Origin of the sequence: Thalassobacillus devorans, assembly GCF_011761345.1 — a bacterium.
Classification (GTDB): Bacteria; Bacillota; Bacilli; order Bacillales; family Halobacillaceae; genus Thalassobacillus; species Thalassobacillus devorans.
This window is the reverse complement of sequence record NZ_JAASRY010000003.1, coordinates 1-57,671: the sequence shown is the minus strand read 5'-3', so window position 1 is coordinate 57,671 and position 57,671 is coordinate 1. Positions and strand designations below refer to the sequence as shown.

60 protein-coding genes, 2 tRNA genes, 1 other RNA gene and 1 other annotated feature (1 of these 64 running past the window's edge) are annotated in these 57,671 nt (G+C 44.3%); of the genes, 45 read left to right on the top strand and 18 right to left on the bottom strand.

The window, feature by feature from the left end; all coding sequences use genetic code 11:
* Positions 1-999, top strand: the 3' portion of a protein-coding gene (locus FHS45_RS11315) for an HD-GYP domain-containing protein (protein WP_208416429.1). 114 nt of this gene lie to the left of the window's left edge; 999 of the gene's 1,113 nt are visible here — the last part of the coding sequence; its start codon lies off the left edge, out of view; it ends in the stop codon at positions 997-999.
* 44 nt (positions 1,000-1,043) lie between these two features.
* Here the strand turns inward: FHS45_RS11315 and FHS45_RS11310 are convergent, their stop codons facing one another.
* Entirely contained in the window at positions 1,044-1,988 is a 945-nt protein-coding gene (locus FHS45_RS11310; protein ID WP_062443650.1) for a YaaC family protein, read from the bottom strand.
* A 151-nt stretch (positions 1,989-2,139) separates the two neighbouring features.
* On the opposite strand from FHS45_RS11310, the gene guaB reads away from it, so the two are divergent.
* From guaB to FHS45_RS11280, 6 genes are all read left to right on the top strand, one after another.
* Positions 2,140-3,609 carry an IMP dehydrogenase gene (gene guaB, locus FHS45_RS11305; protein ID WP_062443654.1) on the top strand — a complete coding sequence of 490 codons (1,470 nt, stop codon included), beginning with the start codon at positions 2,140-2,142 and terminating at the stop codon, positions 3,607-3,609.
* Positions 3,610-3,715: 106 nt separating this feature from the next.
* Complete coding sequence (locus FHS45_RS11300) at positions 3,716-5,047, top strand: serine hydrolase (RefSeq protein WP_062443657.1); 1,332 nt, start codon at positions 3,716-3,718, stop codon at positions 5,045-5,047.
* A 115-nt stretch (positions 5,048-5,162) separates the two neighbouring features.
* Positions 5,163-6,047, top strand: a complete 885-nt coding sequence (pdxS, locus tag FHS45_RS11295; RefSeq protein ID WP_062443660.1) for a pyridoxal 5'-phosphate synthase lyase subunit PdxS — start codon at positions 5,163-5,165, stop codon at positions 6,045-6,047.
* Between the two features lie 16 nt (positions 6,048-6,063).
* A complete protein-coding gene (pdxT, locus tag FHS45_RS11290; RefSeq protein WP_062443663.1) occupies positions 6,064-6,654 on the top strand; it encodes a pyridoxal 5'-phosphate synthase glutaminase subunit PdxT in 591 nt (196 codons plus the stop codon).
* 38 nt (positions 6,655-6,692) lie between these two features.
* Positions 6,693-6,911 (top strand) — a binding site (T-box leader).
* 56 nt (positions 6,912-6,967) lie between these two features.
* On the top strand, positions 6,968-8,242 hold the full coding sequence (gene serS / locus FHS45_RS11285; RefSeq protein ID WP_062443666.1) for a serine--tRNA ligase: 1,275 nt from the start codon (positions 6,968-6,970) through the stop codon (positions 8,240-8,242).
* A gap of 185 nt (positions 8,243-8,427) precedes the next feature.
* Positions 8,428-8,520: transfer RNA gene (locus FHS45_RS11280), tRNA-Ser, on the top strand.
* A gap of 208 nt (positions 8,521-8,728) precedes the next feature.
* Here the strand turns inward: FHS45_RS11280 and FHS45_RS11275 are convergent.
* Positions 8,729-9,415, bottom strand: coding sequence for a deoxynucleoside kinase (locus FHS45_RS11275; RefSeq protein ID WP_062443669.1), 687 nt, complete (start codon positions 9,413-9,415; stop codon positions 8,729-8,731).
* Complete coding sequence (locus FHS45_RS11270; protein WP_062443672.1) at positions 9,412-10,053, bottom strand: deoxynucleoside kinase; 642 nt, start codon at positions 10,051-10,053, stop codon at positions 9,412-9,414. Before FHS45_RS11270 ends, FHS45_RS11275 begins: the two co-directional genes overlap by 4 nt.
* A 175-nt stretch (positions 10,054-10,228) precedes the next feature.
* Here FHS45_RS11270 and FHS45_RS11265 point away from each other — a divergent pair.
* A tRNA-Arg gene (locus tag FHS45_RS11265) sits at positions 10,229-10,301 on the top strand.
* 228 nt (positions 10,302-10,529) lie between these two features.
* Here FHS45_RS11265 and FHS45_RS11260 read toward each other — a convergent pair.
* Positions 10,530-10,676, bottom strand: a complete 147-nt coding sequence (locus FHS45_RS11260) for a hypothetical protein (RefSeq protein WP_157620170.1) — start codon at positions 10,674-10,676, stop codon at positions 10,530-10,532.
* A 59-nt stretch (positions 10,677-10,735) separates the two neighbouring features.
* Positions 10,736-11,704: a bile acid:sodium symporter family protein gene (locus FHS45_RS11255; protein WP_148350062.1), complete on the bottom strand. Its 969-nt coding sequence runs from the start codon at positions 11,702-11,704 to the stop codon at positions 10,736-10,738.
* Between the two features lie 240 nt (positions 11,705-11,944).
* On the opposite strand from FHS45_RS11255, the gene FHS45_RS11250 reads away from it, so the two are divergent.
* From FHS45_RS11250 to FHS45_RS11240, 3 genes are read left to right on the top strand one after another with little or no spacing between them, the layout of a single operon-like run.
* On the top strand, positions 11,945-13,093 hold the full coding sequence (locus FHS45_RS11250; protein ID WP_062443675.1) for a CaiB/BaiF CoA transferase family protein: 1,149 nt from the start codon (positions 11,945-11,947) through the stop codon (positions 13,091-13,093).
* Between the two features lie 24 nt (positions 13,094-13,117).
* Positions 13,118-14,320, top strand: a complete 1,203-nt coding sequence (locus tag FHS45_RS11245) for an acyl-CoA dehydrogenase family protein (RefSeq protein ID WP_062443678.1) — start codon at positions 13,118-13,120, stop codon at positions 14,318-14,320.
* Between the two features lie 12 nt (positions 14,321-14,332).
* On the top strand, positions 14,333-15,784 hold the full coding sequence (locus tag FHS45_RS11240; RefSeq protein WP_062443681.1) for an NAD-dependent succinate-semialdehyde dehydrogenase: 1,452 nt from the start codon (positions 14,333-14,335) through the stop codon (positions 15,782-15,784).
* 158 nt (positions 15,785-15,942) lie between these two features.
* Here the strand turns inward: FHS45_RS11240 and FHS45_RS11235 are convergent, their stop codons facing one another.
* From FHS45_RS11235 to FHS45_RS11220, 4 genes are read right to left on the bottom strand one after another with little or no spacing between them, the layout of a single operon-like run.
* Entirely contained in the window at positions 15,943-17,103 is a 1,161-nt protein-coding gene (locus tag FHS45_RS11235; protein WP_062443684.1) for a saccharopine dehydrogenase family protein, read from the bottom strand.
* A gap of 33 nt (positions 17,104-17,136) precedes the next feature.
* Positions 17,137-18,633: an aldehyde dehydrogenase family protein gene (locus tag FHS45_RS11230; RefSeq protein ID WP_062443686.1), complete on the bottom strand. Its 1,497-nt coding sequence runs from the start codon at positions 18,631-18,633 to the stop codon at positions 17,137-17,139.
* Positions 18,634-18,666: 33 nt separating this feature from the next.
* Positions 18,667-20,331 carry a thiamine pyrophosphate-dependent enzyme gene (locus FHS45_RS11225; RefSeq protein ID WP_062443689.1) on the bottom strand — a complete coding sequence of 555 codons (1,665 nt, stop codon included), beginning with the start codon at positions 20,329-20,331 and terminating at the stop codon, positions 18,667-18,669.
* A 3-nt stretch (positions 20,332-20,334) separates the two neighbouring features.
* The gene (locus FHS45_RS11220; RefSeq protein WP_371872046.1) at positions 20,335-21,531 is read right to left on the bottom strand and encodes an aminotransferase class I/II-fold pyridoxal phosphate-dependent enzyme; all 1,197 of its coding nucleotides are present in this window, start codon (positions 21,529-21,531) and stop codon (positions 20,335-20,337) included.
* 151 nt (positions 21,532-21,682) lie between these two features.
* Here FHS45_RS11220 and FHS45_RS11215 point away from each other — a divergent pair, with 151 nt between their 5' ends.
* A complete protein-coding gene (locus FHS45_RS11215) occupies positions 21,683-22,264 on the top strand; it encodes a cell wall hydrolase (RefSeq protein WP_062443697.1) in 582 nt (193 codons plus the stop codon).
* Between the two features lie 145 nt (positions 22,265-22,409).
* On the opposite strand, the gene FHS45_RS11210 is transcribed toward FHS45_RS11215, so the two are convergent.
* Positions 22,410-22,670, bottom strand: coding sequence for a 2Fe-2S iron-sulfur cluster-binding protein (locus FHS45_RS11210; protein ID WP_062443701.1), 261 nt, complete (start codon positions 22,668-22,670; stop codon positions 22,410-22,412).
* Between the two features lie 183 nt (positions 22,671-22,853).
* Here FHS45_RS11210 and FHS45_RS11205 point away from each other — a divergent pair, with 183 nt between their 5' ends.
* From FHS45_RS11205 to FHS45_RS11160, 10 genes are all read left to right on the top strand, one after another.
* A complete protein-coding gene (locus FHS45_RS11205) occupies positions 22,854-23,060 on the top strand; it encodes a DUF1657 domain-containing protein (protein WP_062443705.1) in 207 nt (68 codons plus the stop codon).
* 43 nt (positions 23,061-23,103) lie between these two features.
* A complete protein-coding gene (locus tag FHS45_RS11200) occupies positions 23,104-23,580 on the top strand; it encodes a YhcN/YlaJ family sporulation lipoprotein (RefSeq protein WP_148350064.1) in 477 nt (158 codons plus the stop codon).
* A gap of 13 nt (positions 23,581-23,593) precedes the next feature.
* Positions 23,594-24,073, top strand: coding sequence for a stage V sporulation protein AC (gene spoVAC, locus FHS45_RS11195; protein ID WP_062443711.1), 480 nt, complete (start codon positions 23,594-23,596; stop codon positions 24,071-24,073).
* A complete protein-coding gene (gene spoVAD, locus FHS45_RS11190) occupies positions 24,073-25,077 on the top strand; it encodes a stage V sporulation protein AD (RefSeq protein WP_062443715.1) in 1,005 nt (334 codons plus the stop codon). The genes spoVAC and spoVAD overlap by 1 nt, the downstream gene beginning before the upstream one ends.
* 53 nt (positions 25,078-25,130) lie before the next feature.
* The gene (spoVAE, locus tag FHS45_RS11185) at positions 25,131-25,424 is read left to right on the top strand and encodes a stage V sporulation protein AE (protein ID WP_229717917.1); all 294 of its coding nucleotides are present in this window, start codon (positions 25,131-25,133) and stop codon (positions 25,422-25,424) included.
* A gap of 12 nt (positions 25,425-25,436) precedes the next feature.
* A complete protein-coding gene (locus FHS45_RS11180) occupies positions 25,437-25,643 on the top strand; it encodes a DUF1657 domain-containing protein (protein WP_062443721.1) in 207 nt (68 codons plus the stop codon).
* Between the two features lie 18 nt (positions 25,644-25,661).
* Entirely contained in the window at positions 25,662-26,522 is an 861-nt protein-coding gene (locus tag FHS45_RS11175) for a DUF421 domain-containing protein (RefSeq protein ID WP_062443724.1), read from the top strand.
* 68 nt (positions 26,523-26,590) lie between these two features.
* The gene (locus tag FHS45_RS11170; protein ID WP_062443726.1) at positions 26,591-27,589 is read left to right on the top strand and encodes a DUF3231 family protein; all 999 of its coding nucleotides are present in this window, start codon (positions 26,591-26,593) and stop codon (positions 27,587-27,589) included.
* Positions 27,590-27,600: 11 nt separating this feature from the next.
* On the top strand, positions 27,601-28,074 hold the full coding sequence (locus tag FHS45_RS11165; RefSeq protein WP_062443729.1) for a DUF5683 domain-containing protein: 474 nt from the start codon (positions 27,601-27,603) through the stop codon (positions 28,072-28,074).
* Between the two features lie 74 nt (positions 28,075-28,148).
* Positions 28,149-28,949 (top strand): metallophosphoesterase, encoded by an 801-nt coding sequence (locus FHS45_RS11160; protein ID WP_062443732.1) that lies wholly within the window; start codon positions 28,149-28,151, stop codon positions 28,947-28,949.
* Positions 28,950-29,075: 126 nt separating this feature from the next.
* Here the strand turns inward: FHS45_RS11160 and FHS45_RS11155 are convergent, their stop codons facing one another.
* On the bottom strand, positions 29,076-29,651 hold the full coding sequence (locus tag FHS45_RS11155) for a YkoP family protein (protein ID WP_062443735.1): 576 nt from the start codon (positions 29,649-29,651) through the stop codon (positions 29,076-29,078).
* A gap of 269 nt (positions 29,652-29,920) precedes the next feature.
* Here FHS45_RS11155 and FHS45_RS11150 point away from each other — a divergent pair, with 269 nt between their 5' ends.
* The 7 genes from FHS45_RS11150 (at position 29,921) to FHS45_RS11120 (ending at position 34,367) form a co-directional block, all read left to right on the top strand.
* Positions 29,921-30,589, top strand: a complete 669-nt coding sequence (locus FHS45_RS11150; RefSeq protein ID WP_062443739.1) for a hypothetical protein — start codon at positions 29,921-29,923, stop codon at positions 30,587-30,589.
* Positions 30,586-31,323, top strand: coding sequence for a cytochrome c biogenesis CcdA family protein (locus FHS45_RS11145; RefSeq protein ID WP_062443742.1), 738 nt, complete (start codon positions 30,586-30,588; stop codon positions 31,321-31,323). Before FHS45_RS11150 ends, FHS45_RS11145 begins: the two co-directional genes overlap by 4 nt.
* 28 nt (positions 31,324-31,351) lie before the next feature.
* Positions 31,352-31,966, top strand: a complete 615-nt coding sequence (locus FHS45_RS11140) for a peroxiredoxin family protein (RefSeq protein ID WP_062447647.1) — start codon at positions 31,352-31,354, stop codon at positions 31,964-31,966.
* 16 nt (positions 31,967-31,982) lie between these two features.
* A complete protein-coding gene (locus tag FHS45_RS11135) occupies positions 31,983-32,330 on the top strand; it encodes a response regulator transcription factor (protein WP_062443745.1) in 348 nt (115 codons plus the stop codon).
* 71 nt (positions 32,331-32,401) lie between these two features.
* Entirely contained in the window at positions 32,402-32,743 is a 342-nt protein-coding gene (locus FHS45_RS11130) for a YolD-like family protein (protein WP_062443748.1), read from the top strand.
* Between the two features lie 83 nt (positions 32,744-32,826).
* Positions 32,827-33,372, top strand: a complete 546-nt coding sequence (locus FHS45_RS11125; protein ID WP_062443751.1) for a hypothetical protein — start codon at positions 32,827-32,829, stop codon at positions 33,370-33,372.
* 89 nt (positions 33,373-33,461) lie between these two features.
* Positions 33,462-34,367 carry a DMT family transporter gene (locus FHS45_RS11120; protein ID WP_082411973.1) on the top strand — a complete coding sequence of 302 codons (906 nt, stop codon included), beginning with the start codon at positions 33,462-33,464 and terminating at the stop codon, positions 34,365-34,367.
* Here the strand turns inward: FHS45_RS11120 and FHS45_RS11115 are convergent.
* Positions 34,357-34,548, bottom strand: a complete 192-nt coding sequence (locus FHS45_RS11115) for a hypothetical protein (protein ID WP_062443758.1) — start codon at positions 34,546-34,548, stop codon at positions 34,357-34,359. The two genes, FHS45_RS11120 and FHS45_RS11115, sit on opposite strands and share 11 nt — an antisense overlap.
* A 143-nt stretch (positions 34,549-34,691) precedes the next feature.
* Between FHS45_RS11115 and aldA the strand changes: the two genes are divergently transcribed.
* Positions 34,692-36,146 (top strand): aldehyde dehydrogenase, encoded by a 1,455-nt coding sequence (gene aldA, locus FHS45_RS11110; RefSeq protein WP_062443762.1) that lies wholly within the window; start codon positions 34,692-34,694, stop codon positions 36,144-36,146.
* Positions 36,147-36,260: 114 nt separating this feature from the next.
* On the opposite strand, the gene FHS45_RS11105 is transcribed toward aldA, so the two are convergent.
* Together FHS45_RS11105 and queF are read right to left on the bottom strand one after the other, a co-directional pair.
* Positions 36,261-36,893, bottom strand: coding sequence for a queuosine precursor transporter (locus FHS45_RS11105; protein WP_062443766.1), 633 nt, complete (start codon positions 36,891-36,893; stop codon positions 36,261-36,263).
* A 51-nt stretch (positions 36,894-36,944) separates the two neighbouring features.
* A complete protein-coding gene (queF, locus tag FHS45_RS11100; RefSeq protein WP_062443769.1) occupies positions 36,945-37,442 on the bottom strand; it encodes a preQ(1) synthase in 498 nt (165 codons plus the stop codon).
* A gap of 404 nt (positions 37,443-37,846) precedes the next feature.
* Between queF and acsA the strand changes: the two genes are divergently transcribed.
* The gene (gene acsA, locus FHS45_RS11095; RefSeq protein ID WP_062443771.1) at positions 37,847-39,559 is read left to right on the top strand and encodes an acetate--CoA ligase; all 1,713 of its coding nucleotides are present in this window, start codon (positions 37,847-37,849) and stop codon (positions 39,557-39,559) included.
* A gap of 212 nt (positions 39,560-39,771) precedes the next feature.
* Here acsA and hmpA read toward each other — a convergent pair whose 3' ends face one another.
* Entirely contained in the window at positions 39,772-41,010 is a 1,239-nt protein-coding gene (gene hmpA, locus FHS45_RS11090) for an NO-inducible flavohemoprotein (RefSeq protein ID WP_062443773.1), read from the bottom strand.
* Between the two features lie 220 nt (positions 41,011-41,230).
* On the opposite strand from hmpA, the gene FHS45_RS11085 reads away from it, so the two are divergent.
* The 6 genes from FHS45_RS11085 (at position 41,231) to FHS45_RS11060 (ending at position 49,746) form a co-directional block, all read left to right on the top strand.
* Positions 41,231-41,671 (top strand): Rrf2 family transcriptional regulator, encoded by a 441-nt coding sequence (locus FHS45_RS11085; protein ID WP_062443778.1) that lies wholly within the window; start codon positions 41,231-41,233, stop codon positions 41,669-41,671.
* 106 nt (positions 41,672-41,777) lie between these two features.
* Entirely contained in the window at positions 41,778-43,103 is a 1,326-nt protein-coding gene (locus FHS45_RS11080; RefSeq protein WP_062443781.1) for a lysine N(6)-hydroxylase/L-ornithine N(5)-oxygenase family protein, read from the top strand.
* An 82-nt stretch (positions 43,104-43,185) separates the two neighbouring features.
* Positions 43,186-43,704 (top strand): type 1 glutamine amidotransferase domain-containing protein, encoded by a 519-nt coding sequence (locus tag FHS45_RS11075; RefSeq protein WP_062443784.1) that lies wholly within the window; start codon positions 43,186-43,188, stop codon positions 43,702-43,704.
* A gap of 842 nt (positions 43,705-44,546) precedes the next feature.
* Positions 44,547-46,253, top strand: coding sequence for a serine hydrolase domain-containing protein (locus tag FHS45_RS11070; protein WP_062443786.1), 1,707 nt, complete (start codon positions 44,547-44,549; stop codon positions 46,251-46,253).
* A 67-nt stretch (positions 46,254-46,320) separates the two neighbouring features.
* Positions 46,321-48,441: a glycoside hydrolase family 3 protein gene (locus tag FHS45_RS11065; protein WP_062443788.1), complete on the top strand. Its 2,121-nt coding sequence runs from the start codon at positions 46,321-46,323 to the stop codon at positions 48,439-48,441.
* 27 nt (positions 48,442-48,468) lie between these two features.
* Complete coding sequence (locus tag FHS45_RS11060; RefSeq protein ID WP_062443790.1) at positions 48,469-49,746, top strand: exo-beta-N-acetylmuramidase NamZ family protein; 1,278 nt, start codon at positions 48,469-48,471, stop codon at positions 49,744-49,746.
* Positions 49,747-49,791: 45 nt separating this feature from the next.
* Here the strand turns inward: FHS45_RS11060 and FHS45_RS11055 are convergent, their stop codons facing one another.
* Complete coding sequence (locus FHS45_RS11055) at positions 49,792-50,082, bottom strand: PH domain-containing protein (protein ID WP_229717915.1); 291 nt, start codon at positions 50,080-50,082, stop codon at positions 49,792-49,794.
* Between the two features lie 198 nt (positions 50,083-50,280).
* Between FHS45_RS11055 and FHS45_RS11050 the strand changes: the two genes are divergently transcribed.
* A complete protein-coding gene (locus FHS45_RS11050; protein ID WP_062447650.1) occupies positions 50,281-51,048 on the top strand; it encodes a DUF3891 family protein in 768 nt (255 codons plus the stop codon).
* Positions 51,049-51,096: 48 nt separating this feature from the next.
* On the opposite strand, the gene FHS45_RS11045 is transcribed toward FHS45_RS11050, so the two are convergent.
* Positions 51,097-52,386 carry a glycoside hydrolase family 18 protein gene (locus FHS45_RS11045; protein ID WP_062443796.1) on the bottom strand — a complete coding sequence of 430 codons (1,290 nt, stop codon included), beginning with the start codon at positions 52,384-52,386 and terminating at the stop codon, positions 51,097-51,099.
* 61 nt (positions 52,387-52,447) lie between these two features.
* Positions 52,448-52,978: a cysteine hydrolase family protein gene (locus tag FHS45_RS11040; RefSeq protein WP_062443800.1), complete on the bottom strand. Its 531-nt coding sequence runs from the start codon at positions 52,976-52,978 to the stop codon at positions 52,448-52,450.
* Positions 52,979-53,049: 71 nt separating this feature from the next.
* On the opposite strand from FHS45_RS11040, the gene tadA reads away from it, so the two are divergent.
* The 7 genes from tadA (at position 53,050) to FHS45_RS11005 (ending at position 57,237) form a co-directional block, all read left to right on the top strand.
* Positions 53,050-53,538: a tRNA adenosine(34) deaminase TadA gene (tadA, locus tag FHS45_RS11035; RefSeq protein ID WP_062447653.1), complete on the top strand. Its 489-nt coding sequence runs from the start codon at positions 53,050-53,052 to the stop codon at positions 53,536-53,538.
* Between the two features lie 44 nt (positions 53,539-53,582).
* Positions 53,583-53,848, top strand: an RNA gene (gene ffs / locus FHS45_RS11030) — signal recognition particle sRNA large type.
* A gap of 194 nt (positions 53,849-54,042) precedes the next feature.
* On the top strand, positions 54,043-55,728 hold the full coding sequence (gene dnaX / locus FHS45_RS11025) for a DNA polymerase III subunit gamma/tau (RefSeq protein ID WP_062443803.1): 1,686 nt from the start codon (positions 54,043-54,045) through the stop codon (positions 55,726-55,728).
* A gap of 23 nt (positions 55,729-55,751) precedes the next feature.
* Positions 55,752-56,069 carry a YbaB/EbfC family nucleoid-associated protein gene (locus tag FHS45_RS11020; RefSeq protein WP_062443807.1) on the top strand — a complete coding sequence of 106 codons (318 nt, stop codon included), beginning with the start codon at positions 55,752-55,754 and terminating at the stop codon, positions 56,067-56,069.
* A gap of 11 nt (positions 56,070-56,080) precedes the next feature.
* Positions 56,081-56,677, top strand: coding sequence for a recombination mediator RecR (recR, locus tag FHS45_RS11015; protein WP_062443810.1), 597 nt, complete (start codon positions 56,081-56,083; stop codon positions 56,675-56,677).
* Between the two features lie 16 nt (positions 56,678-56,693).
* A complete protein-coding gene (locus FHS45_RS11010) occupies positions 56,694-56,903 on the top strand; it encodes a YaaL family protein (protein ID WP_229717897.1) in 210 nt (69 codons plus the stop codon).
* A gap of 34 nt (positions 56,904-56,937) precedes the next feature.
* Positions 56,938-57,237 carry a pro-sigmaK processing inhibitor BofA family protein gene (locus FHS45_RS11005; protein ID WP_208416425.1) on the top strand — a complete coding sequence of 100 codons (300 nt, stop codon included), beginning with the start codon at positions 56,938-56,940 and terminating at the stop codon, positions 57,235-57,237.
* Positions 57,238-57,671 lie beyond the last annotated feature (434 nt).

Below are 57,671 nucleotides of genomic sequence, written 5' to 3'. Positions count from 1 at the left end.
GTAATTAAAGCTATACATAAACAGGTGCTGGATCGCTTTCTCATCACGGAAGTGGAAGTAGCTCCAAAAATGGCTTCAGGCGAAGTATTCCAGCCGGAACCTTTGGAAGAAAGCAAACAAGTTCATCCATCCTTTGATGAATCATCACTTCCGGTCCCGTTTAAGAAACATTATCTTCATGCAGTCCAAATATATAAGGGCTGGTTTGCTGAATGGCAGGCAGGGGCATCTCTCGATATCGGAGCGATCCGGGATTTGTTTGTGCCATTACTTAAGCAACTAGATAATCAATCAAGAAAAGATATCCTCCTGCTTCCTCACTATTCTTCGAAACAGGACTACTTCTACCATCATGCAGTATCGACTGCTTTCATCGCTGCATTCTTAGGAGAGAGACTGGGGATGAACCAGGGGGAATGGCTCCAACTAGGATTAGCAGGATTATTAAGTGATGCAGGAATGGCTAAACTGAATGAATCTACTCTGATGAAGGACACGGAATTAACAAAGGAAGAATATCAGGATATAAAAAAGCACCCGATCTATTCCTATCGAATGGTTGAGAACATCTCCGCTTTGAGTAAGGCTGCTAAATTAGGTGTTCTGCAGCACCATGAACGACTGGATGGAAGCGGCTATCCGCTCGGTACCCATAAAAAGAAAACCCATTTATTTGCCAGAATTATCGCTGTGAGTGATATGTATCATGCGATGACCACTGACCGTCTATACCGGAGCAAGCAATCACCTTTTTTAGTGATGGAACTGATGATAAAAGAACAGTTCGGGCGCTTAGATCATACGGTAGTTCAGGCATTTGTCAAAAGCATGACAAATTACGCCACCGGAACCAAAGTAAAGATTTCTGACGGACAAAAAGGCGAAATTGTCTTTACCGAAGCGTCCCAGCCAACCAGACCGATTATCAGGCTGGACAGCGGAGAAATTATCAATCTAACAGAAACGCAGAATCTCTATATCCGCGAAATCTTAACTTAAAGCTGACATAGGACATAGCTTAGCCCGGACTATTATAGTCCGGGTTATTTTTGTGCTATTAACCATTGTTGGACCATTTTTTCTGTTTCCTCACTGGTAAGAGCAATGAAGTGGGTCAGTAATGCATAATCACTGGTATCGCGGATGTGATGCAAGTCCATCCACCATTCCACTTCATAGCGGCAAATCATACTGAGATTATAGAGCAGCATATAATGAATCATCATTTCAGGCAGATGATCAGCTGTGTCTCTGGCATATGGCGTATAAAACGCTTGTTTCGTACTGGAAAAGTAAAATGGATGAGATAAATAAGGCTTTAAGGGTTCCTTTAACTCTATCTGCAGTACATTGTTATTTTTAATCCATCTTGTTACTTGATAATTAGCAAACCTCTGTTTAACCTTTCGCTCGGTCAATTGATGATCAAAAATATGAGATAAAGGGATCTCAAAGCTTTTTTCATTCAACTCGGCAACCTGAAAGAGCGGCTCTTTCCCCTTCCATTGGTAAATTTCCTGCATATCTGGCAGCAATTGCATCAATTCCTCCATAGTCGCCTTGTCACTACGAAACGGAGAAGACTCATAAAGACGTTCACAGGCGTAGGCAAATAACCCTTGAGGCTGAATTTTCACTTCATCCTGCGAGAAGGAATAGTTCTGCTTTTTTCTTTTCCTTGTACTCAGACCATGAGCAAGTACTTTAGACGAGGATGGATAGTCCGGATCCTTAACAAGAAGGCAGGCTTTCAATAAATGTCCAAGACCATAAAAATAAAGCACAGGCTGAACCGTTACAGGTGATGATTTACCAGTCGCGATAAACTTTCTGCCATGCTCCAAAAAATAACAAAAACGTTCGCTATTCCGATAAGCTTTTGATTTGGCATCTGAAATCGCCTGTTTTTCATAACAATCCATCAGGTAATTCCGGGTATTAGACACTGACTGTAAAAAGGTTAAAAAAGACTGATTATTCTGAAGCAAACCGCATTCCTCCTCTCCATGAATTTACTGTTGAAAAAGCTGTTTTATTGGCGTATTGTAAATAACAATAAGAGTTACGAAACCACCACTATACCACTAGCTTAACCCATTTTTACCCAAACTATTTTTAATGAAAAGGAGAGGATCGAGCGTGCGTGAGGATAAGTTTGCCAAAGAAGGTTTGACGTTTGATGATGTGTTGTTAGTACCAGCTAAATCAGAGGTATTGCCAAGAGATGTATCGGTTGCAACAGAATTGTCACCAACATTGAAGTTGAATGTGCCAGTTCTAAGTGCAGGAATGGATACAGTCACAGAAGCGAAAATGGCAATAGCGATGGCCCGTCACGGTGGCCTTGGAGTAATTCATAAGAATATGTCGATTGAGGCACAGGCTGAGCGTGTCGATCGGGTAAAACGCTCCGAAAGCGGCGTTATTACAGATCCTTTTTATTTAACCCCGGGACACCAGGTGTTTGATGCGGAGCATTTGATGGGGAAATACCGGATTTCCGGTGTACCGATTGTCGATAATGAAGAGAACCAGCGCCTGGTAGGAATCATTACCAATCGGGATCTCCGATTTATTGACGATTATTCGATTGCTATTTCGGAAGTGATGACGCGCGATGACCTCGTGACAGCAGCCGTAGGGACTAATTTGGAAGAAGCGGAACGTATCTTGCAGCAATACAAAATTGAAAAGCTGCCACTAGTTGATAGCGATAATGTCCTCAAAGGCTTGATTACCATCAAAGATATCGAAAAGGTCATCGAGTTTCCGCATGCTGCTAAGGATGAACAGGGACGACTGCTTGTTGCTGCTGCAGTTGGTGTGACGGCAGATGCGATGACCCGCGTGGACAAGCTGGTGGACGCTGGCGTGGATGCCCTCGTAGTAGATACTGCCCATGGTCATTCGCTTGGTGTATTAAATCAAGTAGAGCGGATCAGGTCCAAATACCCGGATGTTAATATCATCGCAGGGAATGTCGCTACACCAGAAGCGACCAGGGAATTGGCGGAAGCAGGAGCAAATGTCATCAAAGTAGGCATCGGTCCTGGCTCGATTTGTACGACACGAGTCGTTGCAGGTGTCGGAGTTCCACAGATTACGGCTGTGTATGATTGTGCCGTTGAAGCGGAAAAACACGGTGTATCCGTTATCGCTGATGGAGGAATTAAGTATTCCGGCGATATCGTCAAAGCTTTAGCTGCTGGTGCTCATGCGGTAATGATCGGAAGCATGTTTGCGGGGGTAGCGGAAAGCCCTGGAGAAACGGAAATTTTCCAGGGACGCCAGTTCAAAGTCTATCGTGGCATGGGGAGTGTCGGTGCTATGGAAGCAGGATCGAAAGACCGTTACTTCCAGGATTCTGAAGAAAAGAAAAAGCTTGTGCCAGAAGGGATCGAGGGACGTGTTCCATATAAAGGCCCATTGGCAGACACGCTGCACCAGTTAGTCGGCGGCATGCGTTCGGGTATGGGATATTGTGGAACAGCTGACCTGACGACACTCCGCAAAGAAGGAAAGTTTATCCGGATTACCGGGGCGGGACTTCGGGAGAGTCATCCCCATGACGTACAGATTACGAAAGAATCTCCAAACTACTCCATTTAACCTAGATATAATTTCGTAGACAGGGACTATTCCCTGTCTATTTTTTTGTGTAAGCCTGTGATAAAATAACAAAGATGCATAATTTATACCGTGGAGGTCGAGTAAGTTGAAACAAACGTTTAAAACATCATGGCTGGTAGTGATGGCGGTAATGATCACCCTGGTCGGGTTCATCCAACCGAATACTACATACGCTCAGATTGATATTAATGCAGAATCTGCTATTTTAGTAGATGCAAACAGTGGACAAGTCCTGTTTGATAAACAATCAGATGTGGCTTTGCCACCTGCCAGTATGACAAAGATGATGACAGAGTACCTGGTGCTTGAAGCGATAGAGAATGGCGAGATTAGCTGGGATACGACTACCCAGATCAGTGATTACCCGTATAGCATATCTGCCGACGATACCTTTTCCGGGGTCGGTTTGAAGCAGAATAAAGATTATACGGTCCGTGAATTATATGAAGCGATGGCAATCAACTCAGATAATGCTACCACTATTGCCCTCACGGAACTGATCGCAGGGTCAGAAGGCGAATTCGTCAAAATGATGAATGAAAAAGCAAAGGAAATGGGTTTAAAAGAATACCAGTTTGTCAATTCTACCGGACTTCCGAATAGTAGTTTAGGAGATAACTACCCGGAAGGGACACAACCGGATGATGACAACTTACTTTCTGCTCGTTCATCTGCTTTATTAGCTTATCATTTGGTGAATGACTATCCAGAAGCTTTGGAAATTTCCAGTATTACAGAAACAGAATTTGATGATCAGACTATTCGTAACTGGAACTGGATGCTTCCGGACATGCCTGGTTACCTGTCTCAATACGGTTATGAAGGCATGGACGGGATGAAAACAGGATATACCGACCTCGCAGGATACTGTTTTACAGGGACTGCAGAACGGGATGAAAACCGTTTGATTTCTGTAGTAATGAAGACCGATAGCGAAGAAGCCCGATTTGAAGAAACACGTCGTTTAATGGAGTATGGCTTTCAGCAGTTCGAAAGGCAGGAGTTGTATCCAGCCGGTCATCAAAAAGATGGTGAATCCGAACTTCCTGTCGCAAAAGGAAAAGAAAAGCAGGTAGGAATTGAAACTGGGGAAGCCGTGCAAGCTATGATTAAAAACGGCGAAGAAGATAAGTATGAACTGAACTTTATTGTAAACGAAGATAAATTGAATGATGAAGACAAACTCACAGCGCCGATTGAAAAGGGAGAACAAATTGGGACAGTGGAACTTGTCTACAATGGTGAAAATTCACATGGCAACATTCTGGACGGCCAGCAGGATGATAAGAGCATCCCGTTGGTGGCCACAGAGGCTGTCGAGAAAGCAAACTGGTTCATGCTGACGCTTGGAGCGATCGGAGACTTTTTCAGTGATATCTTCACCAGTGCTGTCGATACCGTAAAAGGATGGTTTTAATCCAGATAAAACCGGTAGGCAATTTAGTATAGATTGCGTTATAATAATTAAATAGTGCGTGAATTTGAACTCTTTTGAAGTTAACTATATATAAAGAAATGGGAGGAAATGGAGTATGTCTAAAGTAGGTACTGATTTAGTAAAACGTGGAATGGCAGAAATGCAAAAAGGTGGCGTCATCATGGATGTCGTCAACGCAGAACAGGCGAAAATCGCAGAAGAAGCAGGTGCGGTTGCCGTAATGGCACTTGAGCGTGTCCCTTCTGATATTCGTGCAGCAGGTGGAGTTGCCCGTATGGCTGACCCGACTGTTACAGAAGAAGTATTGAATGCCGTATCTATTCCAGTAATGGCAAAAGCACGTATCGGCCATATTGTAGAAGCTCGTGTTCTAGAAGCAATGGGCGTTGATTATATCGATGAAAGTGAAGTATTGACTCCGGCAGACGATATTTATCATATCAATAAAAGAGATTTCACGGTTCCTTTCGTATGCGGCTGCCGTGATCTTGGAGAAGCGACCCGCCGTATTGGAGAAGGTGCTTCCATGCTTCGTACGAAAGGTGAACCAGGTACAGGAAATATCGTAGAAGCTGTCAATCATATTCGTAAAGTACAATCTCAAATCCGTCACCTTCAATCATTAGCTGAAGATGAAGTGATGGTATTTGCAAAAGAAAACGGTGCGCCATTCGAAACCCTTATGCAGATCCGAGAAGAAGGACGTCTTCCAGTCGTAAACTTTGCTGCTGGCGGAGTAGCGACACCTTCTGATGCAGCCTTGATGATGCAATTGGGAGCAGACGGTGTATTCGTCGGTTCTGGTATCTTCAAGTCTGACAACCCGGAAAAATTTGCCCGTGCGATTGTTGAAGCTACAACTCATTATGATGATTACAAGCTGATTGGTGAACTTTCTAAAGGTCTTGGTACAGCAATGACTGGAATTGAAATGTCCACATTGACTGCAGCAGACCGTATGGCTGACCGCAGCGAATAAAAAGGAGACATGCATCATGACTAAGATCGGTGTATTGGGACTTCAAGGAGCGTTCCGAGAACACATTCGCTCTGTCGAAGCTTCTGGCGCTGAAGGCATCATCGTCAAGCGCGTAGAACAACTGGACGAGTTGGACGGTTTAATTATCCCAGGCGGTGAAAGTACGACAATGCGTCGTCTTATCGATAAATATAATTTCCTTGAGCCATTACGTGAATTCGGTAAACAAGGAAAGCCTATTTTCGGCACATGTGCAGGCATGATTCTGCTTGCTTCTGAAATTGCAGGAATAGACAATGTCCATTTAGGACTGATGGATATCAAAGTCGAACGCAATGCGTTTGGACGTCAGCGTGAAAGCTTTGAAACCGATTTGGATATTAAAGGTGTAGCGGAAGGATACAATGCTGTATTTATTCGTGCTCCTTATATATTAGAAGTCGGACCGGAAGTGGATGTCCTGGCTACCCACCAGGATAAAATCGTATTAGCACAGCAAGGTCATTTACTGGCTTGCGCCTTCCATCCGGAATTGACCGATGACCATCGATTGACGGCACATTTTGTCGAGATGGTAGAAGAATCAAGAAAATCACTTGCATCCTAAATGAAAATTCGCTATTCTTTATTAACAACAATTCTATTTCCAATGCGATGACAGGACCTAGTAACAGGTTCCCTTTTCTAAAGAGAGTCAGTGGCCGGTGTGAACTGATGAAAAGGGCTTGTGAATCCATCCTTGAGCAGATTTGCTGAACCATCAGTAGGCAAATCCGGTGATTCGCCGTTATTGAAGATGAGCCGGGAGACATATTTGTCTCCAATCAGGGTGGTATCGCGGGAATACAAACTCTCGTCCCTATTTTTATAGGGATGAGAGTTTTTTTAATAGCTAAAATAATCATAAGGAGGAAACAACCATGCTGGATATGAAATTCTTACGCAACAATTTTGATGAAGTAAAGAGCAAATTACAAAATCGCGGAGAAGACTTGTCCGATCTCGATAAATTCGGTGATCTGGACAGCCGCAGACGTGAATTGATTGCAGAAACAGAAGAATTGAAAGCAAAGCGCAATGAAGTCTCAAAAGAAATTTCTGTACTGAAGCGAGAGAAGAAAGATGCCGATCATATGATCAAGGAAATGCGTGAGGTTGGAGACCGCGTCAAGGAACTTGACAACGAACTGAAAGAAGTTGAAGAGCAGTTGGAGACAATGCTTTTATCCATTCCTAATATCCCGCATGAAAGTGTACCTGTTGGGGAAGATGAGGACGACAATATTGAAGCACGTCAATGGGGTGACCTTCCAGACTTTGGTTTTGAAGCTAAGCCGCACTGGGACCTGGCAACAGAACTTGATATCCTTGACTTTGAACGTGCTTCCAAGGTAACAGGAAGCCGGTTCGTATTCTATAAGGGTCTTGGAGCCCGACTTGAACGTGCCTTGCTTAATTTCATGATGGATCTCCATGCAGACGAACATGGCTATCAGGAGATGCTGCCTCCGTATATGGTCAACCGTACAGCGATGACAGGCACCGGTCAGCTTCCGAAATTTGAAGAAGACGCGTTCCGCATTGCTGACTGGGATTACTTCCTCGTGCCGACAGCAGAAGTACCTGTGACGAACTATCACCGGGAAGAAATCCTTGATGCAGAAGACCTGCCAAAGAAGTATGTGGCATTCAGTGCCTCTTTCCGCTCTGAAGCCGGCTCTGCCGGACGCGATACCCGTGGCTTGATCCGTCAGCACCAGTTCAATAAAGTGGAGCTTGTCCAGTTCTGCAAACCGGAAGAGTCTTATGACGTACTGGAAGAACTCACAGCTAATGCAGAAAAAGTCCTTCAGTTGTTGAAGCTGCCCTACCGTGTCATGAGCATGTGTACGGGAGATCTTGGCTTCACGGCAGCTAAGAAGTATGATATCGAAGTATGGCTGCCAAGCTACAATACGTACCGTGAAATCAGCTCCTGCTCTAACTTTGAAGACTTCCAGGCTCGTCGTGCCGGTATCCGGTTCCGGCGTGAAGACAAAGGTAAGCCGGAATTCGTCCATACCTTAAATGGCTCTGGCCTGGCAATTGGACGTACCGTCTCTGCTATTTTAGAAAATTACCAGCAGGAAGACGGCTCCATACTCGTACCAGAAGTCCTGCGTCCATATATTGGCGGCAAAGAGGTAATTAAATAAAAGTTTATACGAACGAGCCTGAAACTAACTCAGGCTCGTTTTTATACCAGCGGAGAGGGAGTTGTTTCCAGGGCTGCTTCTGCTATTTAACATTTACATTTTAATTATCACAAAATTTAATCTTTTGGTTTTTGCGTTGACAGTAAGACAAGGGGCATGATATATTTTTATTTGTTGGACAAGACGGAGGAGTACCCAAGTCCGGCTGAAGGGAGCGGTCTTGAAAACCGCCAGGGGGTTTACGCCCCGCGGGGGTTCGAATCCCTCCTCCTCCGCCATATATACAAACAAAGCGCATAAAATTTGGAGATTATATGAAAAGTCGTTGCCTCTGGTAACGGCTTTTTTCTCTCTTTACATTAAAAAAACTTGGCTAATCGCCACGACTTTCTTGCTATAGCCTAAGTGTTTGTTATACTTTAATCCTTTAAAAATTAAACTTTCTTAAAGTGTACAAAAAAAGAAAGCCCTCGAGAGGCTTTCTTTTTATTTTGTCAGTAAACGGCTGGAACGCCATTTCCGCGACTGATTAATGAAGTGGCCGATTTTCTCTAAGACGGGATCGATGCTGTTTTCATCATTGATAACATCGTAGTCCGCGATATTCAACCGCAGTATTGGGCAGGAATTGAAGTTATCAATCCAATTTTCATAGCGCTGGAACATCTCCTCCCAGTAAGAAACCGGAGTTTGCTGCTCCATCGGACGTCCACGATTCTGAATACGCTCTAAAATATCTTCAAACGATCCTTCCAAATAAATTAAAAGGTCTGGATGAGGGAAATATGGCGTCATCACCATGGCATCAAAAAGGTTCGTATACGTGTCATAGTCTGTTTCAGACATTGTCCCTTTTTCATAATGCATGCGGGCAAAGATGCCTGTATCTTCATAGATCGAGCGATCCTGGATGAAGCCGCCGCCATATTCAAAGATTTTCTTCTGTTCCTTGAAACGTTCAGCAAGGAAGTAGATTTGCAGATGAAAGCTCCACCGTTCAAAATCATAATAAAACTTATCCAAATAAGGGTTGGTTTCTACTTTTTCTAAGGATGTACGAAAGTTCAAAGCGTCAGCAAGTGCGTTGGTCATAGTAGATTTACCGACACCGACAGTGCCTGCAATCGTGATGACACTATCGTGCGGGATGCCGTAGCGTTCTCTAGCGTTCATGTGATAACTTCTCCTTTGTATAGATGGTGTTCAACCTGATCAAGAATATACCGAAGATCATCCTGGTGTTTGACGAAATCGAGCTTATCCCCATCAATTCGAATGACTGGAATCTCGGGATGTGTCATTTCAAAGTGATTCATAAACTCTTCATAATCACGAGAGAGCTGCTCCAGATAGGAAGGCTGGATATTCGCTTCAACACCGCGATTACGCATACGAATACGCTCCAGCAGAGTGTCGAGACTTGCATCAAGATATACCATCATGTTTGGACGCGGCATATCGTTCGTCAATATATCGTAAATTTGTGTGTATTTCTTAAATTTTTGCTCCGGCAATGTACGACGTGCAAAAATCATATTCTTCGTAATATGATAATCAGCCACTACAGGCTTGTTTTGGCGTAAGTATTTCGTTTCTATATCTTCCAGCTGCTTGAACCGGTTGCATAGAAAGAACATTTCCGTCTGGAAGCTCCATTCTTCGATATCATCATAAAACTTTCCCAGAAAAGGATTCTCCTCGACGATTTCCTGCAATAGATGGAAATCAAAATGGGAGGCGATCTTTTTTGACAGGGAGGTTTTACCGACACCGATCGGCCCTTCCACAGCAACAAAAGGCAGTTGTCCCATCTCTTCTCCTCCTTACCCAACATCAAGAGACATAATTCGATACGTTCAGACAGACAGCTTATATTTTACCACAGAAATAGCAGGAGTGGACAGGTAATGACAGAATTTGCGGACATGAAATCTTTTCAAATCACGATATCTTTTGTATAATATACTTTGTGCCTGCTAACTTCGTGCCCCCGTAGCTCAGGGGATAGAGCATCGGTTTCCTAAACCGTGTGCCGCAGGTTCGAATCCTGCCGGGGGCGTAAAACATAGCAAAAGCGCCGCATTCAAGAGAATGCGGCGCTTTTTTACATTGTCTAGGAAATTATATAATTTTCTTTTTGTGGATAATTTTACGTGGTGGGTTCCATCCAGCTCCAGCGCCTACCCCCTCGAGGTCTTAAGTCAGCCCTCTCTGTGACAAAAAAACGTCACGGCGAGGGTTGTCTTAAGCTTGTCGGGGGTGAGCAAGGCGCTTGCGCTTTTGTACTTTACCGGTGTGTGTAAGCGATCAGAATGACAGGTTCGTTGGAATAGGCTTTTAGCTTCTCTTCCAAGTCCTTAACTTCTTTAAGCATTTGGTCATTCAGTGTCGCTGTATTATATTCTTCCATTCCACGCAGTTGTTCTTCTAACATCATACAACCTCTTTCCTTAGTGAAGTTGCACTTAGGTTATGCAATACAATAGAAAGTAATCAGCTCACGCTGAATTTCTCCTTCGATACTTCCTGCGGCTCCCGCTCTTTCTGCTTTCGGTAAATAGTCGCAATGATCGGACCGGAAATATTGTGCCAGACACTGAAAATCGCACTTGGTACGGCTGCCAATGGACTAAAGTGAGCAGCAGCAAGTGTGGCACCAAGTCCGGAGTTTTGCATGCCGACTTCAATGGAAACCGCCCGTTGTTTGGATGCATCCATCCCCATCATTCTACCAAGTCCTAAACCGATTAAGTAGCCAAGTACATTGTGCAGTACTACGATGGCGAAAATAATAGCTCCAGTCGTGGCGATCTGCTGTTGATTCACTCCGACTACTGCAGTAACAATTGCAACAATGGCTATCACCGAGACTAAAGGGAAAGCCTTTACTCCTGCTTCCACTTTACTGCCAAGCAACGCTTTTACAATAAAACCAAGCAATATTGGAATAAGGACGATATTGACGATCGATAAAAATAACGCACCGGGAGAAATAGGCAGCCATCTGCTTGCGAACAGTAAAACTAATAATGGTGTGAGTACCGGTGCAAGCAAGGTAGACACAGCAGTTATCGCAACAGAAAGTGCTGTATCGCCTTTTGATAAATATGTCATGACATTCGATGATGTTCCTCCTGGACAACATCCTACCAGTATAACGCCGGCCGCAACTTGAGGCGATACAGGAAGCGATACAGCAAGTATGAATGCCAATACAGGCATAATCAGAAATTGCGCACCAACCCCAATGGCAACGTCTTTAGGTCTGCGAAATACTTCCTGGAAATCCTTTGCTGATAATGTGAGCCCCATACCAAACATGATGATTCCTAATAATGGAGTAATGTAGGGGGCGATCCAGGTAAATGCCGGTGGATATAAGAAAGCAACAACGGCAAACACTACGACCCACACCGCGAATGTACTCCCCATGAAACTGCTGATTTTCTCTAGTATCTTCAACGTAACTCACTTCCTTTTGATAAATTAATGATTGATTATACATTATAATCTGAAAAATCTAAACCTTTTTTAATAAATTATTTAAAGCATTAACACTTTAATTTGTAAAAGCAATACAAGTAAGGAATTCCTGCTTTATGGACATGTTCTTTCACATAAAATCATAATTATAAAACAAGCAGATAAAACAACGAGACATAATAGGGTACAGTTTTTAAAGAAATGAGGTGATGGAGCGTAATGAAGGGTGCATTATCCGACATCAAAGTGCTTGATCTATCACGGGTTCTCGCAGGTCCATATTGCACGATGATACTCGGGGACCTGGGGGCCGAGGTGGTAAAAGTCGAAGCTCCCGGCGGCAGTGATGAAACAAGGAAATGGGGGCCGCCTTTTCAGGAAGGTGTCAGTGCCTATTATTTATGTGCCAATCGTAATAAGAAAAGCATTACAGCGGACTTGAAAAGTGAAAAAGGAAAACAGAAAATCATGGACTTAGTCCGTGATTTTGATGTGGTCATCCATAATTTCAAGGCGGGGACGATGGAGCGGCTGGGACTGGGTTATGACGAGTTGAAACAGGTTAATCCCGGTCTTGTTTATTGCAGCATTACTGGATTTGGAGAGACAGGACCTTATAAAGATTTGCCCGGATATGATTTTATCATTCAGGCTATGAGTGGATTGATGAGTATTACGGGCGATGAGCAATCCGGACCACAAAAAGTCGGCATAGCCATTACTGATGTGCTGACAGGACTGTACGCTTGTATCGGCATTCAGGCTGCATTATTGGAAAGAATAGCTTCCGGAACTGGTCAAAAAGTTGATCTCGCTCTCTATGATACAGCGGTCAGTTCCCTCGTCAATATCGCCAGCAATTTCCTTATGTCAGGAAAAGTACCCCAGCGTTTAGGGAACCATCATGCCAATATTGTCCCTTATCAGACCTTCCCGTCGTCAGATGGGGAAATGATAGTGGCGGTGGGAAATGATCATCAGTTCCAGCGTTTATGCAAGCTATTAGGACTTGCCGAAGTGGCAGAGGACCATCGTTTTTCTACTAATCCTGCCCGCGTAGAAAACCGGAGAGAACTGACAGCTATTTTACAAACAGTATTCCAGAAGCAGCCGGCAGCCTATTGGAAAATCCATTTAGATAAAGCGAAAATACCATGCGGGCCCATCCAGGATTTGAAGGTATTAACGAAGGATCCTCAGCTGGCGGCAAGAGAAATGTTTTTCTCTATGCCCCATCCTAGAGCTGGCGAAATTAAGCTGGTAGGGAGCCCGTTGAAGTTGTCCAGAACCCCAGTTTCCTACCGGTATCATCCACCGGAATCCGGGGAACATCAACATGAATTTTTTAACGAGGAGAAAAAGGAGTAAAAATAGAGACTGGAGGATCAGTGTATGAATTTTGACTTTACCGAAGAACAGGAATTATTACGTAAGATGACACGTCAGTTCGTGGATAAGGAAATCCTTCCGAACATGCGCATGTGGGATGAGCAAGGTAGATTTGACCCAGGTGTTCTAACCAAATTGGCGGACTTAGGTCTTATGGGTGTCTGTATTCCAGAAGTATATGGCGGTAGTGGAATGGATTATAACTCCCTCGCTATTGTTTGCGAAGAACTAGAAAGGGGAGATACTGCCTTCCGTACTGCTGTATCGGTCCATATCGGGTTGAACAGCCTTACTTTGCTGCAATGGGGAAACGAAGGACAAAAACAAAAGTATCTGGTTCCTCAGGCTACAGGCGAGAAGATAGGAGCGTTTGGCCTGACAGAACCAGGGGCAGGATCGGATGTAGCGGCGATACAGACTACAGCTGCCAATAAGGGCGATCATTATGTATTGAATGGGCAAAAAACTTGGATATCGCTATGCGATACAGCCGATCATTTTATCGTTTTTGCTTACACCGATAAAAGTAAAAAACATCACGGGATATCAGCCTTTATTGTGGAACGAAGCACAGCTGGTTTTTCCTCAAAAGCTACCAAAGGAAAGCTTGGGATCCGCGCAGGTAATACTGGGGAATTATTTTTTGAAGACGTAAAAGTACCGACCGAAAATTTACTTGGAAAAGAAGGGGACGGTTTCAAAATAGCTATGTCCGCTCTTGATAATGGCCGTTTTACAGTCGCGGCAGGAGCATGCGGACTAATAATGGCCTGCCTGGAAGCGAGTGTCGATTACTGTCATGAACGAAAGACGTTTGGTCATGAAATAGGTAAACATCAATTAGTGCAGCAGATGGTCGCCAACATGGAGGCGGGACTCCAGATGAGCCGGTTACTTGTTTATCGTGCCGGCGAGTTGAAAAACCAGGGTAAACGCAACACAAGGGAAACTTCGTTAGCAAAATGGCAGGCTTGTGATTTTGCTAATACAGCTGCTGATGATGCGGTTCAGGTACACGGGGCTTATGGGTATTCCAATGAATATCCTGTTGAGCGACATTTACGCAATTCGAAGGCGCCGGTCATTTATGAGGGAACACGGGAAATCCATACGATCATGCAAGCGCAATATGTTCTTGGTTACCGGAAGGATAAGCCGTTGGATCATATGCTGCCAGCCTGGCCATATGAACCAGATGAGCAATAGGGGGAGTTCTGATTGATCACTTTTGAGGCTTACGTGCCAAGCATTTATATTAACGGCAGGTGGAACAGTGCATCTTCGCGGAAAAAAACGCCGGTACGGAATCCAGCGACCTGGGATATCCTTACTCACGTATCATATGGTGATGATATCGATACAAAAAATGCCATTGAAGCAGCCAGTAGCGCACAAAAACAATGGGCATCTTTGTCACCAAGGAAGCGTTCCTCTATCCTTTACAAAGCAAATCAGCTTATGAAAGAAGAGGAAGACCGTTTAGCAGCGATTCTTACGATGGAGCAGGGTAAGCCACTGCGCGAAGCAAAGGGCGAAATCAAATCGGCAGCCAGTTTCTTATTATGGTATGCAGAAGAAGCCAATCGCTTATACGGGGAATGGATTCCGTCATCGATAGAATCAAAACGGCTTTCAGTAATTCCACAGCCTGTCGGGGTAGTGGGGGCAATCACCCCTTGGAACTTTCCGGCTTCGATGATTACCAGGAAAGTCGCTCCTGCGTTAGCGGCAGGTTGTGCCGTAGTATTGAAGCCAGCATCAGAAACTCCACTAACAGCAATTGAAATTGTAAAAATCCTCGAAAAAGCGGGGGTGCCAGACGGAGTAGTGAATCTCGTAACCGGCAATTCTGCCAAAATTGGAAATGCGTTACTCCATCATGAAGATGTCCGACTGATTACTTTCACTGGATCAACGGAAGTAGGCAAGCATTTAATGCGAGAGAGTGCCGATCAAGTGAAAAAACTTTCCCTTGAACTTGGAGGGCATGCTCCTATTATCGTCTTTGCCGATGCTGATCTGGATCAGGCGGCGGAAATGACATTGGCAAGCAAGTTCCGGAACAGCGGTCAGACATGTATCTGTGCGAACCGTGTATATGTGGAAGCTGACATTTGGGATGAGTTCAAGCAAGTATTAGTAGAAAAAGTAGAAGCAATGCGCCTTGGTGATGGACTTGCAGAGGAGGTGGACATGGGTCCATTGATTAACGAAGGGGCAACCGAGAAAGTCCATGAGCAGGTGAAGGATGCCCTTGCAAAAGGCGCTGAAATCGCATGTGGCGGTAATCTTTGGGAAGGTACAGGCAAAGGACATTATTATTTGCCGACCGTTCTGTCTGGCGTCAATAACGACATGCTGGTCATGAACGAGGAGACATTTGGTCCCATTCTACCGCTCCAGTCATTCACCAGTGAAGAAGATGCAATTAACGCAGCCAATGATAGCGAATATGGCTTGGCCGCATACTTTTTCACGAATAATCTTGATCGATCCGTCCGGGTCGCAGAAAAGCTTGACTACGGCATCATCGGCATCAATGATGTCTTTCCTGCTGTAGCGGAAGCACCATTCGGCGGTATCAAGCAATCGGGTTTTGGAAAAGAAGGTGGACACCATGGTATCCATGAATATGTGGAATTAAAATATATATCGATGGGAATTAAATAATAAAGGCACCCTCTGGGAAGTTCATTTCGACTTTTCAGAGGTTTTTTACTGTCTCTTTTTCACGAATGTTGTTGCACCTCAGTTCGTGTTTTAGATTCGTAAAAAAGCAGCCTGTCTACCGATATTTGGTAAATGGGCTGCTTTGTCTATTTTTCTTCCTATATTTCCTTTAATTGCTTTGTTTCTTTAATGTTCACACCACGTTTAGCCATCTCTTCGATATAAATATTTCCCGGGACGATTTGTTCGGGAGGATAGACACCGCGCTTATCGATCGTTCCATTCCCCAGCATTTGAGCGACTACAGATATAGAGTTGGCCGTAGCTCTCGCCATTGCTGTTACGTTATTTTTCCGATCTTTAAAGGTAGCCATTTCGTAGGTGTAAGTAGTGGAATGCCCGTCTTTTTCTCCGGATACTAACACCCTTAGGAGGACAGCATCATCCTTATCCTTTAAATCGACTATCGGATCTAATACTTTTAGAAATACTTCCCGAGGGCTCACTTTTGCCCCTTTAACTTCAACAAAATAATCATTTCTAGTCAGGTTCAAATCAACAAGGAGCTTAAATTTTTCAGCGTGGCCAGGGTAGCGGATCGTCTTATATTCTAATGTATCTAAGTACGGATAGGAGTAGGACAAAGTGGATGTACCTCCGGCTGTATGGAAAGCTTCTAATGGACCGAACTTTTCAAAGTTTATGCGCTCGATTTCTGATAAGGAAGGGATCTCCTGTTTCATGCCATTACGTATAATCAAAGCGGGATCGGTATAGTGATCAAAAACGCCTTCCATGGAAAAGACATGATTATATTCAAAAGGAGGTTCTGGCTGAACTGGTATTCCACCGACATACAGTTTAATAGATTTTGCTTGATTGAGCTTGCTGACGCCATATCCTGACAAAATATTTATCATCCCAGGAGCAACCCCTAAGTCCGGGATTAAGGTGACGCCGGCGGCCTTTGCGTCTTCCTTGAGCTTTAAGACTTTGTCCGTCATATGGCCTATGTGGCCTCCTAAATCGACAGAATGGACACCGGCTTCGATTGCTTTTTTGGCGACAATTTCATTGAACGAGTAAAACAGCGCGTTGATCACTACGTCATAATTTTTGATAAAGTTCCCTAATTCCTTTTCATTGGTGGCATCGAGCTGAGCAGCGCCTAAGATAGGGCTGTTCAGCTGCCGGCACACGTCTTTCGCTTTCTGATAATCAACATCTGCCAGTGCGACATGTTTCACGCCCGGACTTTGCACCAAGTCGCGGGCGGCTTCCTTCCCCATAAGTCCGGAACCTAATACGGCTACCTTCATATAAAAACCTCCTTCACTTACTTGAAAAAAACTCTACTGCTCGGTGTCGATTTGTGCCCGTTGCAATTTACCGCTGAAATCGACATAGACGCTCTTCCATTCGGTAAATACGTCTAATGCAGCGAGTCCGGAATCACGATGGCCGTTGCCCGTCCCTTTGGTACCTCCGAATGGCAGATGGATTTCAGCACCGATCGTTCCGGCATTAACATAAACGATTCCTGTATCCAGATCACGCTGGGCAGCGAATACCTGGTTCACGTTCTGAGTGAAGATGGAACTCGATAACCCGTAGCTTACTTCATTATTGATCTCGACCGCTTCTTCGAGACTTTCTACTTCAATCAAGGAAACGACAGGGCCAAAAATTTCTTCTTTCGCAATCCGCATCGTACGATCCACATCGGTAAAGAGTGTAGGGGCGTAATAATAACCAGCGTCTTCTTTATCCTCATGAAGCGTATAGCCTCCAGCTAGAAGTACAGCCCCTTCTTGTCTTCCTGTTTGTACGTAGCGGTCAATTTTTTCTAGCGCGCCTGCATTAATGATTGGACCGACTTTCACCGTCTCATCGAGTCCGTTGCCAACCGTCAGCTTCTCCATTTCTGTCATTAGCCGCTCCGTTAATTCTTCCTTCACATCCTTGTGGACGATAACCCGGCTGCAGGCGGTACAACGCTGGCCGCTTGTTCCGAACGCGCTCCAGAGAATTCCTTCGACAGCTAATGATAAATCAGCATCATCCATGACAATGACGGCATTCTTACCGCCCATTTCAAGTGATACTTTTTTCAGTTTCATGCCACACTTACTCGCGATATTCTTCCCAGTTTCGTTCGAGCCGGTAAAAGAAATGACACGTATCGTCTCATCTGCTACCATCGCTTCCCCGACGTCACTGCCAGAGCCGAACACGACATTTAATACGCCATTTGGCAAACCGGCTTCTTCAAAAATCTTCGCCAGCTCATAGGCCATAATCGGCGTCTCGGTTGCCGGCTTCCAAATGACTGCATTGCCAGCAACAATAGCCGGGAAGGACTTCCAGGTAGCGATAGCAATCGGGAAATTCCACGGGGTAATGATACCGACAACTCCCACAGGAGCACGGACACTCATGGCGAATTTATTCTTCAACTCTGATGGGGTAGTTTGTCCAAACAGGCGCCGACCTTCGCCAGCCATATAAAAGGCCATATCGATGCCTTCCTGGACTTCTCCTCGTGCTTCTTCCAGTACTTTTCCGTTTTCCATCGTCAACAGCCTGGACAGGTGTTCTTTTCTTTCTTTCATCATGCTGCCGACCCGGTATAGTAATTCTGCTCGCTGTGGAGCCGGAACGAGTGCCCATTCTTTCTGCGCCTTTTTAGCAGATTTTACAGCAGCTTGTACATCATTTTCCGTTGATAAAGGTACTTTTGTGATTGTCTGTCCTGTTGCCGGATTAACAACAGCAGTATAGTTGTTACGATCTGGCAGCACCCATTGTCCATCAATGTAATTGACCAGCTTCTTCTCGATATTGACCATGAGAAACCCTCCCTATAAAAATAAATATGACGTTTACATTTTTCTTAAATCTTCAATTGTCCGCTTCGTTGAAATTTGATTCTGATCCATCGGCACTTCAATGACAGTCGGCCGATCATTATTAACCGCCTTACTTAAGACATATTTAAAATCTTCCAGACTATTCACGAAAAAACCATCGGCTTCTACACTTTTGGCTATTTGGGAGAAATGGACGGTACCTAAATCGGTCCCCGATACGCGATGAGGAAAGTGAATTTCCTGATGCATGCGAATGGTTCCATACATCTGGTTGTTAAAAACGATACTGATTACAGGAATCTGGTAGCGGACCGCTGTTTCTATTTCCTGCATCGTCATCATGAAGCCGCCATCCCCGGATAAGGAAACGACTATTTTATCAGGTGAGGCCAGTTTGGCACCTAAAGCAGCCGGCATCCCGTATCCCATCGCGCCCGATGTCGGGCCCACATAGGTCTTTTTCTTTTTGAACTGGTAAAAGCCATGGAGCCATCCAGCGAAATTGCCAGCATCATTGGTAATAATCGTATCTCCCGGGAGCATCTCCTGCAGACAGGCGATTACCTGGTTATTGGTGATTTTCTCGCTATCATCAAGTTCCAGGGATGAGGCGGCTTCGTAACAACTTCTTCTTTCCTGCACCCAAGGTTTCCAAATTGGTGAAGCCATTTTTGTTGCAGCATTCATAACCTGCAGTGCTGCTTTCATATCAGCCACAATCCCCAGGTCAGGTGCAAACGACTTTCCCAGCACCGATGGCGTGATATCGATATGAATCAATGTTTGTTCCGGTGAAATAAGCGAATAATCCTGTGTCGTCACTTCAGACAGACGTGTGCCTAGCGCCAACAGTACGTCTGCCTGGCGTACGGTATCCAGGACCCTTGGATTGGTTCCCAGTCCAAGATGGCCGACGTATAAAGGGTGGTCGTTAGGAAAAACATCCTGTCTCCGGAATGCAGACAAAACTGGCAGGCTGTTTGCTTCCGCAAAAGCAAGCAGCTTGTCTTCTGCATTCGCATGTTTCACACCTCCGCCGGCAATGATCACCGGTTTTTTTGCTTGTTGCAGGTAGTTGTGCACCATTTCAATTTCTTCAACAGAAGGGGAAGGTCTTGGTTTCCTCACTGGAGCTGTGAATGTCATGTTTACTTTAGAACGAAGGACATCTTCCGGGAGTGACACGATGACAGGACCAGGGCGTCCAGTCTGGGCTATCCGAAAAGCCCGCTGTACCAGCTCAGGAATTCGCCCGGCATGGGTGATTTCCACAGCCCATTTAGAAATTGGCTGGAAAAATTGAACGAGATCCACTTCCTGAAAGCCTTCCCGGCCTAAAAATCGACTGTCTACTTGACCTAAAAACACCACCATCGGGGTCGAATCCTGGTAGGCGGTATGGACACCTATCGACAAATTGGCAGCCCCAACACCTCGTGTCGCCATAACGACCCCAGGTTTGCCGGATGCTTTGGCATATCCTTCCGCCATGAAAGACGCCCCTCCCTCATGACGGGCAGAAATCAATTGGATGCCCGGTTCCCCGTAAAGTTCATCTAACACAGGCAAATAGCTTTCTCCGGGAACACAGAAAACTTTTTCGATGCCTTCATTTTTTAAACACGTGACAACACCTTTGGCGCCACTCATTCTGGAGGCTTTGTTTGGTGGTTTCATACATCAACGCTCCTTGCTATTCAATACTTTCATCCGCTCAGCTGCTTCCCGCAGTCGTTCTTCACCGACAGATAAGGAAATACGGAAGTACTTATCGCCGGACGGGCCAAAAGCAATTCCAGGAGTAATGATCACTCCTGCTTCTTCCAGCATGCGCTCGGCAAAGGCAGAAGAGGTAATCCCTTCCGGTACCGGCGCCCAGATGAAGAAGGTGCCCCGCGGCTTAGCCACCTTGATACCAAGCTCCCGTAATGCTTCCAGCATGATGGACATCCGTTTTTCGTAAACAGCGATGTTTTCTTTTACCGCAGAAAAGTCGCTCATTAAAGCAGCCGCTCCCGCCTTTTGAACCGGGAGAAACTGGGATGTATCTGTGTTGCTTTTTACGATCGACAGGGCTTTGATTAACTCTCTGTTGCCTGCGACATAGCCGATCCGCCAGCCTGTCATGTTGAAGCTTTTTGATAAGGATCCAAATTCTACCGCAATATCTTTCGCTCCGTTACTCTCTAGTACACTTGGTGCCTGGTAGCCGTCATAGGTCAGTGCGCTGTAGGCTGCGTCATGAAGAAGAGCAACATTATGCTTTTTAGCAAAGGTAACCGCCTCGTCAAAGACGGAACGATCGACGGTAGCGGCTGTCGGATTTCCCGGATAGTTCAAAAACATCAGCGAAGCGTTATTCCAATCGGCTTTTGAAACGTGATCAAACAATGGCCGGTAGTTGTCAGCTGCATCCAACGGCAGGTAAGTGGTTGTTCCACCGGCTAAATGGACAGCAGAACGATAAACTGGATAACCAGGATCAGGAACCAAAGCGGTTTCACCTGGGTTCAGGACGGCAGTGGCCATATGGGCTAGTCCTTCTTTTGAACCGATAAGCGCAAGGATTTCTGTATCAGGATCCAGTTCGACCTGATAGGTTCTGTTATAAAAGCCGGCGACCGCCTGACGGAATTCCTGGCAGCCGTTGTAAGAGGAGTAGACATGGTTGGCTGGTTTCTTGGCTTCTTTAGCCAGCTGGTCAATAATGAACGCAGGCGTAGGCAAATCTGGCGCTCCAATGCCTAAGTCAATCACATCAACTCCCTGGCTTTCTAATAATTTTTTCTTCTGCTGAAAGACCGAGAATAAATATGGGGGTAAACTAGTGACACGATTAGAAATTGGCGGCAAATCATCCTCCCCTTTGACAATCAAATATAGTTCATTATATGAGGGGGGCTGTCCAGTTTATGTTTGAAACTGCCATATAGTGTATGAATGGAAAAAGTGGCAATATTTTTATAATGAAGGAAGGTGGAGGGCGTGTTAGATTGTAATGGATAGAAATCGAAGGAGGTTTATCAACATGACTATCAAAAAAATAATTGTGACATCTCTTACAGCTATCATGGCCTTAGCAGTGACGCTTCCAGCAAATGCTGCAAGTGGACAAGGATATACAGTCAAAGAAGGGGACTCTTTATATAAAATCGGGACGAAATACGGAGCATCCGTTGTTGATATCAAACAAGCCAGTGGTAAAACAGATAATAATATCAACCCTGGAGAACAGTTGACGATTCCTGTTACGGTAACAGAGGCTGAAAAAGACGTACTTGCAAGATTGGTAGAAGCAGAAGCAAAAGGTGAACCATATGGAGGGAAAGTGGCTGTTGCTGCTGTTGTATTGAACCGAGTGGACAGCGATCTCTTCCCAGACAGTATCAAAGGTGTCATTTACGACGGTTATCAGTTTTCGCCTGTGTTGAACGGAACTATCAATCAGCCGGCAAGTGAAGAATCTAAAAAAGCGGTCAATGAAGCGATTGCTCACCATGGCCTTGGTTATGGTTCTCTGTTTTTCTTCAACCCCGATAAGGCGAACAATGCTTACTTGAATCAACGAGAAGTAACAAACGTAATTGGAAACCATGTATTTGCCCGGTAAATAATTAAAAAGGCTGATGCTCAGGAAATTGGACCTGGCATCAGCCTTTTTCTTTTGGTTTGTAAAACCATACAGTTAATAATGTCAAAATGGTCCGGGGCGTTTTTCTTCCCCGCTTCTTGCCAAAGCTCTAGTATTACAGAAATTATTTAACTGGTACAGTTTGGCAGGCGAGACGATAGCCGTGCTCTAATTCTGATTCAATCTGCTGATATTCTTTTGGCGTCGGTTTATTCACGGATTCTTCACCAGCTACAAGCTCCACTTTACAGCGCGTGCAGTTCCCTTTCTGGCATTTGTAATCCAATGGGACTTCCTGTTCAAAAGCAGTAGCCAGCAGTGATTTCCCTTTTACCGGTTCAATATCATAAGTTTCTCCATTTTGTTTTACCTGAATCGTATTCATGATGAAAAACTCCCCTTTAAGTAGTGTTTATTGCAAAATTCTCTATAGCCTATTGTATGGTTTCCTCCTGTTTCCTACAAGTAGCCTTTTTTTCTCCTTCATAATAAAGCAAAAATAGGTAAACATAATTTCAAGAATGCCGCAAAAAATAACGGTTGTAAAAAAAAGTAAGGAGAGATGAATATGACTGTCATTAGCGATGTGAAACAAACCGTCGCAGGCTTGAAAAGCGCACAGGCAAACTTTGAAACCTTTGCCCTTGGCACAGAAAATCAACAAGCCAAGCAACTGTATCAGCAGGCTGCTCAGCAGACACAGGTAATTATCGACAGTGTCGAGCCACGTGTTAGTGAAATCGAGCAAGAAGAACCTCAATATAAACAGCAATAGGCAAGGACAGATAAGGTTAGCGGACTGCTAACCTTATTCTGCCATGAACCGCTATCAAGGTGGTGGAGAGAATATGAAAAAATTACTGACCGGAATACTTGTGTTCGCATTCCTGATGGGATGTCAGGATGGAAACAATGAAGAAACACAAGATTTGAACGAGCCAATGCAAATGGCAAATAACAATAAGCTGAATCAGGCTGTCTCTGAACAGGCTGATCGATCTCTACGCAACAAAAACAATTTAACCGATGTCCAAGTCGTCAATGACGACAAACAGTTGCTGATTGCTGCACAAATTCCTCATAATGAGCGTTTTCATATGAAAAAAATAGAGAAGGATTTGACAAAACAGGCGGAAGAGAAGTTTCCGGATTATCAGGTTACACTCTCCCTTGATAAGAAAATCCACCTGGAAGTGATGCAGCTGAAAAAACAGATAGCTGAAGGAAGCATCGATCAAAAAAAACTATCGAATGAGCTGGACCGACTGATCAAGCTTTCCAAAGAAAAAACATAAAGTAGGTGGCGTCATGGCTAATAATAAGAAAAAAAATCTGACTCCAATTCAACAGGAATATCAGCAGTTTCAATCCGAACGCGAAGTGAAAAGGCCGGTCGTAAAAAACTGTATCAAAGCTTTTTTCGTTGGTGGGCTCATCTGTTTAATCGGGCAGTTCATTCAAACTTTTTTTATTTATAACTTTAACTTCACCGAGCAGACTGCCGGAAACCCTACCGTTGCTGTCATGATATTCATCGCGATGCTGTTAACAGGGTTTGGTGTCTATGACCGACTTGCTCAATTTGCGGGGGCAGGATCTGCGGTTCCTGTAACTGGGTTTGGCAATGCGGTGATTTCTGCTGCGATAGAACACAGAAGTGAAGGCTTTATCCTTGGCGTAGGTGGCAATATGTTCAAGTTAGCAGGATCGGTCATCATGTCAGGGGTGTTCGCTGCGTTTATCGTAGCCTTGATTAAAACATTATTGATTCAGTGGGGTGCTTTGTGATGCGGACGTGGGAATTTGAACAGCGGCCAGTTATCGTATCAACCGGTACGGTTGGCGGTCCTTTTGAAGCTAATGGGCGGCTGGCCGATGATTTTGATACCTTGCATGACGACTTGTGGCTGAACGAAGCTACCTATGAAAAAGCACACAAGGTGCTTTTTGAGGAAGCATCACTCAGAGCATTAGAAAAAGCCGGAATCACTAAAGAACAAGTGGACTTTTTCATTGGCGGAGATTTGATCAATCAGATTACGCCGACAAGCTTTACAGCAAAAACAATCGGAGCTGGCTATTTTGGTTTGTTCGGCGCCTGTTCGACTTCTATGGAAGGGCTGGCGCTCAGTGCTTTTATTATCAATAACGGCGGCGCAGCATGTATTGTTACAGGTTCGGCCAGTCATAATGCGGCTGTTGAAAAACAATTTCGTTATCCGACAGAGTATGGAGCACAAAAACCTCCCACTTCTCAGTGGACAGTAACAGGTGCAGGCGCATCAGTAGTAATGGCTCAGGGGGAAGGTCCCGTAGTCACTTCGGCCACGATAGGAAAGGTCGTCGATATGGGCCTTACTGATCCGATGAATATGGGAGGAGCGATGGCACCTGCCGCTGTCGATACGATTGAAACCCATTTCCGTGACCGGAAAATTGATGCTTCCCATTACGATTTGATTGCTACCGGGGATCTCGGGCACATTGGCCGGGAAGTAGCTTTTGATTTGTTGAAAAAACATGGAACAGATATTCCAGAAGAAAAATTTCAGGATTGCGGGTTGCTGATTTACAGAGAGGACCAGCCAGTGCTGGCAGGGGCCAGCGGTGCAGGCTGCTCTGCTGTCGTCACCTATGGTCATTTATTGAATCGAATGAAAAAAGGTGAATTGAGGCGGATATTAATAGTAGCGACCGGTGCCTTATTGTCTCCCCTGACTTTTCAACAAGGCGAAACCATTCCATGTATTGCCCATGCGGTATCGATTGAATATGGGGGTGGGAACCTGTGATTTTTTTCTGGGCATTTATAGTTGGAGGAATTATCTGTGTGATCGGTCAAATTATGTTCGACGTTTTCAAACTGACACCTGCTCACACCTTAAGTGCGTTAGTAGTGGCAGGAGCTGTTTTAGATGGATTTGGATTGTACGAACCATTAATTGATTTTGCGGGGGCCGGGGCGACTATCCCAATCACTAGCTTTGGAAACGCCCTCGTCCACGGAGCGATGGAAGAAGCCCAAAAACACGGACTTGTCGGTGTAGTGACTGGAATGTTTGAAGTGACCAGTGCCGGTATTTCGGCTGCCATCATTTTCGGCACACTTGCAGCCCTCATATTCAAGCCAAAAGGATAAGGAGCAGCTGATATGACAATTGGTGCAGATCTCAAACAATGTCTTGCCACAATCAAAAGCATAGAAGCGGGTTTATCTTCGTTGGCCATAAATACGAATGCAGAAGATGAACAGCGACTCTATCATGAACAAATGATGGTCATCGAAGAAATCAAACAGGATTTAATGAAGCGGATTGGAGAAGTAGAACGAGAAGAAGAGCAGTATAAAGGCTTCTAGATAAAGGAGTGATCAGTCATGCCCGAATGGATACACATAATTTACAGGGGAGTTCTTTTTTTAATCCTACTATTCTTGATGACAAAATTGCTTGGAAAAAAGCAAATATCACAGCTGTCTTTTTTTGAATATATTTCAGGTATCACAATCGGTAGTATTGCGGCAGAAGTAATAATGGGCCTCGATAATAATATATGGCATGGAATTATAGGGGTTGCAATCTTTGCCGTAATTCCATTTTTTGTAGAAATTCTGTCTTTGCATAATAAAAAAATACGGGATGTCGTCGAAGGAAAAGGGACAGTTCTTATTAAAGATGGAAAGTTACTTGAGGATAATTTAAAAAAAGAAAAGTATACAACGGACGAAATTTTACAATTACTGAGAGGAAAAGATGTCTTCCAGGTAAATGAAGTAGAATATGCAGTTTTAGAAGCGGATGGTAAATTAAGTGTCCTGCTTAAGAAAGACAATCGTCCCCTGACCAGAAAGGACATAGATTTGCCCAGTATCAATGAAAAGGAACCCCACACGATCATTATGGACGGGGAAATGATAGATGATAAACTGGCTTCTGCCGGGAAGAACCGGGCATGGCTGAAACAGGAACTGGATAAGCAGAACGTCACGATTGAGAATGTCTTTCTTGGTCAGGTGGACTCCTCCGGCCAGCTGACTCTTGATTTATATGATGACAAAATTCAGGTGCCCAAGCCACAGGAGAAACCGCTCCTGCTGGCTAATATGAAAAAATGCCAGGCGGATCTTGAACTGTTTGCGCTGGCTACCGACTCAGAGAAAGCAAAGCGTCTATATGCAGCCAATGCGAGGAAACTGCAGGAATCGATGGATGTATTGTCTCCTCATTTGAAAGGATAAGGAATGCGGCAGAACACCAACTATTAAGATAAGCTACGCAAAACAGAAGTGAAGGAGATGTTTTTTCAATGCCGATCATAAAGCTTACTGCCAGCGAAATTGGAATGTTATGGACACAATATGTCCAAAACACGATGACCCTCCAATTTTTAAAATATTTTAATGAAACGGTTGAAGACGATGAAATTAAACCAGTCGTCCAATTTGCGGAAGAGTTTTCATCTACCGTTAATGAGGATATGCAGCGTATTTTTCAAGAAGAAGAGCTTCTGGTTCCGGATGGTTTCAGCGAAAAAGATGTCAATAAGGAAGCTCCCAAACTATTTACTGATGATTTCATACTGATGTTTCTAGGGAGTATAGGAAAATCCGGTGTTCTGGCCTACGGAGCTTCCTTAAGTGCATCGTCCCGGGGAGATGTCCGTCAATTGTTCTCCAGCTGTATTACTGAAACGACAGAGCTGTTCAATCGAGCAGTAGATGTTGGTCTGGAGAAAGGAATATACGTGCGGACTCCTCAAGTTGATGTTCCGAGAGAAATCGAGTATGTCGAAGGTAAAAAGTATCTGAGTCCATTTAACAAGCGTTCACTTAATACCATCGAAATCAGTCATTTATTCGAAAATTTAAAAACCAACAGTCTTGGGGAAGCGATATGTGCTGCCTTTGCCCAGACGACACCCTCGAATGAAATCGTAGCTTTTATGAAAAAAGGGGAGGATATTTCCTCCAAACATATCCAGACTTTTTCTCATATATTAGAGGGATCGGCAATTCACCCGCCAATGACATCCAACAGTTTGATCACCAATTCTACCACACAAACCTTTTCTGATCGCTTGATCGTCTTTTTGATGAACGTACTTAGTACGACAGGCCAGAGAAATTACTCCGCAGCTTCAACGGCAAGCTTGCGTTATGACTTAGTTCTCCACTATCAGCGGCTCTCGGTGGAAGTGGCTTTATATGCAAAAGACGGTTTAGACTTAATGATTAAACATGGATGGTTAGAAGAGCCTCCCCAAGCCCCTGATCGAAACGAACTTGTGGCGCACTCTTCCAGTTGACGGGGGCTGCTATGAGACATTCGCCGCTGGAAGTCTTGCTATGGAGTATCGCCTTTCCGGGATTTGGGCAATTGCTGAACCGTCAGCTTATAAAAGGTATATTTTTTATTGTTTTAGAGGTCCTCGTCAATTTGTATAGTAAGTTCAACACAGCCATCATCTACAGTTTCCTTGGTGAAATCGATAAAGCGATTGAAGTAACAAACTTCCAATGGCTGATGTTTTATCCTTGTCTTTATTTGTTCACCATCTGGGACGCTTATAAAGATGCCCATGCTGCCGAACTGCCGAAGCTTGCTTTCTTACCATTTGTTTTTTCAGCCTATTTCGTAACGGTAGGGCTGATCTATTCGACTAAGGTGAAGCTGTTCGGCGTTTTATTAGGTCCTGTCTGGCTGCCGATACTGTTTCTCATCCCGGGTCTCGTCATAGGTTTTTTATTAAGAGCGTTACTGCTTCGTGTTGTGGCCGGCAACAACAGCTAGGTGGTAACCTATCCATCAATTGCTAGTCCTCCATCATCTTGTTCCTTGTATAATAGGAAGGGGAGGTGGAGGCCATGATTTGGATGATAACTTTGCTGCTGCTTCTGGTTGGCGGCTATATGGCATATAAAAATACCCAGGAAGTACAAATCAATAAAGTGGATGTGAAATCCGATAACACAGCCGCTCCTCTTCATATTTTGCATTTATCTGATCTTCATTTAGAAAATATCTCCATAAGCCCAGCTCAGCTCTATGAAAAACTGAAACAGGAACCATATGATATGATCGCATTGACCGGGGATTTTCTTGACCGGAAGTGGACGATTCCAAAGCTTGTCCCTTATTTGGAAGTGCTTAACGATTTGAAGCCAAAATACGGTATTTACGCGGTGTTCGGTAACCACGATTACGTGCTGCGTCCCCACAATTTCAAGCGATTGAAGCAAACCTTGGAAAATCACCAGTGTAAGGTATTGCAGAATGCCAATGATCAATTAATCATCAACGGCCGCTCTATCAATGTTATCGGTATTGATAATTACAGTACCGGCCACAGCGATATTGAGGCTGCCTATCGAGGAATTCATCAAGGATATAACCTTGTGTTGACCCATGACCCGAACGTTGTACTGGAGATGGATGAGTATCACTTTGATTATTTATTGTCCGGTCATTTCCATGGCGGTCAAATTTTGTATCCTAAAGCTTATCATCTTGTGAAAATGGGAAAGCTTCCACGGATGAATATGATCAAAGGCCTTCACAAGCATAAAGGAAAGTCTTTTTATATCAGTGAGGGACTGGGGCAGACCGGCCTGAATATTCGCATAGGAAGTCGACCTGAAGTCACCATGCACCAAATAGCAGAATAACAATAACTTAAAAAGCTAAGGCATTGTCGCCCTTAGCTTTTTTACTGCTTTTTCATTAGCTGAAATACCTTTAGTGTTGCTGAGGATCCCTCACTTTTAATATTTCGGCAAACAAATCAGAAAGCGCTAATTTGTGTCTATTTTGTTAAGGTACCTGTTTTGCAACTGTTTTTTTGAGATAAAAATATAGTTAGGCTGGTGGTTTTTCAGGTATCCTAAAGAAGGAGGCCGCATACATAAGGTACTGATAGCTATGAAGGATAAAAATTTCATACAGCGGTATACTGGATTGGTAATAGGGGCCGTTTCAAATCCCAGCCGGCGACAGCCTTTGTGCAAAGCGGTAATTCCCATGATTCCGGTAACCTCATGCCTATGTGTATGTTGGTTCAGATAACTGGCAAGGTCCGGCATCGAATCCCGGACAGTCTTATAAATATGACGCGCCTTGTTAACATCATGGTTCATGGAGCGCATTTCATTGATGAGCCGGATATTATGCAAATGTATTTTCAGTACCTTATCATGTTTTTGAATACGGGTACCATCATGGAGCGTTATTCCACTGCCTTTATAGGCCATAATCCGGACACGGAACACATTGTTGATTTTTTTATTATTCCCCGGAATATAGGTCAGCCGGGAGACCCGGTAGTAGAGAGGATCAAATAAAGTCCAGAGACTCACTAAATATTGTCTCATGGCAAACACCTCCTAAGGTTATTGCACCCCTTAGTGTTTGGTGTTTCTTTGGTTTTATAGATGGGAAAAATCGGTGTTTTACTTTTAAGGCAGTTTAAATAGTCGAAGTCCTTACTAGCAAGGCGCTAACGCTTTTGTTTTGTTCATAATCCGTTAATAATCGAGTCTTATACTTTAGGCAGAGGTAACTTTATTAAGGGGTTATAAGAAACCCTAAGGTTTTCTAATAATGGATTTTGCCTGATAATTCACAATAAAGGAAGAATGTTATGCCATCAGCATGGGTATTAGGACCGCTAATTATAAAAAGTACATGGATCATCACGATTGTCAGTATAATAGCAGGGGGCCTGTTTTACCGCTACTATTCCCGCTTTAGTCAGGCTAAGAAGAAGCGGATGGAAGACAGTTTGTTTTCCCTGTTGCTGACATTTATTTTTACGTACTTTTTTGGGAAAATTGTATTTCATTTCTCGTTGTTTTTCCAGGACCCACCGGCTATCCTGGCATACCCGAGTGGGAAAAATGAGTTTTACCTAGCTGCAGTGCTTACCTTCGCACATGCCTTGTTCTTATTACGAAAAAAACAAATGGATGGGCGCGAACTATTGTTTAGCGGAATGATGGTATTCTTTCCGGCCCTGTTGTTGAAAAATTTCCTTGACGCCATGCTGCTGCAAAATGGGATGGAGCTTCCTATAATCGTTAAACTTTTCGTATTAAGTGTTTTTGTACTGCTGTTTGCCTTTCAGACAGTCGACAAAAGCCATGTCATTTATTTATGGCTGGCCTGGCTGCTCAGCGAATGGCTGCTTACATTTATTGCACCATTCCCGATGTTGTTCGGGGTAATAGTCGCTACGTGGTTTATATTTACGTTAATGGTTGCAGGACTAATTCTTGAAATTTTGACTAGACGGAAGGTGGTCATTACATGACTTCAGATGTTACAATTTGGCTCGCTTTCGGTGCAGGGGCGATATCTTTCTTATCCCCGTGTACCCTGCCGCTGCTTCCTGCTTATTTGTCTTACATAACAGGAATGAGTGTGAAGGAAATACAAAACAAGAAAGATGCTAAAGTACGGACTAATATATTGTTGCATTCGATATTCTTCCTTATTGGTGTCTCATCGATCTTTATTGCTTTAGGAATTGGAGCCTCTTATTTAGGAAGCTATATTCAGGGGCTATTGTCAGGTCAGTCTGGAGTTTTGATACAGCGGATAGCCGGTGTATTCATCATTTTGATGGGCTTGTTTGTCGGTGGGTGGATCAGTTTCAAATGGATGATGAAAGATAAGCGACTCCGTCATACCCGGAAGCCAGCCGGTCTAGTGGGAACGACCTTCGTCGGCATGGGCTTTGCCGCAGGGTGGACCCCGTGTATCGGTCCAATCTTCGCATCGATTCTTGTACTGGCAGCAACAGACCCGGGGCAGGGTTTACTGTACACAATTGCCTACGTACTCGGTTTCGCTATGCCATTCCTGCTGTTCTCTTTCTTTCTGGGTTCGGCAAGGTGGGTTGTCCGTTATAGTGAAAAAATCATGAAGGTCGGTGGTGGCCTGATGATTGCCATGGGTGTATTGCTTTACACCGGGCAATTAGCACGTCTTTCAAATATACTGCTTCGGTTAGTACAAGATACTTGGTTAGGAAACCTCGGCTGATTTTTTGAAAAGGAGGACGATGTCAGGCATGAAAAAAGGGATTGTAATCGGAATCGTGATAGCTATGCTGGGTTGGGCGGTCTATGATATGCTAGTTGACAAAGGAGACTCGGGGGCTTCCGGAAACGGAGAAAAAGAGCCTCAGATGAGGGTGGCAGGAGATGGAGAAGGCCTAGAAGGGGACAAAGCTTCTGAAAATGAAGACGTTGCCGGGGGAGAGGTCGGTTTACAAAAAGGTCAGAAAGCCCCTGATTTTGAGCTCCAGACGATGGAAGGTGAAACGGTCAAGCTTTCCGATTATCGCGGTCAGAAAGTGATGATCAATTTCTGGGCTACCTGGTGTCCGCCATGCCGTGCAGAAATGCCTGACATGCAGAAGTTCTATGAGAACGAAGATATTGAAATACTGGCCGTCAACCTTACGCAAACGGAAAGCGACGCTAGTGACGTCACAGAATTTGTCGATGACTTCGGGCTGACTTTCCCGATTCTCATGGATGAGAAGATTGCAGTTGCCAACCAATATGAAATTAAACCGATTCCAACTTCCTATTTCGTTGATTCTGAAGGTTACATTCAATATGTAGCTTTAGGAGCGATGAATTACGACTTGATGCTTCAACAGTACGAACAGATGGATTGATGGCTATCATAAATGAATGGTGGTTGAAATTAACGAGAAAATTTTAGTGGTAGAAGACGATCCGATGATCATGAACCTGGTTACCATTTACTTAGAGAAAGCCGGATATGATGTAGTAAACGTAGAGGACGGAGAAAAGGCGAAAGACATGTACTTCACCCATGCCCCCTGCCTGATTATATTAGACTTGATGCTTCCCAAGGTTAGCGGGGAAGCATTTTGTCGTTGGGTAAGGAAGCAGGATGCAAGAGAAGTTTCTATCATTATGTTATCGGCAAAAGCGCGAACAGAAGACAAGATTGCCGGGCTTAAAATGGGGGCGGATAAATACAAGAATAAAATGTCAATTTTTGGCAGTTTGTGAAATAAGCTTTACCCTGCTGTTAGAATTATATATAATAAGAACAAACGTTCGGAATGACGGGAGGGTGCATGATGGATAAGCACAATAAAGACCGAGGGACCATCAAGTGGACATCGTTGATGCTGCCGGAGCATGTCCAATTAGTTAAAGAGCTTTGGAAAGAAGATGAACGTGTGGAAAAAGGCATCATTGATGAACAAAAAGCGGTAGAAATCGATTTTTTGCTGCAGCGGGCCCTAAATGACAATTTGACCGTGGAAATCATTTTTCATAATGGGTTTGAACATGAACATCGCTGTGGGAAAATCAATTCGATCTGTTCCCTGAGAAAAGAGCTGCATGGTACAGAGGAAGCCACGAAGCATAGGTTTACGTTGCCTTTAAATGACATCGTTGATATTACAATCCTGTAAATACCTGAATGAAAAGGAAAATAATTGAATTATCAATCAGCTTATATTAAGCTTGTTGTAACAGTGTACTAAAGGGGATTGTAATGGGGAAATTATTCAGTTTTAAAGGCTTCATGACAATTTTAATTATTTTGGTAGTTGGTTCGCTCGGGTTTTTTGGCGTACTGATAGTTACGGATATCAATGAAAATAAATCAGAAAATACAGCCGCAACAGAATCCAGTGACCAGGAAGAAAACCCGTCTGAGTCAGGTGGGCAAGCAGAGGCTGGTGAGCCACCAAGTGAAGAAGGTTTTGAGGAAGCGGGGGATTTAATAGCTGTCGCTCACCGTTATTATAATGACACAACCGGCTATGGAAAGCTGGAAGATGGTGTCAAATGGAGTGAGCAGCGGGAAAGGGCAGAGCAGTATTTAACTTACATTGAGGACAACACATTCGAAGACCCGCCTACCTTACAGACCGATATGGATGCAGTGGGTCAATATTTGAAACAAATAGTAGACGGGTCGAAAGAATTAAATAATGTCAAGCAGGCGCACCGTTATTTTCATGATTTAGACATCGCAATCAATAATTACACGGATTATAAAGAAGTCTGGGGTGTGACGGAAACCCCTGTCAACTGATTCAGGAAAAGACTCTTACCTTCAGGGTAAGGGTCTTTTGGTATCTGTATGGACTTCGTAATTTCTCCAAATGGAAGGGGGATGGAACTATGTGGAAAGCATATGCATTAGTAATGCTCGCTATTATATTGTTTTCGGGAAATTTTATCGCTGGCAAGGTGGCTACAGCAGCAATCGCCCCATTTACGCTGGCCTGGCTGCGGACATTGATCGCCTTTTTACTGTTATTGACGTTTGCGAGACAGGAATTCAAGTATGCCCAGCTAGTGATGGTGAAGAATTGGAAAGCTTTATATGGAATGGCCCTGACAGGAGTGGTGTTATTTCCGGCCCTTGTTTATACTTCCTTGAATTATACGACTACCATTAATGCATCTATTGTAGAGGCGCTGACGCCTTCGGTTGCGATGGTGCTCGGCTTTTTATTCTTAGGAGAACATTTTACTCCTTCTCAATTAACAGGGGTGCTAGTTTCTTTTCTCGGTGTCCTTTACATCATCACGCAAGGATCATGGGAAGTATTGGCAGGCTTAGGATTTAACATTGGAGATTTGATTATGCTGAGCGCGGTCGTAAGCTGGGCTTTTTATTCTTTACTGGTCAATAAGCATGGGCCGAAGTTCCCGATGTATGGCAGTCTATTGTTCATGTTGGGAATGGGTAATGTCACCCTGCTGGTAATGGCAGCGGTCATAGAATGGCTGCCCCGGGGATTTGAAATTGACTGGTCGTCACAAGTGATTTGGAGTGTGCTTTACACTGGTATCTTCCCGGCTGTTATTGCTCTTATTGCCTGGAATCAGGCCGTGTCGATGATCGGTCCTTCAAAGGCTGCGGTATTTTTGAATTTGATACCTGTCGTCACAGCGGTTATGGCGTTCACTTTTTTAGGAGAAGCAATGACCAGTGCACAGTTAGTAGGGGGAGTGTTTGTGTTAGGCGGTGTCTATATGACGACACGAAGACAAAAAAAGAGAGAGGCGGCTAATCCTTAGCATCCTCTCCGTGCGTTTCTGTCCATGCCACCTTTCCGGCCAGCAAAAAAATCAGGCTGGAAGCCAGGAATACGAAGCTGATTATCGTATCGTGAAGGATGAACATCATGATGGCTCCTGTTAGTGCATTCATAATTCCGACGGTGACAAACATCCAGGCAATCAAGTTCTTTTGTTCCATGGCAAGTCACCCCATTCCTATGGTTACTTAGAGTATAGCGCAATCGAAAGGGCAATACATGGGTCGATGCACGTGTTTAGAACAGGACTTTGGGTGGAAGATAATTTACAGGAACTCAGATTCCGATTAAGAGGAGGATTATCTTGCAAACCCATAAACTATACATTGATGGTCAATATATAGAATCTACTGGAAATGAATGGCTCGATATCATCAATCCGGCAACAGAAGAGGTGATTTCACAGACGCCCCGAGGCACGGAGGAAGATATCGATCGTGCTGTCAAAGCGGCGTTCAACGCCCAAAAAGATTGGGAACTGAAACCAAACATTGAACGTGGGAAAATCGTCCGTGAAATTGGTGACCGCATCGAAGCAAAACGAGGGCGGTTCATTGAACTGCTGCAGGAAGAACAGGGAAAAGACTATGCGCTTGCCAGCGGAGAAATTGATCTCGCGATTGATTATTTCCGTTACATGTCTGAATGGGCACGGCGAATCGAAGGGGAAATCGTCCCAAGTGACCGTCCGAATGAGCATATCCACATTTACAAAAAGCCAATCGGCGTCATCGGCGGTATTGTGCCTTGGAACTTCCCGGTGTTCATTTTGGCGCGTAAGGTAGCGACAGCACTCGTTACTGGCTGTACGATTGTATTGAAACCGAGTCAGCAGACACCGAATACCGCGATGGAGTTTACAAAAATCATTGATGAGATGAGTGAAATTCCAAAAGGTGTCTATAACCTTGTCACTGGAACAGGGTCTGAAATCGGGAATGCCCTTGCTTCGCATGAAAAAGTCCAAATGGTGACCATGACCGGAAGCATCCCGGCAGGTACAAAAGTAATGGAAGCAGCTGCGCAGAACATTACGAAAGTAAATCTCGAATTAGGCGGGAAGGCACCAGCAATTGTTACAGAAAACGCTGATCTTGAGCTTGCTGCCGAAAATATAAAAATGTCACGCCTTGCTAATAATGGACAAGCATGCACCAATGCAGAACGGGTATATGTTCATGATAGCGTGGCAGAGGAGTTTTTAGAAATACTGAAAGAAAAAATCGAAGATGTCACGATTGGGGATCCGCTGGAGAATAAAGAAGCGGATGTTGGTCCATTAGTAAGTGAGGACCGCAGGGAGACTGTTGAAGAGATGGTTACGAACGCTGTCGATGCCGGAGCGGAAGTAGTGACTGGTGGTGAGCGGCCCCAGGAATTTGATAAAGGCTTCTTCTATAAACCGACCATCCTGAAAAATGTGAAGCAGAATATGGAAATCATCCAGGAAGAGATTTTTGGTCCTGTCATCCCGGTGACTAACTTCTCCACCTTGGATGAAGCGATAGAAATGGGTAACGATACCGTTTATGGACTGTCTTCTTCCGTATATACGGAAAATTATCATGAAGCGATGCGTGTTGTGAATGAGTTGAAATTCGGTGAAACGTTCATCAACCGTGAAAACTTCGAAGCAGTCCAGGGCTACCATGCCGGGATGAGACAATCTGGGCTTGGCGGCGCTGATGGCAAGCACGGCGTGGAAGACTTCCTCGTCACCCAAGCCGTCTATATGCAATACAAAAACGATAAACAATAAAGCATATTCAGGATTGTGATCAAATGATGTGTTTCGTACGATCTATGATTAAAATTATAAATTACGAGCAAATAAAACAAATCCCAGCAGTTTCGATAACTGCTGGGATTTGTTTTATTTCATGGATTCTGCTAAATGAAAGCTTTGTTTATCTCTTTTTGCTGCTTTTACTAACAAGTAAGCGATCGGTGTATCGACGGCTGCGACGAGAAACTTGAATACATACTGCGTAGCGATCATCCCAAGTAAAGCCGCAGTCGGCATCGTGCCGGCAAAGGCAATGGTAATGAATACGACGGTATCAATCAATTGGCTCGACATCGTCGACAAATTGTTCCGAAGCCATAGCTTCTGCTCCCCATGCTTCTTCTTTAAGCGATGAAAGATGAAGACATCGAAATTTTGACTGGCAACATAAGACACCAGGCTGGCTAACATTACCCGGAAACTGCCGCCGAGAATCGTTTCGAATTCTGCCTGCGATTGGAAAAAGGGAGCAGCAGGGAGCTGAATTGCCACAAAGATGAAAATAAGTGCAATCACCTGCGTGAAAAAGCCGGCCTGGACTGTTTTCTTTGCTGCTTCTTTGCCATATACTTCACCAATGACATCGGTGATCAAATAAGTGACGACGTATACAATGACAGCAGCGGGAAGGACGTAGCCGCCGACAGAGAACAGCTTGACGCCTAAAATATTGGCTAGAATCAATAAACCAACAAATAAAGCATTCAAATAAATGAACATGTGTCATCTCTCCTTATAGAAAGGGAGTATGTTTCTGAACGCCGTCCTCGATTAACGGTTGTCGATTTTTTCAGGATATAGATCATGGTTGAAAAGCCGTTGTTCTGCCATTTGCTCGAACTTTGTCCCGGACTTTCCGTAGTTGCAATAGGGATCGATAGAAATGCCGCCCCTTGGTGTGAATTTGCCCCACACTTCGATATAGCGCGGATCCATCAGTTCAATCAGGTCGTTCATAATGATATTGACACTGTCTTCATGAAAATCACCATGATTTCGGAAGCTGAACAGGTACAGCTTCAGTGACTTACTTTCGACCATTTTTTCATCTGGAATGTAGCTGATATAAATCGTCGCAAAGTCAGGCTGACCTGTTTTGGGACAAAGTGTCGTGAACTCCGGGCAATTGAACTTTACAAAGTAATCCCGGTACGGGTGCTGGTTATCGAATGTCTCCAGTACATCAGGGTCGTATTCAAAGGAATAGTTCGTACCTTGACTGCCCAATAAGGATAAATCTTTCAAATCTTCATCTTTTCGTCCAGCCATGTGATTCCCTCCTCTATAGTTAAACTTTCCTAAAGTACAAAAAAAGACCACACCCTAAGGGATATGGTCTGTATCATCATATATCCTTAGTTTTTTATCGAGGGTGTCGCTAAGAACCTCTCCCGTAAATGATTGGTACGGATTTTATCCAATTGTAACCTTATTTATTATAGAGGGGTTCCAGGTCCATGTCAATGAAAAGCAAAGGGAAGTAATCCTTTTTCACCAATCTGACAAAACTTACCCCTTATCACTTTAAAACTTCAGCGAAGTATTCTAAAATAAAAGGTAATTCACGAATTTTTAGAAAAATCCAAATTAGGAGTCCTTGCCAAACATAAGTGTCGCAGGTGTTTTTTTACTTAAGTAAGAAACCGTTTACAAATTTTAAATGAGGTGATTCTATGGACATGCAACCAATTCCAGCACGTGAAGGCAATCACAACATGAAAGACTACAAAGAAGTATACGAACAATTCCAATGGGATAGTGTGAAGAGTCAATTCTCTTGGAGTGAAACAGGAAAAGTAAACATCGCTTATGAGGCAATCGACCGTCATGCAGATAACCCTGACAAGAAAGATCAGACAGCATTGATCTATTCGGCTCCTAATCGTGAAGAGAAACTAACGTTTGAAGATTTGAAATTCAAAAGTAACCAATTTGCGAATGTATTAAAAAAATATAATGTCAATAAAGGGGACCGTGTCTTCTTGTTCATGCATAGAAGTCCGGAATTCTACGCAGCATTTCTAGGAATTTTGAAAACCGGTGCGATTGCCGGACCTTTATTTGAGGCATTCATGGAACAGGCTGTACGCGACCGTTTGGAAGACAGTGAGGCAAGCATGCTTGTCACAACTCCAGAGCTGTTGGATCGGGTACCTGTCGATGAGCTTCCAAACTTGAAACAGATTGTCATTGTCGGAGATGTACCTGAAAATGGTGACTACATTGATTATTATAAAGAAATGGATCAGGCATCCAAAGATTTCGACATTGAATGGGTCGATTTAGAAGACGGCATGCTGCTTCACTATACATCCGGTTCTACCGGCAAACCAAAAGGTGTCTATCATGTACACAATGCCATGCTGCAACACTATCAAACTGGTAAATGGGTTTTGGATCTGAAGGAAGATGACACTTACTGGTGTACGGCCGACCCGGGCTGGGTAACTGGTACAAGCTATGGTATTTTCGCTCCTTGGCTTAACGGTGTGACCAATGTGATTCGCGGGGGACGTTTCAGCCCGGATGACTGGTATGGAACCCTGGATAAATATAATGTAACGGTTTGGTACTCGGCACCGACAGCTTTCCGTAAGCTTGTCAGCGCCGGAGAAGAGGTAGCCTCGAAACATGACCTTTCTTCTTTACGCCACGTATTGAGTGTTGGTGAACCATTGAATCCAGAGGTTATTACGTGGGGAACGAAGGCGTTGAACCTGCGTATTCACGATACATGGTGGATGACGGAAACCGGAGGTATGATGATTTGTAACTATCCGGCAATGGATATTCGTCCAGGTTCTATGGGTAAACCTTTCCCTGGTACGGAAGCGGCAATCGTCGATAATGATGGAAATGAGCTGCCGCCAAACCGGATGGGTAACCTTGCCCTGAAAAAAGGATGGCCGTCCATGATGCGCGCTGTATGGAAGAATCCAGGCAAGTATGAAAGCTACTTCCTTGGTGACTGGTATGTATCCGGGGACAGCGCCTATATGGATGAAGATGGCTACTTCTGGTTCCAAGGCCGTCTTGATGACGTCATTAACACATCAGGTGAACGTGTCGGACCATTTGAAGTAGAAAGTAAATTGATTGAGCACGAAGCCGTTGCTGAAGCTGGTGTTATTGGTAAACCAGATCCTGAACGCGGCGAAATCATCAAAGCGTTCATCACATTGAACGATGGTTATGAAGAGTCTGATGAATTGCTCGAAGATATCCGACAGTTTGTCAAAAAAGGATTGAGTGCGCATGCGGCGCCTCGTGAAATCGAAATCAAAGATACGATTCCGAAGACACGAAGTGGTAAAATCATGCGTCGTCTCCTTAAATCCTGGGAGCTCGGCCTTCCAACTGGAGACACCTCTACACTAGAAGAATAAGCAATCAAAAAAAGATGCCTGTTATGTTACTGCAGGCATCTTTTTTATTGTCTAGGAAATTATAAAATTTTCTTTTTGTGGTTGGTCCCATCCAGCTCCAGCGCCTACCCCCTCGAGGTCTTAAGTCAATCCTCTCTGTGACAAAAAACGTCACGGCGAGGATTGTCTTAAGCTTGTCGGGGGTGAGCAAGGCGCTTGCGCTTTTGTTCTGTTTATTTTTCTAAATCACCTTGAGGGCCGAAGAATTCGTAATTAATCTGTTCCATTGGAATGTTCCATTCTTTCAAAGCCCCATAAATAGCTTTCATGAATCCTTCTGGTCCACAGAAATAGAAATCAGCATCCTGAGGAACAATGGATTGAAGCCATTCAAGATCGACATACCCTTCTTTTGCATGGATCTTTTCTTTCATATCCTCTTCTGTTGGTGTGTCATAGACGATATAAGTCTTAATGTTTGGATATTCTTCCCCAGCCATCTTCATATCATGCTTCAACGCATGGACGCTGCCGTTACGTGCAGCATGAATGAAATGAACTTCCCGACCGATTTGTTGTTTGATGATGGTTTGCAGCATGCTCATCATTGGTGTCAGACCAACGCCGCCACTGATCAGTACCAGCGGCTTTTGGGATGCTGTATCAAGGAAGAAATCACCGGCAGGAGCACTGACAGGAATTACGCCCCCTTCATTCACATGCTTGTGCAGGAAGTTAGATACTTTCCCCTCTGGAAATTGTTCTGTTCCTTCCTCCCGCTTAACACTGATTCGGTAATAGCCTTTTCCAGGAGCGTCAGAAAGACTGTATTGGCGTAATTGATCAAACTCTTCATTCGGCATTTGTGCTTTAATGGTCAAATATTGGCCAGGTTTATAGCCTGGTAACATTCCTTCGTCAACTGGTTTTAAGTAGAAGGACGTAATGACATCACTTTCTTTCACCTTATCAATTACTTCAAAATCGCGGTAGCCGACCCAACCGCCAGTTTCACCGGCTGTTTCTTTATACATGTTCGCTTCCACTTGAATGAAAGCCTCTGCAATGACTCCATAAGCCTTTTCCCACGCATTAATGATATCATCGGTAGCCGCATCACCAAGAACGTCTTTAATAGCAAGCAGCAAATATTTTCCTACAATCGGATACTGTTCCGGTACGATATTCATACTTCGGTGTTTATGGGCTATCTTTTCGACCGCAGGCATGATAGCACTTAAATCATCGATGTATTGAGCAGCGGCATAGACAGCATTCGCAAGGGCGCGTGGCTGCTTTCCTTCTTTTTGGTGTGTCATATTGAAAACATTTTTAAGCTCCGGGTGAGCTTCAAACATCATTTGATAGAATCTGGTTGTAATTTGTTCTCCGTGTTCTGCAAGTACAGGCACAGTGGCTTTAACCGTTGCAATTGTCTGCTCATCAAGCTTAGGAAGTGTTTCTGTAGACATAATGAAAAACTCCTTTAAAAAGTTAGTGTGATTTAAAGATGTATTTTTCGTATATCTTTATTGTTAAACATTATTAACACTAAAGCAATATTGAAAATGCATGTTTTTGTGACAATTTGGTTAACTGTTTCACATGAAACAATTTTAGCTTACAAATAAGACAATCGTTATATACCTGTGATACGATTATAAAAAGTAAATTATTTAAGGAGTATGCTACATGCGTCTGAAAAAATATACGGATTATGCGCTTCGTGTGCTTATATATACCGCTTCAAAACCAGAAGGAGAGCTTGCGAGCATCAAAGAAATTTCGAAAGTCTTCGATATTTCGGAAAACCATTTAAGCAAGATTGTCCATCAGTTGAACAAGCTGGACATGCTGACGACCATCAGAGGCCGGTCGGGTGGGATCAGGCTCGCTAAACCACCGGAAGAGATCAATGTCGGGGATGTGGTGAGAAAGATGGAAGATGACTTTATCCTGCTGGAATGCTTTGACCGTGGCTCCGATCATTGTGTGATTACACCAGCCTGTAAACTGAAGCATGTACTAAATGATGCACTTCAGGCATTCCTGCAAATCCTCGATGAATATACTCTGCAGGATTTATTAAGCAATAAAAGCAGGCTCAGACAACTGATGGATATTACTGATTAAATAGGCCGCCTCTCTTAGGCGGTTTTCTTTTATTCCACATCCTTTTGATAATGAAAATTGCTGCAGACCATACTATAAACAAGGAATGAAGTAGGAGGACGGATTCATGGAGAAAATATATGATGTCATTGGGATCGGGATTGGACCGTATAATCTCGGATTAGCTGCATTAATGGAAAAAACAGAGCTGGAAGGGCTGTTTTTTGATAAAACAGCTGAATTTGATTGGCACCCAGGAATGATGATTGAAAAAATGAATTTGCAGGTTCCTTTTCTGGCGGATGTCGTAACACTGGCCGATCCGACAAGCACGTATACATATTTAAATTATTTACATGAACAAAATCGTATGTTCCAATTTTTCTTTTTCAGCGAATTTAAAGTCCCGCGCCAGGAATATAATGATTACTTGAAATGGGTGGTTGACAAACTGGATGGTCTTATATTCGGCCACGAGGTGATAGATGTTATCGATCATCATAACCAGACTCAGGAAGCACATTATGAAGTCGTGGTAAAAGCAGTAGACAGTGCAGAGACGAAGAGCTTTCGGGCGAAGCATGTTGTTATGGGTACAGGAAGCAAACCTCTGGTGATGGATGAAATGAAAGGGTTTCCGGAAGAAGATATCCTTCATACCAGTGATTACCTGTATCAAAAAGGGGAATTGCTCTCTTCTGACCATGTTACCATCGTCGGTTCTGGCCAGAGTGCTGCAGAAGTCCTTTTGGACCTGTTGCAGGAACAAGAATACCGTGACAATATGCATTTAACATTATTCACCCGCTCCCCCGGCCTATTCCAACTGGAGAGTGCCAAGCTTGGCCAGGAATTTTTCTCTCCGGATTATGTAGATTATTTCCACGAACTTTCGTATAAGGAAAGAAAAGAGTCGCTGGATTTGTTAGGAAACCTTCGAAAAGGAATTGATCCCGATACCCTGAAAGAGCTCTATAAGACGCTTTATCACAAATCAACAGGAAATAAAAAAGCACGCGTAACCATCCAGCCAATGACAGAAGTCAAGGGCATCGAAAGAACCGATGACGAAGACGCGTACTTGCTTCAATGCCACCAATGGCAATCGGATGAAGAGTTTGACTATCGCACCGAAAAGGTAGTACTGGCGACCGGCTATGTCCCTCATCTTCCAGAATGGTTCCTGCATCATTTTAAAGAGAAAATTGAATGGGAGGATGAAAAGCTCTACCGTGTAACGCGTGATGCCCGTCTTGTGTTTACCGATGATAGGGATCACCATTTCTTTGTCTCCACCAACCTGGTTCACTCCCATGGAGCGGGCGCTACTAATCTTGGACTTGCTATTCGTCGAAATGTGCAAATCATTAATAAAATTGTCGGAAAAGAAGTTTATCAAGACAGAAGAAATACAATTTTTCAGCAATTCAAAATGGAAGATAAAGACAAATAGGTTTAACCCAGTTTTGCACGGGTAAATCAAAAATGTGACTTCATTGGAAACCGAAAATTATAAATGAAGGAGGATTTTTGTTATGAGTAAAAAAATAGCATGCTTATTGACGGATATGTTTGAAGATGTGGAATATACCGATCCTGCCAAGCAATTTAAAGAAGCAGGACATGAAGTAGTGACGATTGAAAAGGAATCAGGCAAAGAAGTAACTGGTAAACAAGGGGAAGAAACGGTTAAAATTGCCAAAGGAATCAATGAAGTTAAACCGGAAGATTTTGATGCCTTGTTCTTGCCAGGTGGATTTTCACCAGACCAGCTTCGCGGCGATGAACGATTTGTAGAATTTGCGAAGCATTTCATGGATGAAAAGAAACCAGTATTCGCTATCTGTCACGGTCCGCAGCTCTTGATCACAGCGAAGACGCTGGAAGGCCGTAAAGCGACAGGCTTCAAGTCGATCGCTGTTGACATGGAATATGCTGGTGTCGACTATAAGGACGAAGAAGTGGTCGTCTGCCAGGATCAGCTGGTAACAAGCCGTAACCCAGACGACCTGCCAGCCTTCAACCGGGAATCCTTGAAGCTTCTGAATAAGTAAATACTGACACATCCTACCACACCTGCTTGATCTTTAAGTCTTGCAGGTGTTTTTTTATTGCCAGGAAGGTTCTCATTCTCTTTCCCTTTTTTCGAGACCCTGTTAAATCTCCTTGTACTTTACATATAAGCTCCCAATAACTGAAGACTCAGTTTTAAGATATATTTGTTTCCGTTATGGAAGTAACGTTATGGAGGTCCGGGAATTCACTCGCATTCCATGGGCATGCCCTGAGACATATTCTTAATGGAAAAGGAGGGAATGATTAAATCATCATCAAAAATGTAAGCATCAGAACCTTCTCTCATCGCGAGGGGAGGGTCTTTCAGTCGATAAAGACTGTTAGAAGAGTGGAAATGTATCGGAGCGGTCTTTAGAACATGAATAGAGACCACTAAACAGTATGGAGAAGTGGCTAACGGTCATTAGAAAGGGTATGAAGACCGCTGCGCAGTGGATGTGCAGCCGGGACGGTCTTTATCAGGCAACTTAAGACCATGAGACAACGAATGAACTAAGCGGACGGTCTTAATAAAGCGGAGTTGAAAGTCCTCAACGAACTCCCGTGGAAAGCTACTCGTTCCCCCACGCCCCGTTATTCCAACTAATATCTTGAAACTGAGTCTTCCATAATTCGACCCAATAATTGAATAAGCAAGTAATATAATCAATTTATTAAAAGATAAACCAAACCTATCGTGACATAAGGACTATTTTTTCTGAAATTTATGACTTATGTGGTATAGACAACTATATAAATGATTAGATACGCTACATGTAAGAAAGTGTAAGCCTTTTCATTCGCTTATGTTCGACAATAATATGCATAAAGGAGGAAGGTAATGAAAAAGAAAACATGGAAGCTGGCATTGGTGGCTGGAATCGGTTTTTCCATATTGGGGAGTAATGGGACTTTGATCCATGCGGATAATTCCCTCCCACCTAAACCGACACTGGAGCAAAAAGAAAAGAAGTACTCCCACAAGAATGTCTATCCTGCTTTTTCGTGGGGAGACGCGGGACCTGTCTCACCGGTACTACACCCAGGGTCAGTGAGAGGTGCCGGGATGGTGGAAGCACCCCTGGCAGATATTGACGATTTGATGGAAAGTAAAATTGAAGATGGAGTTATGCCTGGGGCTGTGACATTCGTTGCCCGAAAAGGACACATTGTTCAGCACGAAGCATATGGCCATGCCGCGTTATATACGGATGACCAGGGGACAGAAATGGACAACCCGGTAGCTATGGAGAAAGATACGATTTTTGATATGGCGTCAATCAGTAAAGTGTTCACTACAACAGCAGCTATGCAGCTTTATGAAAAAGGGTTATTCGACTTGGACGACCCTGTAGCGGACCACATTCCTGAGTTTGCTGCCAACGGAAAAGAGCAAGTGACGATCCGGCAGCTGATGACCCATACCTCGGGATTTACAGCTTGGGTGCCGCTATATACCCAGGAAGGAAACAGGGAAGATCGCCTTCAATACGTTTTAGAACACTCATTGGCCAATGAACCAGGCACAACCTATACATACAGTGACCTGAATATGATCACGTTGAGTGTATTGATTGAACGACTGTCCGGACAGCGCCTTGATGAATATGTAAAAGAAAACATTACAGAGCCTCTTGGGATGAAAGATACGATGTACAATCCGCCTGCATCTTTAAAAGAAAGGATAGCGGCGACAGAATATCAGCCTTGGACGGATCGAGGGATTGTCTGGGGGGAAGTACATGATGAAAATGCCTGGTCGCTGGATGGGGTAGCTGGCCATGCCGGAGTCTTTTCTACCGCGCAGGATTTAGCGATTTTCGCACATATGTACTTGAATGAGGGCAGTTATGGAGGAACAGAAATTCTGAAACCGGAGACAGTTAAGCTCCTCGCTGAAAATCAAATTCCGGAATTTCCTGGTGATGACCATGGCCTTGGCTGGGAACTGCAGCAAGGCTGGTATATGGATGCGTTATCCGGGAGCATGACGCTTGGCCATACCGGTTACACAGGAACTTCTATTGCTGTCAGTCAAAGTAACGATACGATTGCCATTCTGCTTACCAACCGGGTTCACCCTACCAGAGAAACTGTATCTACTAATGTAGCCCGCCGCCCATTTGCGAGATTAGTTGCTGACGCTATTCCGGTAGAAATGCCGAAAAAAGAAACATCCTGGTTTGCCGGGTATGGCGATCAGCTAAACCGGACATTGAAAGGAGAAATAAACCTGGATGAGCCGGCTGTCTTGAGTTTTGAAACATGGCACCGGATTGAAGCTGGCTATGATAAAGGTTTCATTGAAATAACGAGAGACGGAGAAAACTGGGAGCAGGTGGGAGATGCACTGACCGGGAATAAAGATTGGCACACAAATGAGGTGACATTGCCAGCTGATACACAGCAGGTAAGGTTCCGGTACCAGACAGATAGCTATACCAATGGCAGGGGCTGGTACATTAACAATGCTGCGATCACATTGGAAGATGGCAGTGTTATAAATCCAGACCTTTCAGGCGAAGGTTGGGAATTACGTAACTACTAAAGCTGTGCAGCATCCCTAATAATCCTGTTGTGACAAGAAAGACTATTTAACATAAGGAGGGTGTAACATGAGGCATATCCGTACAAAATGGCTGTTTTCGTTACTGGCCTTTATGCTGTTTTTTTCACACTTGTTCATAGGAATACCGGCTCAAGGTGTGGAAGCGGCAGAGCGTAAAGGTGTTAAAGGTCTCGTGCTCCTGGAAAACGTACCACAAGCAGCTGAAGAAATAGATGGAGAGGAGCTGAATTTAACCGCTCTCCACTTATACGAAGAAGGACATTTCATGGCAGTTTCCAAAGGTCTTACTTGGTCGTCAACAAATAAAAATGTAGCGACAGTTGACCAGCAAGGTAATGTCACACTTACCGGACAGAACGGAAGAACTTTTATTGAGGTAAGTGACGGTACTTATAAAGACAGGATCGCTGTTGATTACAAGCCGGATGTTGATGCGTCCGGTACAAAAGGGAACCGCGTATCTGCGGTGAAACTGGTCAAGCAAGAAGGTGAACGCTACGATATCATCACTCATGCCATCGAGCAGATGAGTCTGGAAGAAAAAGTAGGTCAAATGCTGATGCCGGACTTCCGGAATTGGGATGGAGACAATGTAACGGAAATGCTTCCGGAAATCGAGCAGCTTGTCAAAGATTACCACCTTGGCGGAGTCATCTTGTTCCGTGAGAATGTTGTCACTACGGAACAGACGGCTGAACTTGTTTCTGCCTATCAGGAAGCAGCTGAAAAATACGGATTGCTTTTGACGATTGACCAGGAAGGCGGAATTGTTACCAGACTCCAGTCTGGAACAGATATGCCTGGAAATATGGCGCTTGGAGCTGCAGGATCTTCTGAAATATCACAAAATGTCGGACAAGCGATCGGGGAAGAGCTGGCTTCCCTTGGTATTAATATGAATCTCGCTCCTGTTCTGGATGTCAATAACAATCCGGACAATCCGGTGATCGGGGTTCGCTCTTTCGGCGAAGATCCGGGATTGGTCGCGGAAATGGGGCTTGCCTACACCGAAGGTCTTCAAAGTACAGGAGTTGCTGCTACTGCGAAACACTTTCCGGGACACGGGGATACTGCGGTTGATTCTCACTTAGGACTGCCGGAAGTTCCTCATGATAAAGAGCGACTCAAAGAAGTGGAATTATATCCATTTCAGCAGGCGATGGCAGCTGGAATTGATGCCATTATGACCGCTCATGTCACTTTTCCGAAAATCGATGATACAAAAGTGATTTCTCAAAAGACAGGGGAGGAAATTGCCCTTCCTGCCACACTTTCACCGAAAGTACTGACGGGATTGATGCGTGAAGAAATGGGCTATGACGGAGTGATCATTACTGATGCATTGAATATGAAAGCAATTGCAGATCACTTTGGGCCTGTTGACGCGGTGATTCGAGCGGTTAAAGCAGGAACAGATATTGTCTTAATGCCGGTAGGACTTGAAGAAGCGGCGAGTGGGCTGCTGGAAGCAGTAGAGACGGAAGAAATTGCTGAATCACATATCGAAAAATCAGTTGAGCGAATTTTGACCTTGAAGATCAATCGTGGAATTTTCAAGGAAGAAACTCCTGAATCGGTCGATGAAAAAATCGAAACAGCTTTAAATGTGGTGGGATCGGAAGACCATAAACAAGTGGAACAGGAAGCTGCCGACCGCTCTATCACATTAGTGAAAAATGACGATGTGCTGCCATTGCAGCCAACTGCTGATGAACAGATTGTGGTCGTGGGCAACAGTTATATTAATGACCTGGGAGATGCAGTGAAGGATCATCATGAAAATACAACGGTCATTAGAACCTCAAGCGCTGAGCTAGATGAAGAGCAAATGGAAATCGTCCGGGAGGCGGACCAGGTGATTTTTGGGAGCTACACGTACAGTGTATCTACCCGTTCTGATTCTCATCCTCAGATGCAGCTCGTAAATTCAATTATGGCAACAATGGATGCTCCGGTCATTGGTGTAGGCATCCGTAACCCATATGACATCATGGCTTATCCGACAGTAGATGCTTATCTCGCACAGTATGGTTTTAGAACCGCAAGTTTTAAAGCGACTGCCGCAACAATTTTCGGGGAGAATGACCCGACAGGAAAACTTCCAGTCACCATCCCCGGGGAAAATGGCACACCGCTATTTGAACTCGGGCATGGATTGAATTATTAGAACTGAAAAATTAAGGGAGGGGACGTTATGAAAAAATGGATGATATCAATTGTGACAACATTTCTCATCCTGTCTACGCTGACGATTGCCATGGCTGATAACAATGGAAAAGGGAAGGGGAATGGCTACGGCAATGAAAAGGATAATCAGTTCGAACTGGGTGTAGAAGTATTGCTGAATGAGCAGAAGGATTTGATTGAAGGGAAAAAGGTGGGGCTGATCACAAACCCTACGGGAGTCGACCAGGAATTGAACAGCATTGTGGATTTGCTGCATAATGGTGAAGATGTAAACTTAACAGCATTATATGGTCCCGAACATGGCGTTCGGGGAAGTGCCCAGGCTGGAGAATATGTAGAATACTATATAGATGAAAAAACAGGACTTCCTGTTTACAGCCTGTATGGCGAGACGAGGAAACCGACACCGGATATGCTGGAAGATATCGATGTTCTTTTATTTGACATACAGGATGTAGGCACCCGTTTCTACACGTACATTTATACAATGGCTTACGCGATGGAAGCAGCTCAGGAAAATGACATTCCATTTATCGTATTGGATCGTCCAAACCCGATCAGTGGAAGCAAAGTCGAAGGTCCTGTGCTTGAAATGGAATATAAATCGTTTGTCGGGAATTATCCGATTCCACTTCGTCACGGTATGACGGTCGGGGAGCTGGCCAAGTACTTCAATGAAGAGCATGAAATTGGTGCAGACTTAACGGTAGTCGAAATGGATGGGTGGAAACGTCACATGTATTACGATAAAACACCGCTTGAGTTCGTAGCCCCTTCTCCGAACATGCCGACCCTTGATACAGCGTTAGTCTATCCAGGGGCTGCCTGGATAGAGGGAACGAATGTGTCAGAAGGACGAGGAACGACTCAGCCATTCGAATTGATCGGTGCACCTTTCATCGACAGTACGGACCTGGCGGCAGCAATGAATGATCTGGAACTTCCGGGAGTGACCTTCCGCGCCGCATCATTCACGCCTACATTCTCTAAACATGCTCGCAGCCTTTCACACGGGGTGCAGATTCATGTCACCAATAAGAAAATTTTCCAACCGGTGGAGACAGGCCTCGCACTTGTGAAAACTATTCACGATATGTATCCGGAAGACTTTGCATTCCGTGCGGAAAATAGTGCCGGTATTTCATTCTTTGATAACCTGGTCGGGAACGGCTGGATCAGAGAAGCGATTGAAGATGGACAAAGCATCGACTCCATCAAAGCACAATGGCAAGATGAGCTGGAGGACTTCAAAGACATCCGCGACAACTATTTAATTTATAAGTAAAAAAGCGAACAGCTGCCTGACTGGTATCGGTCGTGGCAGCTGTTTTCATATACGTATCGTATCTTTGGGACATTGTTGTTGTAACACTTCCCGGAATTTATCTTCTTCTTTTGGAAGCGAAAGGAGATAGGTGTGGTGTTGAGAATCGGTCACTGACAGGCGCTTCAAAGTCCAGGCAGGGCTTGATATAGGGTTATAACTGAATTCGACAAGCCTTATATCCTCCAGTTTGACTCTTTTTTTAATTGGACCAAAATGGCCGATGAAAGCATCATCCGTCACTTCGTGGTATGATTGAAATAGCGCCCAAAGAAGAATAACGGCAATCGGGATCACAATGATCAATCCGATCCAGCCCTCTGCGGGGTCTGTATAAATCCCCAGAATTCCCAGTGGCGGAAGGCGATGGTCAGCAGAACGAGCAGTGGATTTTTCTTTACACTAAAAGTCATTGGAATGCACCTCACATTGTTTGTCCTACATACGAATACGAAAAAACCAGAAAAAAGTTTCATTGATACGGGAGGGAAAGCTATGATAGTCAATCAGGTTGGAGATTCTTTTGTAATGATGGCACAGCATGACCATGCGATAGCCTCAGGCAAGCTGGCCGATCACTGGAAACAGGATTTTATCATGCGGTCCAAACTCCGCCAGCACGCCGATTGGGCTGTTGGACAGCATGACCGTGCCTGGATTCCTTTGGATCAGTACCCGAAATGGAATGATGATAAGAACCGTCCCTATTCATTTGTTGATTACCCGTTGAAAGAAAAATTGAATGCCTATGCACATGGCATCGATGAAATTGAAAAAGACTCTTCCTATGCGGGTGTATTATGCAGTCGGCATTATAGCTCTTTTTTTCCAAATGATTCCCATGATGCGGACATCAAACACTTTCTCGAGCATGAACAAAAACGGCGAAGCCGCTTGAAAAAGCAGATGAGTGTAGAAGTGCCAAAGTACCTTTATGATCTTCATTTTAAACGTCTGCAATTCTGTGATGATTTCTCTTTATATATTTGTATGCAGGAGCCGGGGATTCCGAAAGAAGAGGAGCTGTCATGGTTCAAAGATGGATTCAGACAGACATTTGATTTTGCTCCAGATGGCATGATGGCTCACTGGCTGGACAAATACACAGTTTCTGTCGCTCCTTTTCCTTTCGAACGTCCTTTTGAATTATCCATCCCATATCGTGATGTATCGATGGATGATATCGATCGAAAGGGTCTCCAAAAAGCCTGGGATCAAGCCGATATCGAATACCGTCATGTAAAAATCGTGCCAGGAACATAAATGAAAAGAGGCTGCCTCCACCAATTTGTTGGTGAGACAGCCACCTGTTCATTCTAGTTTTTCGACATTAAACTGGCCTTCAATCAACGTCCAGTTTTGTGGGAAGGCCAACCCTAACTTCCAGTAGCTGACCCCTTTCAGCCCAAGTTCTTTTACAAGGTCGAATTTACGCTGAATCGAACGGGCATCCTCAAACCACACCTCATGTCTTTTCCCTTCGGCATCCTGATAAAAGAAGAAAGGCGCCTGAGCTTCCTCATCGTATTCTATCGCTACATTATTTTCTCTTGCCAGCTGAATCGCCTGCTGAGGACTGATTGCTTTTGCGAATTCTCCTCCTTCTACATAAGGAAGTGTCCAATCATATCCATATAAGTTCTGCCCAAGGAATATCTTTTCCGCCGGTATTTCCGTCAAAGCATATTCGACTACCTCACGAACTGGTCCAATTGGCGATACTGCCATTGGAGGACCACCGCTATATCCCCACTCATAAGTCATCAAAACGACAAAATCGACGATTTCTCCATGCGCTCCATAATCATGTGCTTCATACACGACTCCTGTCTGTTCAGCACTTGTTTTAGGGGCGAGAGCTGTGGAAATCAAAAGACCGTCCTGGCGCAGGCGTTGTTTTGCTTTTCGGAGGAAGTTATTATATTGTTCCGCCATTTCGGCTGGTAAATATTCAAAATCAAAATGGATATCTTTATAGCCAACTTCTTTAGCTGTATTGACAATATTGTTCAACAATGTATTTTGTACATTTTCATCCGTCAATATTGTTCTTCCAAGCTCCGTATCGAATCCCTCATCAGTCAAATTAGATACCACCATCATTAAGGCCGCGGTACTGTCTTGTGCAATCTGTTGAAAGTCATCCAACGGGGGTGCTTCCAGGCTGCCATCGGATTGTACACGGTAGCTGAATGGAGCAAGATAAGTCAATAAAGGACTCCTTCTTCTGGCGGCTGTTTCTAAAGCCTGCGATACCTGACCTCCCGTCGGTTCTACATAAGCGTTAAACGAGGCACCAACTTTCGGTTGAGGCGGAATATACAGCCTCGTTCCTACCTGCAGGGGTGCATCCAATGGGATTTGGTTAATATCAGCCAGTTCCTGAGCTGTCATGCCAAATCGCCGGGCAATCGTATATAGGCTGTCTCCAGATTGGACGTTATAGAACTCCCCTGTAATCGGGATAACCAGCGCCTGACCGACAACGAGGTTTCCTGGGGTTTCTAATTCGTTCGCTTCAATAATGGCTTGTGGATTTATGTTGAACGAATTTGCAATCGTAAACAGGCTGTCTCCACTTTGCACTACATATATCTGCATCTTGCCACTCCCTTCCGATTAATCCTTTATCAGTTTATGACCAGTAAGGGAGGGTTTATGATTATATAGGAGAAACATCTGCCTTCAAGACATTTTTCATCATCGTCAGTGCAAACATATTATCGTGGGGGTCATTGGATGCGACGGCATTTTGCGGTACCCATAGGGGATACTCCCGCATATAAGCGTCATTAGCAGTAAATAAAACACAGATGTTTCCCGCTATTCCGCTCAAAATCAACCGTTTTGCACCTAACTCATATAAAAGAGACTGGAGGGAAGATTGATAAAAACCGGAATGCTTTGGTTTAATCAGGAAATAATCATCTTCCTTCGGATGAAGGGCTTGTAACAATTCTTTATTATCATTAGTTAAACAATGCTGATAGATTTGTTGCAGATCTGCCCTCCAGGATGCATAATGGTCATTGATATAGATGATCGGAATCTTGTGGTCACGGGCATACTGTTGTAACTTAAGCATAGCAGGAAGGATATGATAAGTTTGGGCAAGCAGTTCCTTCCCATGATCAAATTGAAAGTCATTGATGACATCAATATACAGGAGTGCCGATTGTTTTCCAGCGGTCATAAGGATTCCACCTTCTTTCATTTATATTCTGCTCGATGATGAGCTAAATCATGAAGAAAAGTGTGATGAAAATGTGTGAAGATGAAAAATGGATGCAATATGCTATGCAAGAAGCGAAAAAAGCAGAAGCTGTGGGCGAGGTTCCCATTGGCGCAGTCATTGTCAAAGATAATGAGGTTATTGCCTCTGGGTATAATTTAAGGGAAACGAGTCAGCTTACTTCCTCCCATGCAGAATTCATTGCTATCGAACGGGCGAATAATATTATGGGAAGCTGGCGGCTGGAGGACTGCACACTGTATGTGACATTAGAGCCCTGCCCTATGTGTGCAGGAGCTATTCTGCAGGCAAGGATTCCTCGTGTCGTTTACGGCGCCCCGGATCCAAAAGCAGGCTGTACGGGCACGTTGATGAATTTACTGCAGGATGAGCGCTTCAACCACCAGGCGGAAGTATTCAGTGGTGTTCAGGAAGAGCAGTGCGGACAGATGCTTAGCGATTTCTTCAAGCGGATTCGCAGCCAAAAGAAAAAACTGAAATCATCCAAAGATTTACAATGATTTCCCATTGCATTTTAGAATGAAAATCGTTATACTGAAATATGCCGTGCTAAGCGGGGAGGTAGCGGTGCCCTGTACTCGCAATCCGCTATAGCGAGGCCGAATCCCCATCCGAGGTGGTGCGGCCTTATGGTCTGCCTCAAGTAAGTGGTGTTGACACCCAGGTCCTGCGCAACGGGAACCAGCGAACCCTGTCAGGTCCGGAAGGAAGCAGCAGTAAGCTGACCCTCCCGTGTGCCGCGGGAGTGCCTGGGTCGAGCCATGAGCTTGAGTAACGCATAGGGCCGCCCCATCGAAGATGGGTGCGCGGCATTACATAGGGAAGAACTCACCTGGATTCCAGGTGAGTTTTTTTGTATGAAGAGCATGTTTCTTTATAAAAGATAATACCAGGGCTTTCGTCACAAGCGAGTTTTTTCTACTATTATTTTAGGCTCCGCTTGTTTTCATCTGGAGAGAGATTCAGGTATAATAGGGGAGAAACTATTAAAGGAGAACGGTTGTATGAGCTATCAGGCATTATACCGCGTGTGGCGTCCGCGAACTTTTGAAGACGTCGTAGGACAAACGCATATCACCCGGACGTTGCAGAATGCGATCATGCAGGATAAATTTTCGCATGCCTATCTTTTTTCAGGCCCGCGCGGTACTGGAAAAACAAGTGCGGCTAAAATTTTTGCTAAAGCAGTCAACTGTGAACGTTCTCCAGCAAAAGAACCGTGTAATGAATGTGCTGCATGCCGTGGCATACAGGATGGTTCTATCTCCGATGTCATCGAAATCGATGCTGCTTCGAACAATGGGGTTGAACAAATTCGTGAGATTCGAGATAAAGTAAAATATGCCCCTAGTGTAGTGGACTATAAGGTCTATATCATTGATGAGGTGCACATGCTATCGATCGGCGCATTCAATGCTTTGCTGAAAACATTGGAAGAACCGCCGAAGCACGTTATTTTCATTTTGGCGACAACCGAGCCGCACAAAATACCACTGACCATCATCTCCCGGTGCCAGCGTTTTGATTTTAAACGGATTTCCCAAACAGCAATGGTTGACCGAATGGAGAAGATCATTACACAAGAAGGTATCGAGGTAGCGAAGGAAGCGCTTGAAGTAGTTGCGCTGACAGCAGAAGGCGGTATGCGTGATGCGTTGAGTTTACTCGACCAGGCAATTTCCTACAGTGATGAGGAAGTGACTATTGATGATGTTCTGGCTGTGACGGGCTCTGTATCCCAGCAAAAACTAGCCGGGGTTATCGAGTCGCTTCAGCAGCATGATGTTAAGCAGGCATTGCAGCATGTAGATGATTTGATTCAACAGGGAAAAGATCCTGGACGATTCGTTTTCGATTTGATTTATTATTTACGGGATTTACTTCTATATAAAAGTGCTCCTGACTTGGCTGATAATCTCGAGCGGGCCATACCGGATGAGCAGTTCAGCCGATTGGCGGAAGCAACAGCACCTGACTGGATCCAGCAGGCGATCAAAGAATTAAATAAGTGCCAGCAGGAAATGAAATGGTCGACCAGCCCGAAGGTGTTTATTGAAATCGCAATGTTGAACCTTGTCGACAGCCAGCCTGCGTCCCAGCCGGCAGAGTCAGAAGCGGTCCAGCGTCTGGTGCGAAGGCTGGATGAGATGGAGCGGGAGTTGAAGCAGCTCAAGCAGAATCCTGCATCTGCCCCATCTTCTCCACAAGAGCCAAGGCGCCCGCAGCCTAGAAGCAACCGTAACGGATTTAAGATACCTTATGAACGAATCCGTCTCGTATTAAATGAAGCTTCGAAAGAAAAGATCAAACTGATCCATTCCAAATGGGCGAACTTCATGGAAGCTTTAAAGCAAAACAATGCCCCGGCTCATGCCACACTGCTGAACAGCAAACCGAGGGCAGCTTCTGATAAAGGGCTCGTCCTGGCTTTCCGGTATGAAATCCATTGTTCACTGGCTCTAGAGCATAAACAGACCATTGAGCCTTTGTTAGCGGATTTCATCGGCAGGAGTGTAGAAATCATCCCCATTCCTGAACCGAAATGGCAGGAGTTAAGGGAAGAATATGTCCGTAAGCAGAAAACGGAAGAAGCGGAAAATGGGGAAAAAGGCAAGGAAGAGGAAGAAGATCCATTAATCACCGAAGCGCGCAAGCTTGCAGGCGATGATTTGATAGAAATACATGATTAAATATCTTGAAGGAGGAATTTGCCATGCGTGGTGGAGGAAACATGAATAATATGATGAAACAAATGCAGAAGATGCAGAAGAAAATGATGAAAGCCCAGGAAGAGCTTCATGAGATGACTTTTGAAGCAACTGCCGGTGGTGGAATGGTTAAAGTTGTAGCTAACGGGAAAAAAGAAATTACAGATGTAGAAATCAAAGAAGAAGTCGTCGACCCTGATGATGTGGATATGCTGCAAGATTTAATTCTTGCTGCAACCAACGATGTATTGAAGCAAGTGGATGATAAAACTAACGATACCATGGGACAATTCACTCAAGGCTTGCCTGGAGGTATGTTCTAGGAGGAATTCATATGTATTATCCAGAGCCGATTTCCAAGCTCATCGATAGCTTCACGAAACTGCCAGGGATAGGACCGAAAACGGCTGTCCGCCTGGCTTTTTTCGTGCTGGAGATGGAAGAAGATGATGTTTTGGAGTTTGGTAAATCATTAGTAAATGCTAAGCGGGAGCTTACCCATTGCTCGGTTTGCGGGCAAATCACAGATCAAGATCCATGTTCGATCTGTCAGGATGAAGCACGTGACAATTCACTGATTTGTGTCGTACAAGATCCGAAAGACGTCATAGCTATGGAAAAAATGAAAGAGTTCAGTGGGAAATATCATGTCTTGCATGGGGCGATTTCTCCCATGGATGGAATCGGTCCGGAAGATATCAACGTGCCGAGCTTACTGAACCGCCTGAAGGACGAAGGCGTCGAAGAACTGATCCTGGCTACTAATCCGAATATCGAAGGAGAAGCGACAGCTATGTATATATCGAGACTCGTCAAACCTTCGGGAATCCGGATCACCCGTCTGGCCCATGGGCTGCCGATGGGTGGAGATTTGGAGTATGCGGATGAAGTCACTCTTTCGAAAGCAATGGAAGGCAGAAGAGAACTATAATAAGAGGGTGTCACGTTTGAGAAGGAAGAAAATCAAAAAGGTGATGGATCAGGAACTCCTGGCTGAGATATATTATTTGAAACAAGATTGGATGCAGCTGAAAAAAATCATCGATCATAGTATTGAACCTACGGAAGAAGGTTTGCGGGATCTCGCGCTGGTCCAGGCGAAGTATTTCTATCTTCTCCGGGAAGCGAGATATCGAAAGCTGAACGCCTTGTCTTAAATGGAGTGCTATTCCCCGGATCCTTTTCATATGAATGATAGAAAAGGACAAGCAGAAGGGGGAAGTTGCCGTGGAGCCGGTAATTGTCATTAGCGGTTTAGTGATTGCAATTGTGTTGATACTTGTATTAGGGGCCCCGATAAAACCGATGAAATGGGTGGGGCTGGCCAGTATGAAACTGTTAATCGGCGTTTTGTTACTATTTTTCGCCAATGTGTTTGGAGCAAGTATTGGGCTGCATATACCAATCAACCTCTTTACGGCGGTCATAACCGGACTGCTGGGAGTGCCGGGGCTGTTATCATTGACTGCGCTTCAGCTTTGGGTCTTATGAATAAAAAGGCGGGGAGCATTTGCCTCGCCTTTTTATATTGGCGACCTTAGATTGACCCGATATCAAGCGCGAGTCACATTGATGAATAACGGCATTAATAGGAAGAAAAACATTATTTAATATTTTTTATAAAAACCCCTTGCACTGTTTGAAATGCCGTGATATATTATTACTTGTCGCTTCAAGAGAGCGGCTGACAACAAGAAACAACACAAAATAAATCATGGAAAAGTTGTTGACATTAAAACAACCACATGATATATTAGTTAAGTCGCCAATTTGAGCGGCAAAACAATTTTGATCTTTGAAAACTGAACGAACCAACCAGTACGTCAATATAATTTCTTCATTATATGAGGAAATGAACAACGCACTTTAGCAGTGCAAACATGAGCAAGACAGACTCAACTTTTATGGAGAGTTTGATCCTGGCT

Coding starts and splice junctions, on each gene's coding strand:
- pdxS (WP_062443660.1), top strand. CDS start 5,163: ATGTCTAAAGTAGGTACTGATTTAGTAAAACGTGGAATGGCAGAAATG.
- pdxT (WP_062443663.1), top strand. CDS start 6,064: ATGACTAAGATCGGTGTATTGGGACTTCAAGGAGCGTTCCGAGAACAC.
- serS (WP_062443666.1), top strand. CDS start 6,968: ATGCTGGATATGAAATTCTTACGCAACAATTTTGATGAAGTAAAGAGC.
- FHS45_RS11275 (WP_062443669.1), bottom strand. CDS start 9,415: ATGAACGCTAGAGAACGCTACGGCATCCCGCACGATAGTGTCATCACG.
- FHS45_RS11270 (WP_062443672.1), bottom strand. CDS start 10,053: ATGGGACAACTGCCTTTTGTTGCTGTGGAAGGGCCGATCGGTGTCGGT.
- FHS45_RS11260 (WP_157620170.1), bottom strand. CDS start 10,676: ATGTTAGAAGAACAACTGCGTGGAATGGAAGAATATAATACAGCGACA.
- FHS45_RS11250 (WP_062443675.1), top strand. CDS start 11,945: ATGAAGGGTGCATTATCCGACATCAAAGTGCTTGATCTATCACGGGTT.
- FHS45_RS11245 (WP_062443678.1), top strand. CDS start 13,118: ATGAATTTTGACTTTACCGAAGAACAGGAATTATTACGTAAGATGACA.
- FHS45_RS11235 (WP_062443684.1), bottom strand. CDS start 17,103: ATGAAGGTAGCCGTATTAGGTTCCGGACTTATGGGGAAGGAAGCCGCC.
- FHS45_RS11230 (WP_062443686.1), bottom strand. CDS start 18,633: ATGGTCAATATCGAGAAGAAGCTGGTCAATTACATTGATGGACAATGG.
- FHS45_RS11225 (WP_062443689.1), bottom strand. CDS start 20,331: ATGAAACCACCAAACAAAGCCTCCAGAATGAGTGGCGCCAAAGGTGTT.
- FHS45_RS11215 (WP_062443697.1), top strand. CDS start 21,683: ATGACTATCAAAAAAATAATTGTGACATCTCTTACAGCTATCATGGCC.
- FHS45_RS11210 (WP_062443701.1), bottom strand. CDS start 22,670: ATGAATACGATTCAGGTAAAACAAAATGGAGAAACTTATGATATTGAA.
- FHS45_RS11205 (WP_062443705.1), top strand. CDS start 22,854: ATGACTGTCATTAGCGATGTGAAACAAACCGTCGCAGGCTTGAAAAGC.
- FHS45_RS11200 (WP_148350064.1), top strand. CDS start 23,104: ATGAACCGCTATCAAGGTGGTGGAGAGAATATGAAAAAATTACTGACC.
- spoVAC (WP_062443711.1), top strand. CDS start 23,594: ATGGCTAATAATAAGAAAAAAAATCTGACTCCAATTCAACAGGAATAT.
- spoVAD (WP_062443715.1), top strand. CDS start 24,073: ATGCGGACGTGGGAATTTGAACAGCGGCCAGTTATCGTATCAACCGGT.
- spoVAE (WP_229717917.1), top strand. CDS start 25,131: ATGTTCGACGTTTTCAAACTGACACCTGCTCACACCTTAAGTGCGTTA.
- FHS45_RS11180 (WP_062443721.1), top strand. CDS start 25,437: ATGACAATTGGTGCAGATCTCAAACAATGTCTTGCCACAATCAAAAGC.
- FHS45_RS11175 (WP_062443724.1), top strand. CDS start 25,662: ATGCCCGAATGGATACACATAATTTACAGGGGAGTTCTTTTTTTAATC.
- FHS45_RS11170 (WP_062443726.1), top strand. CDS start 26,591: ATGCCGATCATAAAGCTTACTGCCAGCGAAATTGGAATGTTATGGACA.
- FHS45_RS11165 (WP_062443729.1), top strand. CDS start 27,601: ATGAGACATTCGCCGCTGGAAGTCTTGCTATGGAGTATCGCCTTTCCG.
- FHS45_RS11160 (WP_062443732.1), top strand. CDS start 28,149: ATGATTTGGATGATAACTTTGCTGCTGCTTCTGGTTGGCGGCTATATG.
- FHS45_RS11155 (WP_062443735.1), bottom strand. CDS start 29,651: ATGAGACAATATTTAGTGAGTCTCTGGACTTTATTTGATCCTCTCTAC.
- FHS45_RS11150 (WP_062443739.1), top strand. CDS start 29,921: ATGCCATCAGCATGGGTATTAGGACCGCTAATTATAAAAAGTACATGG.
- FHS45_RS11145 (WP_062443742.1), top strand. CDS start 30,586: ATGACTTCAGATGTTACAATTTGGCTCGCTTTCGGTGCAGGGGCGATA.
- FHS45_RS11140 (WP_062447647.1), top strand. CDS start 31,352: ATGAAAAAAGGGATTGTAATCGGAATCGTGATAGCTATGCTGGGTTGG.
- FHS45_RS11135 (WP_062443745.1), top strand. CDS start 31,983: ATGGTGGTTGAAATTAACGAGAAAATTTTAGTGGTAGAAGACGATCCG.
- FHS45_RS11130 (WP_062443748.1), top strand. CDS start 32,402: ATGGATAAGCACAATAAAGACCGAGGGACCATCAAGTGGACATCGTTG.
- FHS45_RS11125 (WP_062443751.1), top strand. CDS start 32,827: ATGGGGAAATTATTCAGTTTTAAAGGCTTCATGACAATTTTAATTATT.
- FHS45_RS11120 (WP_082411973.1), top strand. CDS start 33,462: ATGTGGAAAGCATATGCATTAGTAATGCTCGCTATTATATTGTTTTCG.
- FHS45_RS11115 (WP_062443758.1), bottom strand. CDS start 34,548: ATGGAACAAAAGAACTTGATTGCCTGGATGTTTGTCACCGTCGGAATT.
- FHS45_RS11105 (WP_062443766.1), bottom strand. CDS start 36,893: ATGTTCATTTATTTGAATGCTTTATTTGTTGGTTTATTGATTCTAGCC.
- queF (WP_062443769.1), bottom strand. CDS start 37,442: ATGGCTGGACGAAAAGATGAAGATTTGAAAGATTTATCCTTATTGGGC.
- acsA (WP_062443771.1), top strand. CDS start 37,847: ATGGACATGCAACCAATTCCAGCACGTGAAGGCAATCACAACATGAAA.
- hmpA (WP_062443773.1), bottom strand. CDS start 41,010: ATGTCTACAGAAACACTTCCTAAGCTTGATGAGCAGACAATTGCAACG.
- FHS45_RS11085 (WP_062443778.1), top strand. CDS start 41,231: ATGCGTCTGAAAAAATATACGGATTATGCGCTTCGTGTGCTTATATAT.
- FHS45_RS11080 (WP_062443781.1), top strand. CDS start 41,778: ATGGAGAAAATATATGATGTCATTGGGATCGGGATTGGACCGTATAAT.
- FHS45_RS11075 (WP_062443784.1), top strand. CDS start 43,186: ATGAGTAAAAAAATAGCATGCTTATTGACGGATATGTTTGAAGATGTG.
- FHS45_RS11070 (WP_062443786.1), top strand. CDS start 44,547: ATGAAAAAGAAAACATGGAAGCTGGCATTGGTGGCTGGAATCGGTTTT.
- FHS45_RS11065 (WP_062443788.1), top strand. CDS start 46,321: ATGAGGCATATCCGTACAAAATGGCTGTTTTCGTTACTGGCCTTTATG.
- FHS45_RS11060 (WP_062443790.1), top strand. CDS start 48,469: ATGAAAAAATGGATGATATCAATTGTGACAACATTTCTCATCCTGTCT.
- FHS45_RS11050 (WP_062447650.1), top strand. CDS start 50,281: ATGATAGTCAATCAGGTTGGAGATTCTTTTGTAATGATGGCACAGCAT.
- FHS45_RS11045 (WP_062443796.1), bottom strand. CDS start 52,386: ATGCAGATATATGTAGTGCAAAGTGGAGACAGCCTGTTTACGATTGCA.
- FHS45_RS11040 (WP_062443800.1), bottom strand. CDS start 52,978: ATGACCGCTGGAAAACAATCGGCACTCCTGTATATTGATGTCATCAAT.
- tadA (WP_062447653.1), top strand. CDS start 53,050: ATGTGTGAAGATGAAAAATGGATGCAATATGCTATGCAAGAAGCGAAA.
- dnaX (WP_062443803.1), top strand. CDS start 54,043: ATGAGCTATCAGGCATTATACCGCGTGTGGCGTCCGCGAACTTTTGAA.
- FHS45_RS11020 (WP_062443807.1), top strand. CDS start 55,752: ATGCGTGGTGGAGGAAACATGAATAATATGATGAAACAAATGCAGAAG.
- recR (WP_062443810.1), top strand. CDS start 56,081: ATGTATTATCCAGAGCCGATTTCCAAGCTCATCGATAGCTTCACGAAA.
- FHS45_RS11005 (WP_208416425.1), top strand. CDS start 56,938: ATGATAGAAAAGGACAAGCAGAAGGGGGAAGTTGCCGTGGAGCCGGTA.